Source organism: Streptomyces sp. NPDC050211 (assembly GCF_040656035.1).
In the GTDB taxonomy this organism is placed as follows: Bacteria; Actinomycetota; Actinomycetes; order Streptomycetales; family Streptomycetaceae; genus Streptomyces.
On record NZ_JBFALC010000005.1, the window covers coordinates 1 to 55,804 of the forward strand.

The 55,804-nt window shown below is 70.7% G+C and carries 53 protein-coding genes and 5 pseudogenes (1 of these 58 cut by a window edge); 25 read left to right on the top strand and 33 right to left on the bottom strand.

What is annotated here, in order from left to right:
- The 6 genes from AB0I98_RS07170 to AB0I98_RS07195 form a co-directional block, all read left to right on the top strand.
- The coding region (locus AB0I98_RS07170) for a carboxyl transferase domain-containing protein (RefSeq protein ID WP_362936508.1) at positions 1-680 on the top strand (680 nt) is incomplete at its 5' end.
- Positions 681-771: 91 nt separating this feature from the next.
- Positions 772-1,122 carry a CU044_2847 family protein gene (locus AB0I98_RS07175; RefSeq protein WP_362936511.1) on the top strand — a complete coding sequence of 117 codons (351 nt, stop codon included), beginning with the start codon at positions 772-774 and terminating at the stop codon, positions 1,120-1,122.
- Positions 1,119-2,783: a trypsin-like peptidase domain-containing protein gene (locus AB0I98_RS07180; protein WP_362936513.1), complete on the top strand. Its 1,665-nt coding sequence runs from the start codon at positions 1,119-1,121 to the stop codon at positions 2,781-2,783. Before AB0I98_RS07175 ends, AB0I98_RS07180 begins: the two co-directional genes overlap by 4 nt.
- A 51-nt stretch (positions 2,784-2,834) precedes the next feature.
- Positions 2,835-3,842: a MoxR family ATPase gene (locus tag AB0I98_RS07185; protein WP_362936516.1), complete on the top strand. Its 1,008-nt coding sequence runs from the start codon at positions 2,835-2,837 to the stop codon at positions 3,840-3,842.
- Positions 3,832-8,703 (top strand): SAV_2336 N-terminal domain-related protein, encoded by a 4,872-nt coding sequence (locus tag AB0I98_RS07190; RefSeq protein ID WP_362936519.1) that lies wholly within the window; start codon positions 3,832-3,834, stop codon positions 8,701-8,703. The genes AB0I98_RS07185 and AB0I98_RS07190 overlap by 11 nt, the downstream gene beginning before the upstream one ends.
- A gap of 206 nt (positions 8,704-8,909) precedes the next feature.
- On the top strand, positions 8,910-9,950 hold the full coding sequence (locus tag AB0I98_RS07195; RefSeq protein ID WP_362936522.1) for a rod shape-determining protein: 1,041 nt from the start codon (positions 8,910-8,912) through the stop codon (positions 9,948-9,950).
- 36 nt (positions 9,951-9,986) lie between these two features.
- Here AB0I98_RS07195 and AB0I98_RS07200 read toward each other — a convergent pair whose 3' ends face one another.
- Together AB0I98_RS07200 and AB0I98_RS07205 are read right to left on the bottom strand one after the other, a co-directional pair.
- On the bottom strand, positions 9,987-10,424 hold the full coding sequence (locus AB0I98_RS07200) for an SRPBCC domain-containing protein (RefSeq protein ID WP_362936525.1): 438 nt from the start codon (positions 10,422-10,424) through the stop codon (positions 9,987-9,989).
- A complete protein-coding gene (locus tag AB0I98_RS07205; RefSeq protein WP_362936528.1) occupies positions 10,421-10,744 on the bottom strand; it encodes a metalloregulator ArsR/SmtB family transcription factor in 324 nt (107 codons plus the stop codon). Before AB0I98_RS07205 ends, AB0I98_RS07200 begins: the two co-directional genes overlap by 4 nt.
- Positions 10,745-10,847: 103 nt before the next feature.
- On the opposite strand from AB0I98_RS07205, the gene AB0I98_RS07210 reads away from it, so the two are divergent.
- Entirely contained in the window at positions 10,848-11,402 is a 555-nt protein-coding gene (locus AB0I98_RS07210) for a TIGR03086 family metal-binding protein (RefSeq protein WP_362936531.1), read from the top strand.
- A gap of 18 nt (positions 11,403-11,420) precedes the next feature.
- Positions 11,421-11,864: an SRPBCC family protein gene (locus AB0I98_RS07215; protein WP_362936534.1), complete on the top strand. Its 444-nt coding sequence runs from the start codon at positions 11,421-11,423 to the stop codon at positions 11,862-11,864.
- A 140-nt stretch (positions 11,865-12,004) separates the two neighbouring features.
- Here the strand turns inward: AB0I98_RS07215 and AB0I98_RS07220 are convergent, their stop codons facing one another.
- Positions 12,005-13,135 carry a hypothetical protein gene (locus tag AB0I98_RS07220; protein WP_362936537.1) on the bottom strand — a complete coding sequence of 377 codons (1,131 nt, stop codon included), beginning with the start codon at positions 13,133-13,135 and terminating at the stop codon, positions 12,005-12,007.
- Positions 13,136-13,378: 243 nt separating this feature from the next.
- Between AB0I98_RS07220 and AB0I98_RS07225 the strand changes: the two genes are divergently transcribed.
- From AB0I98_RS07225 to AB0I98_RS07235, 3 genes are all read left to right on the top strand, one after another.
- Positions 13,379-14,497, top strand: a complete 1,119-nt coding sequence (locus AB0I98_RS07225) for a CapA family protein (protein WP_362936540.1) — start codon at positions 13,379-13,381, stop codon at positions 14,495-14,497.
- Between the two features lie 107 nt (positions 14,498-14,604).
- Complete coding sequence (locus AB0I98_RS07230; RefSeq protein ID WP_362936543.1) at positions 14,605-15,033, top strand: hypothetical protein; 429 nt, start codon at positions 14,605-14,607, stop codon at positions 15,031-15,033.
- A gap of 106 nt (positions 15,034-15,139) precedes the next feature.
- On the top strand, positions 15,140-15,796 hold the full coding sequence (locus tag AB0I98_RS07235; protein ID WP_362936545.1) for a DUF3105 domain-containing protein: 657 nt from the start codon (positions 15,140-15,142) through the stop codon (positions 15,794-15,796).
- A 47-nt stretch (positions 15,797-15,843) separates the two neighbouring features.
- Here the strand turns inward: AB0I98_RS07235 and AB0I98_RS07240 are convergent, their stop codons facing one another.
- The 5 genes from AB0I98_RS07240 to AB0I98_RS07260 form a co-directional block, all read right to left on the bottom strand.
- A complete protein-coding gene (locus tag AB0I98_RS07240) occupies positions 15,844-16,299 on the bottom strand; it encodes a hypothetical protein (protein WP_362936548.1) in 456 nt (151 codons plus the stop codon).
- Positions 16,300-16,495: 196 nt separating this feature from the next.
- Positions 16,496-17,164, bottom strand: a complete 669-nt coding sequence (locus AB0I98_RS07245) for a phosphoribosyltransferase family protein (protein ID WP_362936551.1) — start codon at positions 17,162-17,164, stop codon at positions 16,496-16,498.
- 194 nt (positions 17,165-17,358) lie between these two features.
- Entirely contained in the window at positions 17,359-17,763 is a 405-nt protein-coding gene (locus tag AB0I98_RS07250) for a ChaB family protein (RefSeq protein WP_362936554.1), read from the bottom strand.
- A gap of 75 nt (positions 17,764-17,838) precedes the next feature.
- The gene (locus tag AB0I98_RS07255; RefSeq protein ID WP_362936557.1) at positions 17,839-19,164 is read right to left on the bottom strand and encodes an erythromycin esterase family protein; all 1,326 of its coding nucleotides are present in this window, start codon (positions 19,162-19,164) and stop codon (positions 17,839-17,841) included.
- The gene (locus AB0I98_RS07260; RefSeq protein ID WP_362936560.1) at positions 19,161-19,304 is read right to left on the bottom strand and encodes a hypothetical protein; all 144 of its coding nucleotides are present in this window, start codon (positions 19,302-19,304) and stop codon (positions 19,161-19,163) included. The genes AB0I98_RS07255 and AB0I98_RS07260 overlap by 4 nt, the downstream gene beginning before the upstream one ends.
- A 157-nt stretch (positions 19,305-19,461) precedes the next feature.
- On the opposite strand from AB0I98_RS07260, the gene AB0I98_RS07265 reads away from it, so the two are divergent.
- Both AB0I98_RS07265 and AB0I98_RS07270 read left to right on the top strand, forming a co-directional pair.
- Entirely contained in the window at positions 19,462-20,886 is a 1,425-nt protein-coding gene (locus tag AB0I98_RS07265; protein WP_362936563.1) for a hypothetical protein, read from the top strand.
- Between the two features lie 6 nt (positions 20,887-20,892).
- Complete coding sequence (locus AB0I98_RS07270; RefSeq protein WP_362936566.1) at positions 20,893-21,699, top strand: alpha/beta hydrolase; 807 nt, start codon at positions 20,893-20,895, stop codon at positions 21,697-21,699.
- Positions 21,700-21,742: 43 nt separating this feature from the next.
- On the opposite strand, the gene AB0I98_RS07275 is transcribed toward AB0I98_RS07270, so the two are convergent.
- From AB0I98_RS07275 to AB0I98_RS07290, 4 genes and pseudogenes are all read right to left on the bottom strand, one after another.
- Positions 21,743-22,495 (bottom strand): alpha/beta hydrolase, encoded by a 753-nt coding sequence (locus AB0I98_RS07275; RefSeq protein ID WP_362936569.1) that lies wholly within the window; start codon positions 22,493-22,495, stop codon positions 21,743-21,745.
- Complete coding sequence (locus AB0I98_RS07280; RefSeq protein WP_362936572.1) at positions 22,492-23,481, bottom strand: SDR family oxidoreductase; 990 nt, start codon at positions 23,479-23,481, stop codon at positions 22,492-22,494. The genes AB0I98_RS07275 and AB0I98_RS07280 overlap by 4 nt, the downstream gene beginning before the upstream one ends.
- A gap of 557 nt (positions 23,482-24,038) precedes the next feature.
- Positions 24,039-25,055 carry a D-2-hydroxyacid dehydrogenase gene (locus AB0I98_RS07285; RefSeq protein WP_362936575.1) on the bottom strand — a complete coding sequence of 339 codons (1,017 nt, stop codon included), beginning with the start codon at positions 25,053-25,055 and terminating at the stop codon, positions 24,039-24,041.
- A gap of 67 nt (positions 25,056-25,122) precedes the next feature.
- Positions 25,123-25,290: pseudogene (locus tag AB0I98_RS07290) on the bottom strand (aminotransferase class III-fold pyridoxal phosphate-dependent enzyme); the annotation flags it as partial.
- A gap of 338 nt (positions 25,291-25,628) precedes the next feature.
- On the opposite strand from AB0I98_RS07290, the gene AB0I98_RS07295 reads away from it, so the two are divergent.
- The 4 genes from AB0I98_RS07295 to AB0I98_RS07310 all read left to right on the top strand — a co-directional run bounded on the left by AB0I98_RS07295 (position 25,629) and on the right by AB0I98_RS07310 (position 30,850).
- Positions 25,629-26,984 (top strand): MFS transporter, encoded by a 1,356-nt coding sequence (locus tag AB0I98_RS07295; RefSeq protein ID WP_362936578.1) that lies wholly within the window; start codon positions 25,629-25,631, stop codon positions 26,982-26,984.
- A 30-nt stretch (positions 26,985-27,014) separates the two neighbouring features.
- Complete coding sequence (locus tag AB0I98_RS07300) at positions 27,015-27,680, top strand: HAD-IA family hydrolase (protein WP_362936581.1); 666 nt, start codon at positions 27,015-27,017, stop codon at positions 27,678-27,680.
- A 36-nt stretch (positions 27,681-27,716) separates the two neighbouring features.
- Positions 27,717-29,111, top strand: coding sequence for an FAD-dependent oxidoreductase (locus AB0I98_RS07305; protein WP_362936584.1), 1,395 nt, complete (start codon positions 27,717-27,719; stop codon positions 29,109-29,111).
- Between the two features lie 125 nt (positions 29,112-29,236).
- Positions 29,237-30,850 carry a PucR family transcriptional regulator ligand-binding domain-containing protein gene (locus AB0I98_RS07310; protein WP_362936587.1) on the top strand — a complete coding sequence of 538 codons (1,614 nt, stop codon included), beginning with the start codon at positions 29,237-29,239 and terminating at the stop codon, positions 30,848-30,850.
- Positions 30,851-30,901: 51 nt separating this feature from the next.
- Here the strand turns inward: AB0I98_RS07310 and moaA are convergent, their stop codons facing one another.
- Entirely contained in the window at positions 30,902-31,912 is a 1,011-nt protein-coding gene (moaA, locus tag AB0I98_RS07315) for a GTP 3',8-cyclase MoaA (protein ID WP_362937139.1), read from the bottom strand.
- Positions 31,913-32,307: 395 nt separating this feature from the next.
- On the opposite strand from moaA, the gene AB0I98_RS07320 reads away from it, so the two are divergent.
- A complete protein-coding gene (locus AB0I98_RS07320; protein WP_362936590.1) occupies positions 32,308-33,267 on the top strand; it encodes a helix-turn-helix domain-containing protein in 960 nt (319 codons plus the stop codon).
- A gap of 6 nt (positions 33,268-33,273) precedes the next feature.
- Here the strand turns inward: AB0I98_RS07320 and AB0I98_RS07325 are convergent, their stop codons facing one another.
- The 4 genes from AB0I98_RS07325 to AB0I98_RS07340 form a co-directional block, all read right to left on the bottom strand.
- Entirely contained in the window at positions 33,274-34,266 is a 993-nt protein-coding gene (locus AB0I98_RS07325) for an NAD(P)/FAD-dependent oxidoreductase (RefSeq protein ID WP_362936593.1), read from the bottom strand.
- A complete protein-coding gene (gene fdxA, locus AB0I98_RS07330; protein ID WP_362936596.1) occupies positions 34,256-34,582 on the bottom strand; it encodes a ferredoxin in 327 nt (108 codons plus the stop codon). The genes AB0I98_RS07325 and fdxA overlap by 11 nt, the downstream gene beginning before the upstream one ends.
- A gap of 3 nt (positions 34,583-34,585) precedes the next feature.
- Positions 34,586-36,736: a molybdopterin-dependent oxidoreductase gene (locus AB0I98_RS07335; protein WP_362936599.1), complete on the bottom strand. Its 2,151-nt coding sequence runs from the start codon at positions 36,734-36,736 to the stop codon at positions 34,586-34,588.
- A gap of 173 nt (positions 36,737-36,909) precedes the next feature.
- Positions 36,910-37,590 carry a hypothetical protein gene (locus tag AB0I98_RS07340; RefSeq protein ID WP_362936602.1) on the bottom strand — a complete coding sequence of 227 codons (681 nt, stop codon included), beginning with the start codon at positions 37,588-37,590 and terminating at the stop codon, positions 36,910-36,912.
- Positions 37,591-37,683: 93 nt separating this feature from the next.
- Between AB0I98_RS07340 and AB0I98_RS07345 the strand changes: the two genes are divergently transcribed.
- A complete protein-coding gene (locus tag AB0I98_RS07345) occupies positions 37,684-37,956 on the top strand; it encodes a helix-turn-helix transcriptional regulator (RefSeq protein WP_362936605.1) in 273 nt (90 codons plus the stop codon).
- 23 nt (positions 37,957-37,979) lie between these two features.
- Positions 37,980-38,225, top strand: a pseudogene (locus AB0I98_RS07350) (hypothetical protein); the annotation flags it as partial.
- Between the two features lie 568 nt (positions 38,226-38,793).
- Here the strand turns inward: AB0I98_RS07350 and AB0I98_RS07355 are convergent.
- A pseudogene (locus AB0I98_RS07355) lies at positions 38,794-39,548 on the bottom strand (class I SAM-dependent methyltransferase).
- A gap of 161 nt (positions 39,549-39,709) precedes the next feature.
- Here AB0I98_RS07355 and AB0I98_RS07360 point away from each other — a divergent pair.
- Entirely contained in the window at positions 39,710-40,003 is a 294-nt protein-coding gene (locus AB0I98_RS07360) for a DUF1905 domain-containing protein (RefSeq protein WP_362936608.1), read from the top strand.
- Here AB0I98_RS07360 and AB0I98_RS07365 read toward each other — a convergent pair.
- The 3 genes and pseudogenes from AB0I98_RS07365 to AB0I98_RS07375 form a co-directional block, all read right to left on the bottom strand.
- A pseudogene (locus tag AB0I98_RS07365) lies at positions 40,000-40,335 on the bottom strand (IS630 family transposase); the annotation flags it as partial. The gene AB0I98_RS07360 and the pseudogene AB0I98_RS07365 overlap by 4 nt on opposite strands.
- A 59-nt stretch (positions 40,336-40,394) precedes the next feature.
- The gene (locus tag AB0I98_RS07370) at positions 40,395-40,616 is read right to left on the bottom strand and encodes a helix-turn-helix transcriptional regulator (protein ID WP_362936611.1); all 222 of its coding nucleotides are present in this window, start codon (positions 40,614-40,616) and stop codon (positions 40,395-40,397) included.
- Entirely contained in the window at positions 40,616-41,107 is a 492-nt protein-coding gene (locus tag AB0I98_RS07375) for a DUF2975 domain-containing protein (RefSeq protein ID WP_362936614.1), read from the bottom strand. Before AB0I98_RS07375 ends, AB0I98_RS07370 begins: the two co-directional genes overlap by 1 nt.
- Positions 41,108-41,634: 527 nt before the next feature.
- Between AB0I98_RS07375 and AB0I98_RS07380 the strand changes: the two genes are divergently transcribed.
- Positions 41,635-41,787, top strand: a complete 153-nt coding sequence (locus tag AB0I98_RS07380; RefSeq protein ID WP_362936617.1) for a hypothetical protein — start codon at positions 41,635-41,637, stop codon at positions 41,785-41,787.
- A gap of 173 nt (positions 41,788-41,960) precedes the next feature.
- Complete coding sequence (locus tag AB0I98_RS07385) at positions 41,961-42,707, top strand: phosphotransferase (protein WP_362936620.1); 747 nt, start codon at positions 41,961-41,963, stop codon at positions 42,705-42,707.
- 19 nt (positions 42,708-42,726) lie between these two features.
- Here AB0I98_RS07385 and AB0I98_RS07390 read toward each other — a convergent pair whose 3' ends face one another.
- Together AB0I98_RS07390 and AB0I98_RS07395 are read right to left on the bottom strand one after the other, a co-directional pair.
- Positions 42,727-43,209 carry a hypothetical protein gene (locus tag AB0I98_RS07390; RefSeq protein WP_362936623.1) on the bottom strand — a complete coding sequence of 161 codons (483 nt, stop codon included), beginning with the start codon at positions 43,207-43,209 and terminating at the stop codon, positions 42,727-42,729.
- Positions 43,210-43,698: 489 nt separating this feature from the next.
- Positions 43,699-44,031: pseudogene (locus AB0I98_RS07395) on the bottom strand (hypothetical protein); the annotation flags it as partial.
- A gap of 91 nt (positions 44,032-44,122) precedes the next feature.
- Between AB0I98_RS07395 and AB0I98_RS07400 the strand changes: the two are divergent.
- The gene (locus AB0I98_RS07400) at positions 44,123-44,401 is read left to right on the top strand and encodes a MarR family transcriptional regulator (protein WP_362936626.1); all 279 of its coding nucleotides are present in this window, start codon (positions 44,123-44,125) and stop codon (positions 44,399-44,401) included.
- A gap of 131 nt (positions 44,402-44,532) precedes the next feature.
- On the opposite strand, the gene AB0I98_RS07405 is transcribed toward AB0I98_RS07400, so the two are convergent.
- From AB0I98_RS07405 to AB0I98_RS07450, 10 genes are all read right to left on the bottom strand, one after another.
- Positions 44,533-45,612, bottom strand: coding sequence for an ABC transporter permease (locus AB0I98_RS07405; RefSeq protein ID WP_362936629.1), 1,080 nt, complete (start codon positions 45,610-45,612; stop codon positions 44,533-44,535).
- Positions 45,609-47,150: a sugar ABC transporter ATP-binding protein gene (locus AB0I98_RS07410; RefSeq protein ID WP_362936632.1), complete on the bottom strand. Its 1,542-nt coding sequence runs from the start codon at positions 47,148-47,150 to the stop codon at positions 45,609-45,611. The genes AB0I98_RS07405 and AB0I98_RS07410 overlap by 4 nt, the downstream gene beginning before the upstream one ends.
- Entirely contained in the window at positions 47,150-48,313 is a 1,164-nt protein-coding gene (locus tag AB0I98_RS07415) for a substrate-binding domain-containing protein (protein WP_362936635.1), read from the bottom strand. Before AB0I98_RS07415 ends, AB0I98_RS07410 begins: the two co-directional genes overlap by 1 nt.
- A gap of 166 nt (positions 48,314-48,479) precedes the next feature.
- Positions 48,480-48,995 carry a cupin domain-containing protein gene (locus AB0I98_RS07420; protein WP_362936638.1) on the bottom strand — a complete coding sequence of 172 codons (516 nt, stop codon included), beginning with the start codon at positions 48,993-48,995 and terminating at the stop codon, positions 48,480-48,482.
- Between the two features lie 136 nt (positions 48,996-49,131).
- Positions 49,132-49,914 carry an SDR family oxidoreductase gene (locus AB0I98_RS07425; protein WP_362936641.1) on the bottom strand — a complete coding sequence of 261 codons (783 nt, stop codon included), beginning with the start codon at positions 49,912-49,914 and terminating at the stop codon, positions 49,132-49,134.
- Positions 49,915-49,980: 66 nt separating this feature from the next.
- Positions 49,981-51,009, bottom strand: a complete 1,029-nt coding sequence (locus tag AB0I98_RS07430; protein ID WP_362936644.1) for a LysR family transcriptional regulator — start codon at positions 51,007-51,009, stop codon at positions 49,981-49,983.
- Positions 51,010-51,233: 224 nt separating this feature from the next.
- Complete coding sequence (locus AB0I98_RS07435) at positions 51,234-52,190, bottom strand: fumarylacetoacetate hydrolase family protein (RefSeq protein WP_077004375.1); 957 nt, start codon at positions 52,188-52,190, stop codon at positions 51,234-51,236.
- Between the two features lie 18 nt (positions 52,191-52,208).
- Positions 52,209-53,231 carry an amidohydrolase family protein gene (locus tag AB0I98_RS07440; protein ID WP_362936647.1) on the bottom strand — a complete coding sequence of 341 codons (1,023 nt, stop codon included), beginning with the start codon at positions 53,229-53,231 and terminating at the stop codon, positions 52,209-52,211.
- The gene (locus AB0I98_RS07445) at positions 53,228-54,352 is read right to left on the bottom strand and encodes an FAD-dependent monooxygenase (protein ID WP_362936650.1); all 1,125 of its coding nucleotides are present in this window, start codon (positions 54,350-54,352) and stop codon (positions 53,228-53,230) included. The genes AB0I98_RS07440 and AB0I98_RS07445 overlap by 4 nt, the downstream gene beginning before the upstream one ends.
- 47 nt (positions 54,353-54,399) lie before the next feature.
- The gene (locus AB0I98_RS07450) at positions 54,400-54,705 is read right to left on the bottom strand and encodes an antibiotic biosynthesis monooxygenase (RefSeq protein WP_362936653.1); all 306 of its coding nucleotides are present in this window, start codon (positions 54,703-54,705) and stop codon (positions 54,400-54,402) included.
- Positions 54,706-55,035: 330 nt separating this feature from the next.
- On the opposite strand from AB0I98_RS07450, the gene AB0I98_RS07455 reads away from it, so the two are divergent.
- Positions 55,036-55,804 carry the 5' portion of a fumarylacetoacetate hydrolase family protein gene (locus tag AB0I98_RS07455; RefSeq protein ID WP_362936656.1) on the top strand. 209 nt of this gene lie beyond the right edge of the window, so the window shows 769 of its 978 coding nt (coding positions 1-769); the start codon lies at positions 55,036-55,038; its stop codon lies off the right edge, out of view.

Below are 55,804 nucleotides of genomic sequence, written 5' to 3' on the forward strand. Positions count from 1 at the left end.
GCGACGCTGCCGCGCCCGGTACCGCAACCGGCCGCACAACCCCACCCCCCGCCCACAGCGGCCCCCCGACCCTCCCGCCAACAGGCTGGGCCGCCGTCCAACGCGCCCGCTCGCCTCAACGCCCGCGTGCCGCGGCCTACTTGGACGCCTACTTCACCCACCGCGCCGCCCTCAGCGGCGACCGCTGCGGCGGCACCGACGCGGGGATGCTCTGCGGGTTCGGCGAGCATGACGGTCGTACGGTCGCGTACGCGGCGCAGGCCGGGACGGCGACCCGGCCCGCCGGTTACCGTACGGCCGCCCGGTTGATCCGGCTGGCGGACCGGCTCGGGATTCCCGTGCTGACGCTGGTGGACACCCCGGGCGCGGCCAATGACGCCGAGGCGGAGCGGCAGGGGGTGGGTGCGGCGATCGCGGACGTGTTCGTCGCGGTGGCCGGCGTCCGTACGCCGATCACCACGCTTCTCATCGGCGAAGGCGGCTCGGGCGGCGCGCTGGCGCTGGCCGCGCCCGGCAACACCTGGGCCACACCGGACAGTTACTTCTCGGTGATCGCACCGGAGCTGGCCGCGGCGATCCTGAAGCGGCCGGCGGAGGAGGTCGAGGCGACGGCGGATCAGCTCCGTATCCGGCCGCAGGACCTGGCGGAGCTGGGGGTGATCCGGGGCGTGGCCGGCTGACTCCCGGCGGAATCCGGTGACATCTCCAAGCACCGTCCGTAACAATGGAGTTCGCACAGGTCACATACCTCACGGGGGAGCGGGCGGCGCCATGGACGGGTTGATGGAGTTCCAGACCGAGGGCGGCGCCATGGTGGTCGTGGAGGGTGTCGAGGACGAGTCGGGCGCCCGGCTGGTCTCGCGCGGCGACGGGCCGGCGCGGGCGGCGCGCACGTTCGAGGGCGCGCTGGACGGGGTCCGGGCGGCGGCCGAGTCCGCGTTGCGGGTCTTCCGGGACGGCTCGCTGCGGCCGGAGTCGGTGGAGCTGGAGTTCGGCGTGAAGCTGACCGCCGAGTCCGGAGCGGTCATCGCCAAGGGGTCGGCGGAGGGCCATTTGGTGGTGAAGCTCAGCTGGTCCCCGGGACAGACCCCGGCGGCACCGGAGGCCGCCGGCCGGTCATGAGCGGCGCTGCCTGGCACGCCCGGATCTCCTGCGGGAACGAGGTCGGCGCGGGCTTCCTGGTCTCCCCCCGCCGTGTCCTCACCTGCGCCCACGTCGTGCGCTGGAGCGGCACGTCGGAGGTGACGGTGACCTTCCCCGGCAGCAGAGGGCTCGATCCGCTGCTCGCCACCGTGACCGGCCACGGCGGCTGGTCGGGCGGCGCGGCCGGCCCCGGTGATCTGGCCGTCCTCGAGCTGGACCGCGAAGTCCCGCTGGCGCCCGCCGAGTTCGCACCGCCGGGCGCCGAACTGGGCGACCCCGCACCGACGCTCGTCGCATACGGCTTCCCCAAGGGGTACGACGAGGGCATGCTCGCCCGGTACCAGGCCGTGCCCGGCGCACTGGTCTCGGACGAGTGGCGTCAGCTGGAGGCCGTGACGGCCCATGGGCAGCCCCTGGCGGCCGGCTTCAGCGGCGCGGCGGTGACCCTCCCGGACGGCAGGGTCGTCGGCATGGTGGCGTCGGTCGCGGGTGCGCGGGACGTCCTGGTCGGGCGGATGCTGCCCACCCAGGTCATGGCCCGCTACTGGCCCGAGCTGGGCGAGCGGGTTCCCACTCCCGACCATCACCCCGATGCCGTACGGCGGTTGTACACGCTGGTGCGAAGGGCGGTGGCGCAGGACGTGGACTGCGATCCGAACCGGCTGTACGTCGATGCCGTGGGCCCCTTCGGGCCGCCGTTGCCGGAGGGCGGGTTCGCCTCGCTGGGGGCGGCGGCCGGGTATGTGCAATGGGAGGTGCCGGGCGCGGAGGCGGTGGGCCGGTTCGCCGACCGGCTGCAGGAGCTGCTGGACGCGCCGCCCGCCCGGCCCGCCGCCGCGCACGCATGGTCGCCGATCCTGGTCGAGATCGAGCACAGCGGTGCCGGCGTCGACCAGGTCACCGTCGAGGTGTCCGCCTACCGCGACGGGCACCGGCGGCGCATCGGGTCGCGCAGGCTGCCGCGCACCGCCGTACGGGCGTACGTCCAGGAGCGCATCGACGAGGCGTTCACCCAGCTCGCCCCGGACGCGGACGAGCTGATCACGTTCGTGCTGCCCCGCGAGTGGCTGAACGAGCCGGTGGCGCAGTGGGAGTGCGGTGAGGATGACTCGACCCCGCTGGGCTGTGCCTATCCGCTTGTCGTGGTGGACCGGTCCCGGCACCGCAGTGGGCGGCTGCGGCACCGGCTGGCCAAGCGGTGGCAGCAACTGGACGCCTGTGCCGGTGCGCGGCTGCACCGGGTGGAGTGCGGTGCCCCGGAGCGGCCGCCGAGCCTGCGCAAGCGGCTGCGCGACCACTCCGCCGACCTGGCGGGCTTCGCCTTCCCGCCGTCCACCGCGCAACCGCACTTCGAGGTCGGCCTCAACACCCCGGTGCCGGTGCTGCTGTGGTCGCGCACAGGCTGTGCCGACCTGCGGCACGACGGCCCCTGTTCCGGGGCCGCGTTCCTCGACGAGCTCGCCGCCTCCGTCGCCGATGTCCCGCCCGTCGAACTCCCGCGTCATGTCATGGAGTTGAGGGAGGCGGCGGACGCGGACGACGATCCGGAGAGCCACTGGGCGAAGGACGTCCAGCTGCTCTGGGACGACCCGCGCTGCTTCCCCGAGCCCGCCGCCTGCTCGCACTCACCCGTCGTCTGAGCTGCCCACCGACCACGACCACGACACGAACCACCCACGGAGAGAAGATCCATGCCCCTGTGGCCCGTCTACACCGGTACGACCGAGCCGCACGACGGCATCGACCGGCTGCCGCCACCCCCGCCCTGGCGGGCCTTCGACGGCGGCCCGGTGCTCGAGGCCCCGGACGGGGCCGCCGACGCGTCGGCCGTCTCCCCGGACCGCACCCATCGAGCCGCGACCTACCGGGCCACCCCGCAGACGGTCCAACTGGTCAACGCGGCCCTGTACTTGCGGCGCCCGCTGCTGGTGACCGGTCCGCCCGGCACCGGCAAGTCCTCCCTGGTGTACGCGGTCGCGCGCGAGCTGGGCCTCGGCCCGGTCCTGCGCTGGAACATCACCAGCCGAAGCACCCTGCACGACGGCCTCTACCAGTACGACCCGCTGTCCCGCCTGTACGCGGCCCGGCACACCCCGGCGGCGAAGACCGGCGACGCGGGCGGCATCGAGGACCATCTGAGGCTGGGCCCCCTCGGCACCGCCCTCCTCCCCTACGCACGGCCGCGAGCCCTGCTCATCGACGAGATCGACAAGAGCGACCTCGACCTGCCCAACGACCTGCTGAACGTGCTGGAGGAGGGCCAGTACGAGATCCCCGAACTGATCCGGGGCGCCCGCACGGCCGAGGTGATGATCGACGGCGCCGACCAGCGGGTGCCGGTGCGGCGCGGCCGGGTGCGCTGCCGGGCCTTCCCCTTCGTCGTCCTCACCAGCAACGGCGAGCGCGAGTTCCCGCCCGCCTTCCTGCGCCGCTGTGTGACCTTGCGCCTGCGCCAGCCCGACGACAGCCACCTCGCCGACATCGTCCGCGCCCACTTCGACGAGGATCCCGACGCCTACGCGCAGACCCTCATCGACCGTTTCCTGTCCCGGGTGGGCGGCGGCGACCTCGCCACCGACCAGCTCCTGAACGCCATCTACCTGGCCCGCTCCTCCGACCTGGCCGCCGAGTCCCTCGACGAGCTGGCCGAGCAGCTGATGCCGTATCTGAGCGAGGCACCACAGACCGATGCCTTCTGAGCGCCCCGGACCGCGCACGCCGCTGCTCCGCCTGGCCGACATGCTGGCCGAGGCGTCCGGCGGCCCGCACCCGACCCCGCTCGAACTGGCCGAACTCCTGTGGCTGGCCCGCCACATGGAGCCCCCGGCCGATACCCCGGACGCCCCTGCCGCTCAGGCCGCCGCCGATGTCGTACGCCCTATTGAAGCCGCGACGCAGACGCCACCGCCACCCCCAGCCGGGCAACAGGACGTCAGCCAGCCGTCCCCTCGCGCCCCGCTGCACCTGCCCGCGCCGACCACGACACCCCAGGCGACGACCGAACCCCACACCACCCTCCTGGCCCCCGCGCCCCCGATGCTGCGCCACCCCCTGGCCCTGCAACGCTCCCTGCGGCCGCTCAAGCGCCGCGCCGACGCCCCCGACCGGCTCGAACTGGACGAGCGGGCCACGGCCGACCGCATCGCGCGCCTCGGGGCCGCCCCCGAATGGTGGCTGCCGGTGCTGCGGCCCGCGCGGGAGCGCTGGCTGCGGCTGAACCTGGTGTACGACACGGGCCCGACCATGCCGGTATGGGGCCCCCTGATCCGGGAACTGCACACCGCGCTCGTCCAGTCCGGGATCTTCCGTACGGTCACCCTGCACCGCGCCCACCCGGACGGCACCGTGCGCTCCCTCCCCCTCCCCGGCGACGGCCGCACGGTCACACTGCTGGTCAGTGACTGCATGGGCCCGCAATGGCGGCAGGGCCCGGCCGGCACCCGCTGGTTCTCCACACTGGCCCGCTGGGCGCACCGGATGCCGCTGGCCGTCGTACAGCCCCTCCCGGAACACCTGTGGCGGGACACCGCGCTGCCGTCGACGCCGGGCCGCCTGTCGGCACCGCATCCGGCGGCACCGGCGGCCTCGCTCGCGTTCACGCCGTACGACGACGCCCTCGACGAGCCGGACGGCCCCGGCACCGTCCCGCTGCCCGTGCTGGAGCCGGGGCCGCGCTGGCTGGCGAACTGGGCGGCGCTGGTCGCGGCGCCGGGCGGGCAGGACTTTCCCGGTTCGGCGGCCCGGCTGGGCGGGCCGATGCCGGCCGCCTCCGACGACCGTACGGACATCACCGGCCTGTCCGCCGAGGACCTGGTCCTCCGCTTCCGCGCGACGGCCTCGCCGGAGGCGTTCCGGCTGGCCGGCCATCTCGCGCTGGGCCGCCCGGACCTGCCGGTCATGCGCCTCGTCCAGGCCGCCGTCGAGCCACGCCCACGCCCCCAGCATCTCGCCGAGGTGATCCTCAGCGGCATGCTCACCGCGGTCCCCGGCCCGGCCGGGTCGTACGCCTTCCGGCCCGGCGTGGGCGAACTGCTGCTGCGCAGCCTGCCGCGGACAGCGCGAGGGCGTACGGCCGAACTGCTCACCCGGGTGGGCGGGTTGATCGAGGAGCGGGCGGGAGCGGCGCCGGGTGAGTTCCGGGCGTCCACACCGGCGGCGGGCGGTACGCCGACCGTCGTGGACGGGGAGGCGTTCGCGACGGTCACCACGGAGAGCGTGCGGCAGCTGACGGGCCGGGGCGCCGGGTCGCCGGGGTCCGTGCCGCCGGTTCTCGCGGGCCGCTACCGGATGCTGGGCCTGTTCAGACCGGACGGCACGCTGTGGCGGGCCCACGACACCGAGGCGGACCGGACCGTCGTGATCCGGCGGCAACGGCCGGTCACCGACCCGGAGAAGCGGGAGGCCTTCCTGCGGGAGGCACGGATGCTCCAGGGCATCGGCCACCCCGGTGTGGTGACCGTCCACGACTTCGGCATCGAGGACGACACCCCCTACGTGGTGATGGAGTATCTGGACGGCATCCCGCTCAACGCGATGGCCTCGGTGGGCGGTTACGCGCTTCCGTACCCGCTGCTGGTGTCGATCGGGACGCAGCTCGCGGGGGCCCTGCGGGCCTGCCACCTGTCCGGCATCTTCCACAAAGGGCTCGAAGCAGGGCAGGTCGTCCTCCTACCGGACGGCACGGTGAAGATCACCCTCTTCACACCGGGCCGCACCCCCGGCCCTGATCTGCGGGCCCTGGCCGAGGTGCTGCTCGAACTGGCGGCGGTGACCGCGTGGCTGCGGGGGCCGGTGCACCCGGACCAACTGACCCATCTGCCGAGCAGCTTGCGTCCGCGGTTCGCGGAGGCCATCGACCGGTTGCTGTCCCCGGTCCCGGACACTCAGATGGAGGGCCTGGAACAGCTCACCGACCCGGATCTCCTGCCGACGGCCAGGGAGTCCTACGAGCGGCGCTACCACTACGTCCTGGGTCCCCTGCACGTAGAAGGCCCGACCGGCGACATCCCCATCCCCCCGGACCTGCGGCCCATGCTCGCCATGCTGCTGCTCAGAAACGGCCGCAAAGTGACGCACGACGAGCTGGCCGCCGCCGTGTGGGACCCGGGCGAGGCACCGGACGACACGGTGGCCGAGCTGGGCCGGCAGGCGGACGAGCTGCGCGCCCTGTTGGGCCCCGGCACCCTTGCCGTCCAGCCCGACGGCTACGCCCTGCACACGAGCGCCGACTTCGTCGACCTGATCGAGTGCGAACGGCTCGTGGCCCGCACGCCCCGCGACCGCGAGGCCTACGACCGGGCCCTGAACCTCTGGCGCGGCGACGAACCCCTCGCCGACGTCCCCGGCCCCGCCGCGCACACCGCCCGCGTCCGGCTCCAACAGCTCCGCCTCGGCTTCTACCGCTCCCGCGCCGAACTCGACCTGGAACGCGGTGAGTTGGAGCGCGCCGAGACCGACCTGGCCGACCTGCTCCGCGCCCACCCCGACCGTGAGGATTTCCGCCGCCTGTACATCACCGCGCTCCGCCGCCAGGGCCGTATCGAGGAAGCTCTGGAGGCGTACGAGGAGTACGAGGTGTCCGGCGGGCAGAATCCGGAACTGCGGACCCTGGGGCACGAACTGCGCGACGAGCTGGAGAGGTTCGACGACGCTCCGGAGGGCGGGTACGAGGAGCCAGCCGCCGACAGCACCGTCACCGACATCCTGCTCGGCTACGCCGCGGCGGCCGAGGAGCTGGCGTCGGAGGAGCCACTCCCCGAGGAGGACGTGCCGGTCGACCCGCGCGACGAACTTCCGCCGGAGGCGTTCGACAATGAGGACGACGAGCCGGATGCCGACCAACGCGACTGCGCCGCCTTCGAGTTCGTGGACGGCCCGCCGTCCGAAGAGGCGCTGGAGGACCTCCGCCGACTGGTCACGCTCCTGCTCACGGTGAGTGGTCTCAACTCCCACCCGCACGAACTGGTGGAGAGCCGCACGGGTTTCATGGTGCTGATGGCGCCGTACCTGGACAGCGCTCCCCTCTTCCGGGCGACCGTCGCCGGGTTGCCGGAGCTGCTCGAGCGCCTGGACGGCCGCCGCCTCCGGGTGGAGTTCTGGCAAACGTGGTTCCGGCCGGACGGCACCGAGGAGCACAGCGACCGGCCGGGAGCCGAGTCCGTGACGGCCGCGCTGGACGCTTCCGGTGCGCGGGCGGTCCTCGCCTTCTCGCACTTCTGGCACGAGGTCGAGGTCGGCGAGAGTCCGTACACGGATCCGGGGCTGTTCGAGCCGTTGGGCGACGGGACGGGGTGGTGTCTGACGGTCCAGCCCGTCGAGGTGCGCGAAGCGCCCGCGGCGGACGTCGTGGTCGACATCTCCGGCGCGGCCTACGACGTGGTCACGGCGTCGACCGACCCCGCGGTGCACGGCCCCTTCCCCATGCCGGCCGACGGCGGACTCGTACGTGCGGAGAGCGCGTCCGAGGCTGTCGTCCTCTCCCTCCCCGGCGGCGAACTCATCCCTGGTGACTCATCATTGGCCCGCGTCGCACCCGATGACGTCCGTGCGACGTGGAGCTACTTCACGGTCGACCTGACGGAGCGCGGCCTCGCGCCCGACGCCGTGCGCGGCGTCGAGGTGAGATGGTCCGTCAACGACCCGGTGAAGGCCGCGAGCATCCCCGGTCTCGACCTGCCCGGCCTGCTGACCGAAACGCTGCTCGGCGCGCGGGGCATGTACGGCCACGAACTGCGCGAGGCGTTGGCCCGGACGAAGGTGCCCGGCTATGTCATCCACTGGATCCTGCCCGCCGAGTTCCAGAGCGCGACGCTCGGCACCCGGCCCGACTGGTCCCGCCCGGCCAAGGCCTCCTCGGCCCTCATCGCCGACGCCGACGCGGTCATCCTCGCCTTCGACGACGTGCTCGCCCAAATGTTCCCGGCGGGCGCCGAGCTGGAGGAGCTGCGGGACGTGGCGTGGCTCAGCGCGCAGGCACGTGATCCCGAGGACGGGCTGAGCGGGCTGCCGCTGCTGCCGGGTGGCGGGCCGGTTCCGCCGCTGGAGGGGAACGCCAACGACCTCGATCTACTCAGGGCGTTCGCCGGGCACGGCCTGGCGCAGGAGGTGCGGCGCCGGATGGACTCGCACGAGGCGCGGGCGGCGGCGACCGCGCGGCCCACCCCGCTGTCCGACGAGTTGGTGAGCGCCCTGTACACGGCGAACGTCCCCCTGGCCGTGGTGACCGACCGGGCGACCGAGCCGGTCAGGAACCACCTGGAACATCGGGGCCTGACCCAGCACTTCGCGGGCGGCGTGCACGGCCGCGGCACCGACCTCGCTCTCCTCATGCCTCACCCGCACATCCTCCAGCAGGCCCTCGACTGGCTCGGCGTGCCCGCCGCCCGCTGCGTGATGATCGGCTCCACCCTCGCCGAGAAGGCCGCCGCCCGCGCCATCGGCCTGCCGTTCATCGGCTTCAGCGCGGACGAGCAGGCCCGGCGGCGACTGCGCGGGACGGACGCCGAGACGCCTCTCGTCACGAGCCTCCTTCCGCTCGTGACCGCCGCCCGATACCGCTGAGCCCACAGGACAAGGCAGCGACGCGCCGCGTGAAGATCAGGAATCACCCGTCCAGTCGCACCCCACCCGGCCCCCCACAACAGGCGGGCCCGGTCACGCCCCCCGCACGATGCGAGGGAGAGGCCCGCCGCCCGGCGGCCCGCGAAACGAGGCCGGCCGGCGCGTCCGGCGGCCCGCCACGCTCTGCACACTCGGGAGGATCTGCCGTGACCGACAGTCTGAACCAGTTGCGCCGTTGCCATTTCGCCGTCGACCTGGGGGCGGCACGGACCCGGGTCTATCTGAAGGGGGCCGGGCTCGTCGTCGACCAACCGTCGGCGGCGGCTGTGAACACCAGGACCGGTGCGCTGATCGCGGTCGGGGAGTCCGCGGAGCGGATGACGGGCCGTACGCCGCCCTACATCCGGGTCGTCAGGCCCGTATCGGGTGGCAGTGTCGTTGACATCGACATGGCGCAGCGCATGCTGCGGCATCTGCTCGGTGACAAGATCCGCCGCTCGCTGCGCCGCAAGCCGTTCCTGCGGGCCGCCGCCTGCACACCGCACGACGCGGACCCGCTGGCCCAGCGGGCGACGATCGAGACGCTCGTCGGGCTGGGTGCGCGCCGGGTCGAGCTCGTGGACACGCTGATCGCCGCCGCCGTCGGCTGCGGGCTGCCCGTCGAGCAGCCGGAGGCCACGATGGTGCTGGTGTGCGGGGCCGCCGCCACACAGATCGCCGTGCTGTCGCTGGGCGCGATCGTGACCGCCGAGCGGATCTCCGTGGGCGGCGAGGCCGTCGACCGCGCGATCGTGCAGCACCTGCGGCACCAGCACGAACTGATGCTGCCGAGCCAGTCCGTACGACCCCTGCAGCTCGCCCTCTCCGGCAACGGGCTCATGCCCCACGGGCCCACCTCCACCGAGATCCACGGCCGGGACGTCGCCACCGGTCTCGCCCGTTCCGTGCAGGTCGACACCGCCGCCGTACGCGACGCCATCCAGACTCCGCTCACCGCCGTCCTCGACGGCATCGGCAAGGTGCTGCGGGACTGCCCGCCCGACCTGGTGGCCGACCTGTCCGACCGAGGGGTCATGATGGTCGGCGGGAGCGCCCTGATTCCCGGGCTCGACCAGATGGTGCGGCAGGCGACCGGTATGCCGGTGCACATCGCGGAACGGCCCGACGTGTGTGCCGTACAGGGTCTCGGCTGCATGCTGGAGGGCGAGGTCGAGCCGATCGCGCTCGACACGAGCACGACGACCTGACGACGCGGGCCATCCACGGTCCGTCGGCTCGCCCGCTCACATCCAGGGGTCGGCCCCGGGGTCGCCGCCCGCCGCCACGGTCGCCAGGCGGTCCATGTAGTGCCCCCAGCCCTCCTCGTGCGCGGCGGATGCCTCCGGGGAGGGCAGGCCGCGGTGGGTCAGGCGCAGGAGGGTGCCGTCGGGGACGGGTTCGAGGGTGATCTCGATCGTGGTCGAGCCGGGCGGGACGGGCATGTCGCCCTCCGCCCAGCCAAAGGTGAAGACGAGGCGCTTGGGCGGGTCGATCTCGATGAAGCGGCCCTCGGCGATGTTCTCGCCGTTGACGTTCGTACGGTAGGCGCCGCCCGGTTCGAAGATGAACTCGCCGGAACGGCCCATCCAGGACAGCCACTTGTCCCGGTCGGTGAAGAAGGAGAACACCGTCTCGGGGCGGGCGGCGATGTGCCGCTCGACGGTGACCACGCCTGCGTTCACGAGGTGGCTCCTTCGGTTCGCGCGTCGCGCTCGGCGGCCTCCGCCAGCTCGGCCAGGGTGTCGAGCTTGGCGGCCCACATGGACTGGAGATAGTCGGCGAGCGGGCCCATGTTCTCCCGGTCGGCCCGGTAGAAGCGTTTCTTGCCGTCCTGGCGCAGCGTAATCAGGCCGGAGTCCCTGAGCACCTTGAGGTGCTGGGAGACCGCCCCGAAGGTGACATCGAACCGCTCGGCGATCTCGCCCGCGGACAGCTCGGCATCCCAGACGAGCCGCAGAATCTCACGCCGCCTGGGCTCGGCGACTGCCCGTACCGCATCCATGGGTTTCATTTTAGCCGCCGCTACAGTTTGCGCTTCGCGCGGATTTCATTTTAGTCTCGACTAAAGCGGCGACTGAAGCATGAACCATGAGGAAGGAACACCCATGAACACCCTGACCCCCGCCATCGAGGAATGTGCCGCCGCCGTCGCGGCCACCGCCTCCGCCATCCGTGTCGAGCAGCTGGGCGAGCGCACGCCCTGCGAGAAGTTCACCGTCGCCGAGCTGCTGGACCACCTCGGCGGCACGCTGGCGTCCTCCGCGCGGGCGGCCCGTAAGGAGCCGCAGTCCGAGGCGGACGCGGGGATGTCCCCGGCGATCGTCGCGCGGACCGCCACGGAGGTCGCCGCCGCGTGGGCCGGCCCCGGGGCCTACGAAGGCACCACCGTGTTCGGCCCCGGCGAGATGCCGGCCACCCTGGCCGCCACGGTCACCCTCGAGGAACTCGCCCTGCACGGCTGGGACTTGGCCTGCGCCACGGGTCAGCCCTTCACCCTCGGCGACGCGACTGCACGGGCCGTCCTCACCGCCGTCGAGCAGATCGCCGACCAGGCCAGGAGCAACGGCGGCTACGGCCCTCCCATACAGGTTGCCCCCGACGCCCCAGCCTTCCACCAGGCACTGGGCGCCAGCGGACGCGACCCTGAGTGGAACGGCTGAAGAGACAGGAGCCGGACGATGCCCCTCGACGAGACCGCCGAACGCGTGATCCCGCTGCCGCCCGAGCGGGTCGCCGCGTACGCCATGGACTGGCGCCACGACCACGAGTGGACCCAGGGCATCCGTACGGCGGAGCTGACGACCGAGGCACCCGGCGGCGGTTTCGGCCTCGGCGCCGAGGTGACGCGCACCGCGTACTTCCTGGGCAAACGCATCGACTACGTCCTGCGGGTGGCCGAGCACGACCCCGGTCACCTGCTGGACATGGTCTCCGTGGCGGGCCCGATGCCGATGCACATCACCTACACCTTCACCCCACACCCCCGCGGCACCCTGGCCCGCATCCGGGTCCGCGGCGAGGCGGCCTCGTACTACCGCCTGGCCACGCCCCTCATGGCCCGCAAGGTCCGCTCATCGATCACAAAGGACCTGCGCGACCTGGAACTCCGCCTGAAACCATGACCGGCAGGACATGGACGAGCGGGCCTGGTGGCGTCGGCTGCGGTTCGGCCGCGCCCCAAAGGGGCGCGGGGAACTGCGCGACCAGCCACAACGGACCCGCAGACGACCAACGACCCATCGCCGCACCACCAGCGGAGCGCCTACGTACGGGTGACCGTCCCGCACTCCTCCTCGCGGTTCGGGTCCGGAGTGCGGCTGCGGTCGTAAGGGTCCACGGCCGAACCGGAAGGCGAGGGACCCGTAGGGGTGTCCGAGTCGAAACCGGGGTGGAGGAAGCCGTCGTAGACGTCGCAGGCGGAGTTGCCGATCTCCTGGTCGTAGCGCTGGACGGCGAGCTTTCCCGGGGTGACCTGGTAGCGGGCGGGGTCGTCGAGGCGGAGGTCTAGCACGCGGCGTACGACGGTCCGGGCCACCTCGGTCGCACCGTCGCCCGCCTTCACCAGCGGGTAGACGAAGGTGTAGTCGGCGTGCACGGCGAGCGAGCCGTCCTCGCCGGCCTCGAAGGTCATCCGCCCGCGCGTCTTGACGACGTCACCGGCGAGGCGGACCTCGTCGGGGTCGAAGCGGCTGAACATGGTCAGGGGGTCGTGGTCCCTGTCGGGCTTGCGCAGCGACGTGTTGAGCAGCTGCACAAGCTCCGTCTGCTTCGGCTCGATCACGCCGAGCGCGGTCTCGGGCCGGCCGCCGCGCAGCGTGACCGGATCGAGGTTGGCGTCGACCAGCAACTCCCGCGTCTGCCGCAGGGCTTGGCCCACCCGCGCCGCGGAGAACGTGCCGACCGCGGTCGCCTTCGGCAGTACGATCCCGGCCGCGCCGTCGGCGTAGTCCTTGGCCGGTGACCCGGCGAACGGGTCGGCGAGCGTGGCGGTGTCCGGGGCCACCGAGGACGGCGGTGCGGTGGGGCGGGCGGTTTCGGCGGGCAGCGGGGAGGCAGCGGCGGCGTCCGAGGCGCCGGATCCGAAGGGGTTCCCGGGGAGCAGCGACGGCTTCACCGCCACCAGCGCGACGACGATCGCGACGGGAACACCGAGGATCGCCCACAGCCGACGCCGTGCCCCTCGCCGCTCCGTCACTCGCCGGTCGGGCCCGGCTCGCCACGCTTCGGGCGCCTGCCCCCGCGCGTCCTGCTCCCGCAACCGCGCGGTGACCATACGGGCCCGCGCGGACGGTTCCTTCGGCGCCGAGGCCGGGATCTCCCGCTCCGCGTCCTTGAGGAACCGCTCCCACTCGTCGTCGGAAATGGGCGTTTCGTCGGACGGCTGTCCGGCCATGCTGCTACTCCCCCTCGTGCACCGTCACCCCCAGGGCAGCGTCGCCCCCGCTGGGCCGGGGCTTACGCGCCGGCGTAAGTGTAAATGGGCGACGACTGGCAGGGCCCTGCCGTCAGCCGTCTGCGGCGTCGTCGTGGCTTGTCGCGCCCACGCGGCGGAGCCGCATATAGATACAGCCCCGCGCCCCTTTGGGGCGCTTCCGAACCGTCGGCCGACTCCACCCGACCCGCCTAAGGTGGCTGTATGGGTGGCGGCGTAGTGACGCTGTTCCTGTGCGGCGACGTGATGCTCGGACGGGGCGTCGACCAGATCCTCCCGCACCCGGGTGATCCGGCCCTGCGGGAGACGTGGGTCGCGGATGCCCGTTCCTATGTCGACCTGGCCGAGGCGGCGAACGGTCCTGTCCCCGCCCCCGTACCCCCGTCCTGGCCGTGGGGTGAGGCGCTGCGCGTGCTGGACGAGGCCGCGCCGGACGTGCGGGTCCTGAACCTGGAGACGGCCGTGACGCGCAGCGACGCGTTCGCGCCCGGCAAGGAGGTCCATTACCGGATGCACCCGGCCAACCTGCCCGCCCTGACGGTGGCCCGCCCCGACGTGTGCGTCCTGGCCAACAACCACGTCCTCGACTTCGGCCGCCCCGGACTCGACGAAACCCTCGGCTCACTCGCCGGCGCGGGCCTGCGGACGGCGGGAGCGGGACGGAACGCCGAGGAGGCGTACGCGCCGCCGGTGGTCCCGCTCGGTCACGGCCACCGGGTGCTGGTGTTCGCCCTGGGGGCGTGGTCCAGCGGCATCCCGCCCGACTGGGCCGCGACGACGGACCGGTCCGGTGTCGCCTACGTGCCCGAACTCTCGGCTGCCGAGGCCGCCGCGACGGTCGTACGCATACGACAGACCAGACGCGCCGGCGACCTCGTCGTCGTCTCCGTGCACTGGGGTTCCAACTGGGGCTACCGCGTCCCGCACGACCAGACCGCCTTCGCACACGCCCTGGTCGACGGCGGCGCCGATGTCGTTCACGGGCATTCCTCGCACCATCCCCGCCCGCTGGAGATCTACCGCGACCGGCTGATCCTGCACGGCTGCGGCGACTTCATCGACGACTACGAGGGCATCTCCGGCTACGAGCAGTACCGCGACGACCTGCGTCTCGCCCACCTCGTCTCGCTGGACGCGGAGACGGGGCGGCTGACCGGGCTGCGCCTGGTGCCGTTGCGGGCACGGCGGATGCGGCTGGAGTCCGCGCCGCCGGATGACGGCGCGTGGCTCGCCGAGACGCTGGGCCAGATAAGCGGCGGGCTGCGGATCGCCGTGGAGCGCGACGGCACGCTTCGGCTGGTGCTTGCCGGTATGCCGGGGTGAGCGTCATCAACTACCGGACGGCGTGAGGAGAGAGAGCCCGCCGTCGCACATCCGCACGCCGGACACCGGCCCCAACTCGCTCACAGGCACCGCCTAATATCAACGCGATGAAGAGCCGGGCGCAGGACGCGACCCGCGGCACGCGGTGGACCGCGCGGATCGCGGCGCTCTGTCCTGCCGCCGCCGTACTGCTCTCCGTACTGGTGCTCTGCCTGGGCCTCGTGACGCACGGTCTGAGCGCCCCGGCCGACGCCTCCACGATCTCCGTGTCCACCGCGGCGACGAACTCCACTGCCGGGCAACACCTCACGGCGCCCGCCGCGCACGCGTCCGACTGCCCCTACGGCGACCTGTGCTGCCACCGGGCCGTCGACGCCGTACGAGCCGTGCTCGCCGCTCCCGTCCACCCCCTCCCGGCGATCCTCCCCCGCTCGCCGGACCTGGCCCGGTCGCCGGACACCGCCCGGCGCATCGCCGGGCCCACGCCGGCCTGTCGCGCTCCCGATCTCCACTTGCTCCAGGTGCAGCGGACGTAGACGAACACCCAGGGCCCGGTACGCACGTGTACGCACCGGGCCGGCGGCGTACGTCCATCCACCCCTGCATTCACCGCCGTTCGGCGGGGACGAGGAACACACAGCCATGAGCAGAACCAGCAAGAAGGCCGCCGCCCAGGCACGGCGGGCGCGAATAGAGGAGATGCGCCGCGCCGACCAGGCCCGCGAGCGCCGCAACCGGATCATCACCATCACGCTCAGCGCGGTCATCGTCGCCGGACTGGTCGGCTGGGGCGGATACGCCCTCAACAAGGCCGACGAGAAGGACGAGCAGCAGGCCGCCGTGGCGAAGAAGCCCGTACGCGGCGAGCGGACCTGGGCGAAGAAGGAGCTCACGCAGAACCACGTCGAGGGCACCGTCGACTACCCGATGGACCCACCCGTCGGCGGCGACCACCACCAGGCCTGGATGACCTGCGACGGCTCGGTCTACACCAAGCCCGTCCCGAACGAGAACGCCGTGCACTCCTTGGAGCACGGCGCGGTCTGGGTGACGTACAACGACAAGGCCGCCGACGCCGACGTCAAGACGCTCGGCGACAAGGTCTCTCGGACCCCCTACACCCTGATGAGCCCGAACGACGACCAGTCCGGGCCCATCATGCTGTCGGCCTGGGGCCGCCAGCTCAGCGTGGACAAGGCGTCCGACCCGAGGGTGGAGCAGTTCTTCACCAAGTACGTCCAGGGTGCGCAGACCCCCGAGCCGGGCGCCGCCTGTTCCGGGGGCCTGACCGGGGCGTGAGGGGCTGATCGTGGCCCAGTTCGTGCCGGTTCGTAGACACACCCCGTCTACGAACCGGCAGTCGGCCCCGTGCCCCGCAGTTCCCGGACGGTCCCGCCGATCTTGTCCCGGAACCGCTCCAGCATCTCCGGCTTCGCGCTGACGACCCAGCGCTCGCCGACCAGGTACTTGCCGCCGTAGACCGCGGCGGAGTCCAGCCAGGCCTGGGTGTACTTCTCCTCGGGGAAGGTGGTGATGAGGTAGTCGATCTCCTTCGTGTGGCACACGCCCTGGCGCAGCTCATCCGCCTCGATGCGGATCTTGGGCTTGCACCCGGTCAGCGAGGCGATCACCTCGACCTTCGCCGGCGCCTCGACACCGGCCGCCGGAGCGGCCGACATCTCCGACGGCTTGATCTCCGCCGACGCGTCACCCTCACTGCCACCACACGCCGCGACCAGAGGAAGAAGGGCCAGGCTCACGGCGGGCGCGGCGGCGCGCAACAGGCGGGGTAGGTGTGGCACGAATCTCTCCGTCTCCGTACTGCTTCTGCCGCGGCAGCGGCCAGGCCTACGACGAGAGGTACGGGTGTCCGCCGGGGGCTGTTCACCGGGCGCACCGCTTGTGCACCCGCCTCGGCACCCCCTCCGGAGACGACTTCCTGGACCGTGTCGCCCAGCGTGCCGCCGCGGACAAGGTCGAGGCCACGCACGAGACCGGTCAGCTCCTGCTGGCCGGGGCGCCGTGTTCGCGCAGTGTGTGCGTGACCTCCTCGTCGCTGACCTGGTCGAAGTCGTCGTACCACTGCCCGACCGCGTAGAAGTCCGACGGGTGGTGCAGACAGACGACGTCATCGGCTTCCGCTTCCGAGCGCATCGCCGCGGCGGTGTCGGGAGCGCTGACGGGAACGGCGAGGACCAGCCGAGCCGGGTCCCGGCGGCGCAGATGGCGCAGGGCGGCGCGTGCGGTGGCGCCGGTGGCGAGCCCGTCGTCGATGAGGATCACAGCCCGGTTCTTGAGCTCGGGCATAGGGCGGTCGCCCCTGTAGCGCTGTTCCCGGCGGTGCAGTTCGGTGCGCTCGCGGGCCACGTCCGGGGCGAGTCGGTCCTCGGTCAGGCCGAGCATGGCCAGTGAGCGCCGGTCGAACAGCGGCGGATCGTCACCCACGATCGCGCCGATGCCGGTCTCCGGGTGACGTGGGACGCCGATCTTCCGCACGACCAGCACATCCAGCGGTGCCTTGAGGGCCCGGGCCACCTCGGCCGCCACCGGAACGCCGCCTCGCGGCAGCGCCAGTACGACGGGGTCGACCAGGTCAACGTCGGCTGCCCACTCCATCAGCCGGACCGCGAGTTCCCGGCCGGCGTGACGGCGATCACGGAATCGCATGATCATGGCCCTCTCAGGACTTGGTATCCGGCTCGTTCCGGCGCGTCTCGTACGCGGCGGTGGCGGCCGGGGCGGAGTCGAAGCCGAGCCTTCGCTGTCATCCCCCGCTCACCTCCACGTTCGTCGCTTCCTCCGCGGCCGAGGGCCACCTTCGTCCAGCCCGCCTCGCGCCGGTCGGCCCTGTCCGGCCCAGGTCAGCGTGCACGGGCCGCGCGCGTCTCGGAGCGGTTGGTCTTGCGGATCGCGTCGAGCAGTTCCGCCTTCGACATCCGTGACCGGCCTTCGATGTCCAGGTCTCGAGCGATGTCGTACAGGTGCTGCTTGGAGGCTTTCTCGTCGACGCCCTCGCCGCTGCGGCCACCCCGTCCGCGGGGCCGGGCGGACTGCGGGTCCGAGGGCCCCTTGCGGCCGCCCTCCTTGCGCTGCCAGTGGTCGCCGACCTTCTCGTACTGGTGCTTCAGCGCGCCGTACGCCACCCGGTGCGCTCGCTCGCCCTCGCCGTACTGCTCGACGGCGGAGTCGTGCGCCTTGATCCAGGTGTGCTGCGCGTCCTCGGGGGATCGTTCCAGGGTCGACGGCATTTCCTGTCGTCCGGGCATACGACTCACTCCTTCGGTGTGGCTACCCGGGGCACCGGGTTCCCGTCGCACAGCCGCGGTAACGAGGGCGCGGCATCACACGCCCGCGGGCCAGGTCTGCTCCTCCGGGGTGTCCGCCGGGAGTGGGTGAAGGGGTGTCAGGGCGTGGGTGCGGTCGACGTAGCAGAAGACGTCGTAGCGGTGTGCCAGGACGGTGGGAACGTAGTTGCCCACCCGCTCGTATTCGGGGCGATAGACCACGCCGATGGCACGGTGACCGCGTTCTTCGTGGAACCACTCGCGCCGCCCGAAGGAGGGGGGCCGCTGGAGCTGCACATGGGGGAAGACGAACAGCGCCCGCTCGTCGGGCAGCGCCCGGTGCAGCAGATCTTCCAGGCTGTCCCTGCGCGCGGGCGGTACGGCCATGCTCCTCGGCACGTCGCCCCAGGCGTCCGCGGCGATCACGGTGCCGGAGTAGGAACCGAACCCGACCAGCACGACCCCCTTGCCCATGTGCCGTTCGCGCACCAGCTGGCCGATGTTGACCTCGCCGATGTCGGCCATGTCCGTGGCGCGGGCATCGCCGACATGGGTGTTGTGCGCCCACACCACGGCCTTGGCATCGGGGCCGTAGTGCTCCATCAAACGGTCCAGCGTGTCGGCCATGTGATGGTCACGGATGTTCCACGACTGAGGCCCGCTGTCCAGCATGGCCCGGTAATAACGGTCGGCGCCGGCCAGCACCTCCGCGTTCTGCCGGGCGGCGAACTCCGCGAGCGAGCCGTCCAGGGTGGCCGTCTCCGCGGCCCGCCGCCGCACCTCGCTGAGCAGGCCGATCACCTGCGGCTCACACCCTTCGGGCAGGTAACGGGTGGCCAGCGCGTACGACTGCGGATCCTCGGCATACGGCTCGAAGCAGCGGTACGCCTCCAGGGCGTGCTCCACCCGGTCGGGATCGTGCTCGCGCAGATGATCCAGCACCGCGTGCAGCGACTCCCACAGGCTGTAGACGTCCAGCCCGAAGAAGCCGACGCGCCGCTCGGGTGCCAGCTGCTCATTGTGCCGACGCAGCCAACGGGTGAACGCGGCCACGTCCGTGTTGGCCCACATCCACGTCGGCCAGCGCCGGAAGCCGGCCAGCACCTCTTGGGGATCCTCGGGGGCGCCCGGTGCGCCGACCACCGCGCAGTGCACGGCATGGCAGTCCGGCCAGTCACCCTCCACCGCGACGAAGGAGAAGCCCTTCTCCTCGATGAGCCGACGTGTCAGCAGGTCACGGACCTGGTAGTAGTCGGCGGTGCCGTGGGATGCCTCGCCCAGCAGCACGTAGCGGGCGTCGCCGACCCGGTCGAGCACCGGGTCGAGCGACTCCGCCTGATCCGTCAAGGGCAGGGCAGCCGTCCGGATACGGGACTGGTTCAACGGTCCAGCTCTTCCTCGATCGGTGGCTTGGGCACCTCGCGCAGGTACTGCGACAGACCGGGCTTGCCGCCCTCGTGGGCCGAGCTGAAGCCCACATCCCGCAGAGCGCCCAGCACGTCGTCGACCGTCGCGTGCGCCATGGGAAACACTCCCCTTTCAGGCTGGGGACCAGTCCCGCGTACCCCTATCGCCTCACGGCACACGGCACACGTGGAGGACGCCTGCGGCTGGGAGTGCGGCCGAGGGGTACTCGCTGTGGGTCGGGACGAGGGTCACCCCGGGAAAAGGAGGCACACCGTGCGCCAGCGCCTGCGGACGGCCCGCTGCCTGTGCGACTTCGACTCCTCGGTGGCGGCGGTGCGGGCGGCGAGCCGGTTCCTTCGCGGCAAGGACTTCAGAGGGCTCGGCGTCGGTCCCGGTTCCGCGCGGCTGGCCGACCTGGCCTCGCATCTGCTCTCCCCGGCGCGACGGCGCCTGTTCGTGTTCGCCGCCCATCTGCAGGGCGCGCCGCTCACGCAGGTACGCCGAGTCAGTGGCGAGGACCTGGCGGCCTGGACCGCGGACCAGTACGGCCCCGGTCCCTACCCGGCCGCCTTCATCGGGTCCGGGAGCGGGGCCGCCGTCCACCTCGCCGGGGCCCTGCGCGCTCCCGTCCTGCCGCAGACGTACCTGGTGCCGGTACGGGCCCGGCTCGACCCCGACCAGCCGCGCGCGGCACTGAGGGCGGGCCAGGAGTTCGGCCGGCGGCTGGTGGAGGCCAACCCCGAGCTGTCCCTGTGCCATATGCACGACCCGAGTCAGGACCGGGCCATGCTCGTGCGTTTCATGTACTTCCGGTTCAAGCGGCTCCGGCTCGGTGCGGTGCTGGAATGGTTTCTGGAGCAGCGGCTCGCTCCGGGCGCGACGATCTTCATCGTCGACTGCACCCTCACCTGGCCCGTGTCGGTCCTGGGCGACCGGCACCGTTTCCAGTTCGGCGCCCTCGGCGGCATGCCGCCCGACGAGTACGCGAGCGGCAGCGACCGCGTCGCCCGGCACCTCGCCGAGCAGCACTCCCCGGTCCGCCGGTGGGACGCGCCTCCGCCGGACGAGCGGTACCCGGAAGCGGAATGGGGATACGACGACAGCCTCACCCCCGACATCACGGCACTGGCGGCCCGCTGCGGGTACCAGGTGCGGCGCATCACCATCGGTGAGCCCGAGCACCTGAGCCCGCTCGTCGCCGACCTGTACCGCTGGTGGTACCGCCGACGGGGTCTCGCGGCCGACCGGCTGCTCGTCGAGACGTACAACCAGTGGGAGCCGCACTGGGCGCTGCGGCTGGGCGCCGTCCCGTTCTGGCTGCAGTTCACCGCCGAGTCCTCCTACGGCCTGCTCGACCAGTACCTGCGGCGCGACGAGCAGCCCTACCGGCACATCCACGTGAACCTGTTCTCCAACGCACTGCGCTCGGTCGGCCAGGTCCCGGCCGAGCGTTGGAGCGAGCTCGCCCGGCGGTACGCCAGTACGGAGAGAGGCCTTCTCGGCGTGGACGAGCGGGCCTATCCCGAGGACATCGGCAGCACGCTGCGCTACCAGCCGGCCCTGGCAGCTCTGTCCCCACGCCATCCGCTGCCGCCTCCGCTGGGCCTGGAGGACCTGGACGAGTTCCTGGCCGACAGGCGGCACACCGACGCCTGCCGGCTGGCCCGGATCGAAACCCTCAGTAGGGCCCAGGGGTGACAGGCCATGGGTTCCCGTCAGGAGCATCGCCCGCCGTTTCCGGAGCGGACGGTCACGACGTACCACGACGGTCCGCTCGGACGGATGCGGAGCCGCGCCGTCGGGGACGTACGCCCCGGTACCCCGGAGGTCGCGCTCGTGCAGGGCATGGGGGTGTCCGACTATCTGCTGCCCGGCCTCGCCGCGTTCGGCCGGTGGACGCGGGCGCACCTGGTGGAACTGCCCGGTTTCGCGGGCAGCGGCGATCCCCCGCACGAGCTCGACGTGCCGGAGTTCGGCCGCTGCGTCGCCGGCTGGCTCTCCGCGCGCGAACTGGGTCCGGTGATCCTCGCCGGGCACTCCAGCGGAACCCAGGTCGCCGCCCGTGCCGCGCTCGGACGTCCCGACGTCGCGGGTGTGGTGCTGGCCAGTCCCACCGTGGACCCGGTCGCCCGCGGCCTCGTACGCCTTTTCGTCCACTGGCAGTTGGACGGACGGCGGGAACCGCCGGGGCTGTCCGCGTCGCACCGTCCCGAGTGGAAGCGTGCGGGCCTGCGTCGGCTGTTCCACACGGCGCGGGTGCACCTCGACGACGTCCTGGAGGACTCGGTGGCCCGGCTGCGGGTTCCCCTGCTGATCATCCGGGGCAGGGACGACCGGATCGGCACTGCCGGCTGGGGCCGTCACCTGGCCGGCCTCGTACCGGACGGAGAGTATGTCGAGGTCGCGGGGGCGCACACGTTCCCTTGGCTGGATCCTGAGGCGTGGTCGGAGCCGGTGCGCGGATTCGTGGGGCGAGTCGTCGGGGGCCAGCCGGGCCCGCGGCGGAGTTGAGCCTTCGTGCCCTGCGCGGCGGAAGGATGGAGCCGAAGCCGACTCAGAAGGCCCGTTCCAGGAGGCCGCGGGTGATGCGGGCGAGTTCCGCCGGGGCCGAGTAGTTGAGGGTGTGTCCCGCTCCGGGCACCTCGGCGAGACGTGCCCGAGGCAGCATCTCGGTGAACTCCTCCGCCCAGGCGCGCGGGACGACGGGGTCGTGCGTGCCGCGTACGACCACCGTCGGGGTGCGCAGGTGGTGCAGTTTGCGTTCGACCGGGTCGTGCAGCTGGTGGCGGAACGTCCGCCAGGCCCGGGGCAGCCCGCAGTCGGCGTAGCTGAGCGCGAGGGCGATGCCCAGGCCGGGCCGCTCCCAGCGCGTGTCGCACAAGAGGCGGACGGCCTGCCGCCCGGCCGATCGCGCATGCCGGTCGAAGGTGGGCCCGTTCAGCACCACCGGCCCGATCAGCTCCGGGGCGTGCGCCGCCAGGTCAACGACAAGCTGGCAGCCAGTGGAGTTGGCGACCAGCGGCACCGGGCGGCGGCCGGTGGCCCGCAGCCAGTCGGCCAGCGCCAGTGACAGTCCGTGCACATCCAGCGGCACGGGCGGGCCAGGCGTACGCCCGAAGCCGGGCAGATCGACCGCGACCGTCCTGGCATCCGGTGCGAGCGCGCGGGCGAACGGCAGCCAGTAACGGTACGAGCAGCCCAGACCGTGCACGCACACCACCTCCGGGACGCCGGCCGGGCCCAGGACCGCCGCGTGGACCCGGGTGCCGGCGGCTGCCGTGAACTCGTGGGCGTCCCAGTCGCTCACCGGGAGGCGGCTCGTCGGCCCGCGCCCGCGCCCGCGCCCACAGCCACGCCGACAGCGGTCGCCGCCACGGCCAGGCGGCGCACCGCCGTACGTCGCCGCCCGTGCCAGCCGCCGTCCACCGCGCCGTCCCCGGGCGCCGGCACGTGCAGGTTTCCGTGGGTCGCCGGGGCCAGCTCCTCTCGCGAGAGATGAGCCCGGTCCCCCTGCCGCGCCGCCGCCCGCTCCAGCACTCCGGGAGCCGTCCGCGCCTGCAGCATCGTGGCCCGTCCCATCGGGCCGACCACCACCTCACGCCGTGGCACACGGACCACGTCCACGATGGCGTGGGCCACCCGTTCCGCGCTGTAGACGGGCGGCATGGGCACGACCTTCCGGCCCGTGTAGTTGGCCGCATGCTCGAAGAGCGGGGTGTCGATACTGGCCGGCAGCACCGTGCACACGTGAATGTTCCTGGCCCCGTCGAGCCGCAACTCCTGCCGCAGGCTCGCCCCGAGCGCCCGGACGGCGTGCTTCGACATGACGTACGCATGGGTGTACGGCTGGCTGACCACCCCCACGACGGACGAGACGTCGACGAGAATGCCGCTCCCCTGCTCCCGCATGACACGCAGGGCCGCCCGGGCCCCGTACACATATCCCATGACGTTGACGTCGATGACCCTGCGAAAGTCCTCCAGCGGCACTTCATTGAACGGTCCGAACACGGTGACAGCCGCCGAGTTGACCCATACGTCGATCCGCCCGAACCGCTCCACGGCGCGCTGCGCGAGATCGTCCACCGCCTTGACGTCCGTGACATCGGTCGGCACGACGAGCGTCCGCGCACCGCGATACCGCTCGCACTCCCGCGCGGCGGCTTCCAGCGCCTCCCCCCGCCGCGCGGCCAGCACGACGGAACAGCCCTTGCGGGCGAACGCCACCGCGGTGGCCCGTCCGATGCCGCTCGATGCCCCCGTGATCACCACTACCGAATCGCGCACTCGCATCCTGCCGCCTCCTCGGAGATGACCGGAGCACGGGCCCGGGAACGAACCCGCAGCTCAGCCGGGTACCCGCCGCGCAACGGTCCAACCACCGCACCCTGCAAGCAAGAAGTACGACACCCGGCGGGCCTGGATCCGCAAAGAGGCTGAACGGTCCGGCGTGACCGACCAGGACGCCAACCGGGCAGCCAATGAGGAGCTGCAGGAAGGCGACGAGTGGCGCAGCCGCGGGCCGAAGACCGAGCGAGGCCGAGGGCCGAAGGGCGAGCGCCCGGGAAGCTCCCACTAGCGAACTCGGCGCAGCTCACCGCCCGACACCGCGTCCGCCGACACGGCAAGCACCACCTCGGCATGCAGGCGGGCGGACTCTTTGTCCCGTGACCGTCCGTAGGACATGGGGTTCGTCCCGCAGCCGAAACGCTGGAAGACGCGGCCCAGGCCCTGGAGTCCGCGATCGCCTTGAGGATGTCGGGGCCGATCAGGTCGGCAGGCGCAGCGGCCCACCCGCTGGGCCCAGCACCGTCACCCCCGCCCGCGGATCCCGGTCACCCGCGCACTGATCAGAGGGCCCCGCGAAGTGAGGTATCACCCGGGTGTGTCACGCGGATCTGCTCCCGGACGTAGCCCTTGTTCTTGTCGACCACGTTCCGCAGCGGCCGGCCCTCGTTCCTGCGTATCAGGTTGTCCAGGAACAGGTCCGCCAGGTCGGCACGCCAGCCGGTCACCTCACCCGCCGTGTGCGGAGAGACGATCACGCCTGGCAGGTCCCAGAGCGGTGAGGCGGCAGGCAGTGGCTCCTGGGCGAAGACGTCCAGAGCCGCACCGGCGAGCCGACCGTCGGCGAGGTGACGTATCAGCGCCTCCTCGTCGACGAGGGCGCCCCGGCCGACGTTGACCAGCCGGGCGCCGCTCTTCATCGCGGCCAGGACGGACGCGTCGACCATGCCGCGGGTGTCCGGGGTGAGCGGGGTGGCGAGGACGACGTAATCCGCCTCGGCCAGCGCGGTCCGCACCCGCGCTCCTGTGTGGACCAGGCCGAAGTCGGGGTCGTCCGCGCGGGCGGTGCGTCCGGCTCCGGTCACTCGCATGCCGACGGCGCGCAGCATGCGGGCGACGGCGCGGCCGATCGGCCCCGTTCCCCAGACCAACGCCGTGCGTCCACCGATGCGTTCGCTGTCGCGCGGTCGCCACTCACGGCGCCGCTGGTGCTCCCAGGTTCCGGGAAAGTCCTTGGCGAGGGCGATGATCAGGCCGAGGACGTACTCGGCGATGGCCTGGTCGTACACGCCGCGCGAGTTGGTCAGGACGACGTCCGGGTTGGAGACAAGCGCGGGGAAGAGCAGCGAGTCCACTCCGGCGGCGGCCACGTGGACCCAGTCGGGCGCCAGGGCCGGGTCTTCGGGCCAGGCCGCGGCGACCGCCGGGGTGATGGAGTGCCAGCACAGGACGATGTCCGCACCGGACAGCAGGAGCGGCAGTTCCTCCTCGGTGGCGTACACCGTGTCCGCGAGGCGTTCGATGCGTGCGGGATCGGGCGGCAGGATGCCACGGTGCAGGACGACGAGCCGGTCAGCCACGGGCGTCCGCCACGGTGCTGGCGAGGTACGTGTACTCCAGGAACTCGTCGACACCGACGCGCCCGCCCTGCGCGGCTGCCACCGCCCTGGGGTGGCAGTGGCCGGTGCTGGTGACACCGGTGCCCGCGGTGAAGTCCAGGTAGCGGCGACCGTCGGTGCCGAAGAGGTGGACTCCCTCCCCGCGTTCGGCGACGACGGGTGTGGCCTGGCGCAGGTGCTCGGACAGTTGGCCCATACAGCGGCGCTCCCAGGGGGTGGGAAGGTGCGGGGGACACCCGACACCCTGTGGGCGCAGGGGCGGGAGGGTCAACGGCCACGGTGTTCCACGGGCCCGGCATGTGTGGACGGTCTGTCAACCGGTACCGGGCCGCGGAACAGACTGTCCATTCGGCGCCCGCCGAGCGAACACGGTGTTCATTGACGGTGGCCGCCCGCTGAACCAGGGTGATGGCCAACCCCGGACCGTCTCGCCCCCGCTCGGCGACCTTCCGGTCTCTCCGGTGTACAGCGACGTACGCCTTCCTGCTTGACGAACGTCCTCCTCCTCGCTCCGCGTCCCCAGGAGTCTCAAGCATGCCCACGACCTCAGCTGCCACGGGCGGCGCCCCGTCCCTCGACGACGCGCCCGTCACCTCCTTCCATCGCCGGATCATGATGGTCGCCATGGGCGGCCCGTTCTGCGACGGCTATCTCCTCGGCGTGATGGGTGTGGCCCTCGGGCTCATCACCCCCGCTCTCGCGCTCGACACCCTGTGGACCGGCCTGATCGCCGCGTCCGTCCTGGTCGGTGTGTTCATCGGCGGTGCGGTCTTCGGACCGATCACCGACCGGGTGGGCCGCCACCTCATGTACGTCCTCAACTTCGTCGCCTTCGTCGTCCTGTCGGCGCTGCAGTTCTTCGTCACCGAGGCCTGGCAGCTGATGGTGCTGCGGCTGCTGATCGGCATCGCGATCGGCGCCGACTACCCCATCGCCTCCGCGCTCACCACCGAACTGGTCCCGCGCCGGATGCGCGGCCCGGCCCTGTCCGGACTGGTGCTGGCCTGGTGGGTCGGATACGGCGTGAGCTTCTGGGTGGGCTGGGCACTGACCGGGCTCGGCGACGACTCCTGGCGCTGGATGCTCGCCTCCGGTGTCGTCCCGGCGGTGATCTTCCTCGTCTTCCGGGCCGGCATCCCGGAGTCCCCGCGCTGGCTGGCCTCACGCGGCCGGATCGAGGAGGCGAAGGCCGTCGTACGCAAACACCTGGGCCAGGAGATCGACACCGACGAACTGCTCGCGGAGACCCGCCAGCAGCAGCGCGGCGGTTCCGGCCTCGGCAACCTCGTCGAGATCTTCCGACGCGGTTACACCGTCCCGGTCGTCTTCTGTTCCGTCTTCTGGATCTGTCAGGTGGCACCCGCCTTCGCCGTGCGCTCCTTCCAGCCTCAGATGCTGTCCGCGTTCGGCGTGGAGAGCACCTACGGTTCCAGCGCGCTGATCACCACGATCGCCGTGCTGGGCATCGCGCTCGGTCTGGTGGTCGTCAACCGGATCGGCCGCCGCTCACTGCTGATCAGCACGTTCATCTGCATCAACGTCTCCCTGATCGCGCTCGCGGTACTGCCACTGCACTGGGCGTTCCTCGTCGTGACCCTGTTCGCGGCCTTCCAGTTCTTCGAGGCGGCCGGCAGCGGACTGCAGTTCGTCTACCCGAGCGAGCTCTTCCCGACCGACCTCAGAGCCACCGGCGTCGGCATCGCCACCGCGATGAGCCGGATCGGCTCCGCCACCTCCACCTTCCTGCTCCCCATCGCCGCCGAGGACCTCGGTGTGCGCGGCACGCTCGGGGTGGCGGTCGCGATCACCCTGGCCGGCCTCGCCGTGTCGTACTTCCTCGCCCCCGAGACCAAGGACCTGGACCTGGCCGAGGCCAGCAGCCGTTCCTGAACGCCCCTACCTCACTTAGGAGTTCACCGCATGCGCAAGGTCGTCAGCTTCGACTGCTACCGCACCCTCATCAACTTCGACACCCGGGCCGCCACCCACGAGATCGTCAAGGACCGGCTCGCCGAGATCGGCGTCGACGCCGACCAGTTCCACCACGACGCCTACGTCATGCGCTTCCAGGGCGTCGTCGACGCCTACCGTCCCTACCGCGAGATCGTCCGCAGCACCCTGCGCAACGTCATGCTGCTGCACGGCCTGGAGTACAAGGACGAGGACGGCGAGGCGCTGATCGAGGCGATCAAGAAGTTCAAGCCGTTCCGCGAGGTCCCGGACGCACTGCGCCGTCTGAAAAGCGAGTACGACATCGCGATCCTCTCCAACAGCGAGGACGACCTCATCCAGTACGCGGTCGACGAGCTCGGCGTCGAGTGGGACTACGTCCTGACCGCCGAGCAGGCCGGCGCGTACAAGCCGCTGCCGCAGGCCTTCGAGTACCTGATGAAGGCGACCGGCCGGGGCCCGCAGGACATCATCCACACGGCCCAGGGCTGGGAGTACGACATCATGCCGACCAAGCGGTACCCGGGCATGCGGCGCATCTGGGTCAACCGATACGGCTTCCCGGGCTCGCCCGCCTTCCAGCCGTACGAGGAGATCAAGGACCTCTCCGGGCTGCCGGGTCTGCTCGGCGTCTGACCCTCTCCCGGTATCCGCTCCGAAAGGACTCCCCCCTTGAGCACCCCCACGCTCGGCCGCCCCGGACCGGTGAACGGCCGGATCTCCCACTGGTTCTCCGAACTGCCCACTCCCCGGCCGTCGTTGCCCGGCGACCGCGACGCCGATGTGTGCATTGTGGGCGCCGGCCTCACCGGACTGTGGACGGCCTACTACCTGAAGCAGGCCGACCCGTCACTGCGGATCACGATCCTGGAGGCCGAGTTCGCCGGGTTCGGCGCCTCCGGGCGCAACGGCGGCTGGGCCTCCGGGCTGGTGCCGGGAGCCCGGGACCGGCTGGCCAGGACGTACGGGCGGGATGCCGTCCTCGACCACCAGCGGGCGATGAACGAGGCCGTCGACGAGATCATCGCCGTCGCCGAACGCGAGAACATCGACGCGGACATCGTCAAGAGCGGCACCCTGCGGGTGGCGCGGACGCCGGCGCAGGCCACCCGGCTGCGGCACAAGACCGAAGCAGACCACGAGTGGGGGGTCACGGCGGCGGTGATGCTCACTCCCGAGGAGGCGGCCGAGCGGATCGACATCGCCGGAATGACGGCGGCCGCGTACACCCCGCACTGTGTACGGCTGCAACCCGCCTCCCTGGTCCAGGGGCTCGCCGCGACGGTCGAGCGGCTCGGCGTGACCGTGTACGAGAAGTCCCCGGTCACGGCCATCAGGACCGGGCGGGCGAGCACCCCGCACGGCACGCTCAAAGCCCCCGTGATCCTGCGCGCGACCGAGGGCTTCACCGCGTCCGTCAAGGGACTGCGGCGGACCTGGCTCCCCATGAACAGCTCGATGATCGTCACCGAGCCGTTGCCGAAGGAGGTGTGGGAGGAGATCGGCTGGGCGGGCCGGGAGACCCTGGGCGACACCGCGCACGGACATCTGTACGCGCAGCGCACCCGGGACGACCGCATCGCGATCGGCGGGCGCGGGGTGCCGTACCGCTTCGGCTCGCGCACCGACACCGACGGACACGTCGACAACCGTACGATCGCCCAGCTCATCGACACCTTGTATGCGGTGCTGCCGCAGACCACGGGCGCCCGCGTCGACCACGCCTGGTGCGGGGTGCTCGCGGTGCCCCGCGACTGGTCGGCGACGGTGGGCCTGGACCGCGACACCGGCCTCGGCTGGGCCGGCGGCTACGTCGGCCACGGCGTGACCTCGACGAACCTCGCCGCCCGCACGCTCACCGACCTGGTCCTCGGCCGCGACTCACGGCTGACCCGACTGCCTTGGACGGGGCACCGCCCCGGCACCTGGGAGCCGGAGCCGCTGCGCTGGCTCGGGGTACGCGGACTGTATGTCGCCTACCGGCTGGCGGACCGGCACGAGGCGGGCGGGCGGACGCGGACGTCCCCGATCGCCACGATCGCCGATCTCATCGCCCGGCGCCCCTGACCGGCGTCGGCAGCACGCTCCTGAGCAGCACTGTCACACCTTGCGCTGCCTCGTCCCACCCTTCAGAGTGGTCCGGAACCACGTGCCGGACCACTCGGTACGACGTCTCCCGGGAGCCAGCGCCCATGCCGTTCCTCACGGTTGCTGACGTACTGCGACTACCGGTCATCGCCGCCGGTCTCCCCCGGGTGGCGGCCGGCGGTGAACAGCTGGGGCGTGCCGTGCGCTGGGTCCATGTCACCGAACTGCTCGATCCCGCCTCCTTCCTGGAGGGCGGCGAGCTGGTGCTCACCACCGGCATGCCGTACCCCTCGGATCCGACCCAACTGCGCGGCTATGTCGACCAGTTGGCGGACGTCGGGGTGGCGGGCCTGGTCGTGGAACTGGGCCGTCGGTACCAGCAGGCGCCCCCCGAGCTCGTCATGGCGTGCCGGGAGCGCGATCTGCCGCTGATCGTGCTGGCGCGCGGGGTGCGCTTCATCGAGGTCACTCAGACCGTGCACGCCCTGATCCTGGACGCGCAGGGCGAACTGCTGCGGCGTGCCCAGCATGTGCAGGAACTGTTCACCTCCCTCACCCTGCGCGGCGTGGAGCCCGAGGAACTCGTGCAGACCGCGGCGGACCTGGCCGGCTGTCCGGTCGTGCTGGAGAATCTGATCCACCACGCGGTCATCTGCGTGCAGGCCGGCCACCCGGGCGGACAGATCCTGGAAGCCTGGCCACGCCGCTCACGCACCGCCGCGACGCCGGACCGCGCCGCGGTCAGCGGGCCTGAGGGCTGGCTCATGGCGCCGGTCACGGAGCGGAGCAGCCGATGGGGGCGCCTGATCATGCTGCCTCTGGCCGCCGGACCGCCGTTCGGCCCCGAGCACACGATGATCCTGGAACAGGCCGCGACCGCCCTCACCCTGGCCCGGCTCACCGGCCGCCCCTCGTGGGACCGGCGTGCCCACAGCTCCGTCCTGCTCGATCTGCTGCACTGGCGCTACCGCAGCCGCACCGAGGCACGGCTGCGCGCCGAGGCCCTCGGTCTGCCCACGACCGGCCACCGCCTCCTCCCGGTCGTCGTCGACCACGCGGGGGCGCCCGGCGGCGGCACGTCGGTGGCCGATCACCTCGCCGGGGAACTGCACACCGCCGGCGTCAAGGCCTTGGTGGGGAACCTCTCCGAGCGGCGGACCGGCCTCCTCATGGCCCTGGCCCGCGCGAGCGCGTGGCGGCCCGTCGCCGAACGGGTCGCCCGCGATCTGCACGCGGTGTTCGGCGAGGACGTCGTCGTCGCGGTCGGCCCGTCGGTCACCGAACTCGGGGAGGTCACCGGGTCGTTCCGCCAGGCCGAGCAGGTCGCCGACGCCATCGGCCCCGCGTCACGGGGCCGCCCGTTCCACGTAGCCTCCGACGTGGGCCTGCCGGAACTGCTGTACTCCCTGCGCGACGACGTCCGTGTCCAGAAGTATGTGGAACAGCAGCTCGGCCGCCTCCTCCGGCACGACGCACGGCACGGCAGCGACCTGCTCACCTCCCTGCGCGCCTACCTCGACGCGGCCGGCAACAAGTCGATCGCCGCCAAGCACGTGGGTCTGTCCCGCCAAGCCTTCTACCAGCGTCTGCACACCATAGAGCGCCTCCTGGCCACGGACCTGGAGTCCGGCTCCCAGCGCACCCAGCTCCACGTGGCGGTGACGGCACTGGACGCGCTGCACGGTCACGACGACCTACCAAAGCCCATCGGGAACTGACGCTCCTACAGTCGACGATCCACCTTTCTCCAGGTCACCCGTTTCTGCAGGTCACCCGCCGATGTAGGACATCTCCACCCGATCGCCGCGCGCTCGCGTGCGGCGCCCGCGCAACTCCGAATAGCGGTCCTCCCGGGCGCCCCAGAGAGCGCGGACGGCCAGGCGCAGTTCCTCGTCAGAGGCGCCCGCTCGCAGCGATGCCCGCAGATCGGTCCCGCCGGAGGAGAACAGGCACGTGTGCACCTTCCCGTCGGCGGACAACCGGGCTCGCGTGCAGTCCCCGCAGAACGGCCGCGTGACCGAGCCGATGACACCGATCTCCCCGGAGCCGTCCCGGAAGCGGTAGCGCGTGGCCACCTCGCCGGGGTCGGTCGCGCCGAGCGGTTCGAGCGGGTAGCGGTCGTCGATCAGGCGCACGATCTCGGCGGCGGGCAGCACCTCGCCGAGTTGCCACTCGTTCGTGGCCCCCACGTCCATGTACTCGATGAAGCGGAGGATGTGACCGCTGTCCCGGAACCGCTCCACCATCGGCAGTACGCACCCGTCGTTGACCCCCCGCTTCACCACCATGTTCACCTTGACGGGAGTGAGGCCGGCCCGTGCGGCGGCGTCGATGCCGTCGAGGACCCGGCGCACCGGAGCCGCGGTGTCGGCGAGTACCTGGAACACCGCGTCGTCGAGCGCGTCCAGGCTCACCGTCACCCGGCGCAGCCCGGCCTCCGCGAGGCGTTCCGCGTATGCCGGCAGCAGGAGCCCGTTGGTCGTCATCGCGAGATCGAGCCCGGGTACCGCGGCCAGCAGCGCCACGAGGTCCACGACGCCGCGACGCAGCAGCGGCTCACCCCCGGTGAGCCGGATCTTACGCACGCCGAGGGAGGCGAACACCCGCGCCAGGCGCGCGATCTCGTCGAAGGTCAGCTGGTCGGCGGGGTCGAGATATTGGTGCCCCGGGCCGAAATGCTCGCGCGGCATGCAGTATCGGCATCGCAGGTTGCACCGGTCTGTGATGGAGATCCGCAGGTCGCGAAGGTGACGGTACCGACGGTCGGCGACGGGCGTCATCGTCACGCCGCCGGCTCCGGGTTCCGGGCGGGACACCAGCGGTGCGCCGCGGAGACCACGACCGGGACACAATCCCGAGTCAGGGCCACTCGGATGTCCTCGATCGATTCTTCCCGTTCTTCCGGACAGCGGATCTGATCATTCACGACGGCTATCACGATGCGTTCCCTCGGGTTCTGGATCGGCACTGGCGCTCATCGTCACCGGTCTCGGCCGGCCGCACAGGACTCCGCGCGACAGGCTTTTGACCAGCGGCGACGGGAACGCGTAGGTGAAACGGGATTTTCCGCCTGTTTACATCGCGACAACAATCCGCCTATGGGCAGGGCCGAGTATTCCGCCGATGAGCATTTCTCCAACGCCGGGTGGGCACAGAACACGATCGAGGTAGGTCCATGACAGCGGCGAGGTCGAACGAGACGAACACCAGCCGACGTGAGGTCTGGCGGGACCTCCTCCGGGACCATTTCGTCAGCCTCGACGTGGACGTCGAACGGGACCGCGGCACGTTCGGCGGCGCCGTGAGCAGCGGCTTCCTCGGCCACCTCAGGGTGTCGGGAGTCCGCTCGGTGGACCAGGACGTCGTCCGCACGCAGGAACTGCTGCGGCGCGACGGCGGGCGCTACTTCCAGGTCTGCCTGGTCCGCCGGGGTGAGGCGCGTGCCACGCAGGACGGTCACGAAGCGACCCTTCGCCCCGGCGACTTCGTCATCTACGAGACAGAACGCCCCTTTCACTGGGCGCTCCGTTCGGATGCCGCCTCCCCCTACTGGGACCTCGCCGTCTTCACCTGGCCCCGCGACACGATCCGGCTCAGCGAGAGCGAGTCCGCCTCGCTCACCTGCCGGACTCTGGACGGCGGCAGCGGCATCACCGGAGTGCTGAGCAGGATGCTGACCGACGTACTCGTCGCGAAACCGACCGTCAGCGAGGCCGGCGCCCTCCGGATCGCCGATGAGATCGGCGACCTGGTGACGACCGTCGCGACGGAGGCGCACGGCATCGGCGAGGGCACCGATCGCCACGCGAGCCTGCTGCGGCAGATCGACGCCTACATCGAGGAGCATCTCGGCGATCCGGACCTGTCCCCGGAAGGCGTGGCGCAGGCGCACTACGTGTCGACGCGCCAGCTCCAGCGGATGTTCGCGCGCAGGGGACAGACGGTGTCCCAGGTGATCCGGCGCCGACGGCTGGAGCGGTGCCGACGTGACCTGCTGACCCGCCGGGGAGGCGACGCCACACTCACCGAGATCTGCGTCCGCTGGGGATTCACCGATCTCGCCGTGTTCAGCCGGGCGTTCCGCGAGGCCTACGGCACCTCACCCACCGCCTACCGCACTCGGGCCCGGGCGTAGCGGCTGTCACTGCCCGTCGCTGGAGTGTCCTGGCACCGTGCCGAGCGCGGGATCGACCAGCGGGGCGAGGTTGTTCACCGCGAGTGCGGCCTCGCCGAAACCGACCGAGATCAGCGCGACCTTGCCGTCGTAGTCGGCGATGTCGCCCGCGGCGTACACGCACGACCGGCTCGTGCGCATGGTCCGGTCGACCGCGATGTGCCGGCCCCGCATCTGGAACCCCCAGGTCGCGAGCGGGCCGAGGTTCGCGACGAAGCCGAGGGCGGCCACCACCGCGTCCGCCCGCAGGCTCTCGGTCGCCCCAGTCTCCAGGTTCAGCAACTCCACCTGTTCGACGCGGTTCTCGCCGCTGATCCGGTGCACCTCGTGCGGGGTGTACAGCCGCACGGACGAGGCACGCAGCAGCCGGACGCTGTGCTCGTGTGCCCGGAACCGGGGCCGGCGGTGCACGAGCGAGACCGTGCGGGCGAGCGGTTCCAGAGCGAGCGCCCAGTCCACCGCGGAGTCCCCGCCGCCGACGACCACCACGTCGGCACCGGTGAGTTCGGCCGGCTTCGGCACGAAGTAGCGAAGGCCGCGGTTCTCGTACTCGGAGCCCGTAGGCAGCGGGCGTGGTGTGAAGCTGCCGATCCCGCCGGTGACCAGTACGGCTTTCGCCCTGACCACCGTGTCCTGGTGTGTGGTGACGGTGATGCCGTCCGCCGTGTCCTCCAGTGTCCGCGCGGTGTGGCCGAGCAGGTAGCGGGGCTTCGCCTGCGACGCCTGCTCGACCAGGGCGTCGACGAGGTCCTGCGCCTTCACGGCAGGGAATCCGGCGACGTCGTAGACCTGCTTCTCGGGATACAGCGCCGCCATCTGGCCGCCGGGCTCGTCGAGAGCGTCGATCACCGTGACCGACATTCCCCGGAACCCGGCGTAGTAGGCCGCGTAGAGACCGACGGGCCCGGCGCCGACGATCAGCAGGTCACTGTCGTACGCGCCCTCGGTCTCAGCCCTCACCGCTGCCCCGCCTTTCCCGCACCAGGGGATGGTCGACGCCGACCGCTCCCCGCGAGGACGCACCGCCGACCGCGTCCTCGTGCTCTTCGAAGAACTCGACGGCGGCTGTGGTGAATGGGGCCAGCTCCACGGGGATCTTGTGTTCCCAGTGGATCGCGTCGCTCGGGCAGACGGTCATGCACTTCCCGCAGTCGACGCATTCGTCGGGGTGGACGTACATCATCCGGTCGCCCTGGTAGATGCAGTCCACCGGGCATTCCTCGACGCAGGACTGGTCGAGGATGTCCACACAGGCGTCGGTCACGACGTAAGCCATGGTTCAGCCCGCCGTCTTCTCTATCTGAACGAGGGTGTCGGAGAACGTGGGCGCGTTGCCCAGGTCGGCGAAGACGGTGGGATTCAGGGACGCCATCGTGGACAGCGACTTCGTGTGCATACGCCAGCCGCCGGAAGCCGACACGGCGACGCCCGCCAGCACCGACTTGTCCACCTTCGCCTTCACCACGAACGAGCCGCGCTCGTTGAAGACCCGCACCTCGTCGCCGGTGGCGATGGAACGCTCGGCGGCGTCGTCGGGATGGATGAGGACGGTGGGGTCCCCCTGTACGCGCCGGTGCATCGGCAGGTTGGCGCTGCTGGAGTTCAGGTAGGCGTGCGACTTCGGGGTGATCAGGCTGAGCGGGTGCGCGGCGGCCAGCCCGGGATTCGTACGGGCCGATTCGCGGGGCGAGATGTAGTGCGGCAGCGGATCGACGGGCGTACCCGGCTGGTGGTCGTTGGAGCCCTGCCGGAACAGCGGTACGACGAAGTTCCCGACGGTCTCGGCGATGGAGGACCTGAACTCCACCTTGCCGGACGGCGTGGGGAAGTCCCCTTCCGCATAGGGGGCGTACTGGTCGGCGGGCGGCACGGTCAGCCGCTGCCAGCCCTTCTCCTTCAGCGACTCGACGGTGATGCCCTGCATGGCGGGCGCCGACCAGTCGAACGCCTCCGCGATCATGTCGTCGTCCGTACGCCGGAACACGGGGTCGGTGAAGCCCATCCGCGCCGCCAGCCGCCGGAACAACTCCGTGTTGGGCACCGCTTCGCCCAGCGGCGCGATCGAGCGGTGGTTGTAGGTGACGTAGAGGTGGCCCCAGGAGAACATGATGTCGTCCTGTTCCAGCTGGGTGGTGGCGGGCAGCACGATGTCGGCGAACTGGGCGGTGTCGGTCATGAACTGCTCACTGACGACGGTGAACAGGTCCTCCCGCTGCAGCCCCTCGATCAACTTCTCCTGATCGGGGCAGACGACCACGGGGTTGGAGTTGTAGACCATCAACGCCTTGATGGGCGGATCGAGTTCGAGGCCGCCGGTGAGTGCCTGCCCCAGCAGATACTGGTTCACGACCCGCTTGCCGGGCTGAAGCATGTCCGGACGCATCATCGCGCCCCAGTTGACCGGGAACGCCCACAGCGGCAGTTGCAGAATCCCGCCGCCGGGGTTGCGCCACGCACCGACCAGCGCGGGCAGACAGGCCAGCGTCCGCACCGTCTGACCACCGCCGGCATGCCGTTCCACCGCCACCCCGATACGGATCACCGACGGCTGCGCGGAGGCGTAGCCGCGGGCGAGCCGCCGAATGTCCTCGGCGGGGACACCGGTCTCCTCCGCCGCCCATTCGGGCGTGTACTGCCGCACCCGCTCGGCCAGTTCGTCGTAGCCGACGGTGTAGTTGGCGATGTAGTCGTCGTCGGTGAGTCCCTCTTCGATGATCACGTTCATCATCGCCAGCGCGAGAGCTCCGTCGGTGCCCGGCCGGATCGGAATGTGCCAGTCGGCGGCCTTCGCGGTACGGGTCTTCACCGGGTCCACCACGACCACCGTGGCGCCCCGCTTGCGGGCCTCGGCGATGTACGGCCACAGGTGCAGGTTGGTGCTCATGACATTGCAGGCCCAGATCAGGATGAACTTCGAGTGGACCAGGCTCTCCGGGTCCACCCCGGCGCAGTCGCCGATCGTCATCGTGTACGCCGTGCACGCCCCGGAGTCGCAGTAGGTGCGCTCGGCGATGGTGGCGCCGAGCCTTGCGAAGAACGGATCGCCGACGTTGAGCCCGTTCAGAATTCCCTGGGTGCCCAGGTAACTGCACGGCATGATGGCCTCGGGCCCGAACTCCGTGGAGACGTCCCGGAACCGGCCCGCGATCTCGTCCAGCGCGGCGTCCCAGCTGATCCGCTCGAACTGTCCGCTGCCCTTCGGCCCCGTGCGCCGCATCGGATACAGCACCCGGTCCGGGCTGTACACCCGGTCCAGGTAGTTGTCGACCTTCACGCACAACCCACCGCGCGTGTACGGATGTTCCCGGTCACCGCTCACGTCGACGGCCTTGCCGTCGGTGACGGTGACTGTCATCGCGCAGGTGTCGGGGCAGTCGTGCGGACACGCACCCCGCACCTGGACGGTACCGGTCGCCGCTGTTGGGCTCATCTGCCTTCTCCTCGGATCGTTCCTGCATCGATCGTCGAAGATCCGGCGGCCGGCGGACGGACACCAGGCGACAGGCTTTTGACCGAGCGCGACAGACCCGGGGCACGTGTCTGTGCGCTGATGATCTGTCTGCGGGCAGCGTCGCCGTGCCTGAGCCGCGGTTGCCGAGGCGTTCAGCTACCAGCCTGATGAGACCGAGACCGGCCTACCTCGGCCGAGTCGGCGACGTCCCTGCCCATCGCCCGCTCCTGCTCGGCGTGCCGGTTCCACTCGTCCCGCTCGACGAGCTGCTGCACGCGCCGATCGCGCAGCACGCCGACGTTCAGGGAGTCGAGGGCGATCATCGACGTCGACTCCTCCCTCTTCAGGTCGTCCTCGAAGACCTCCCAGTTGTCGACGCCGAGCGCCCTCGACGGGGTGCTCAGCCCGGCGTCCAGGTCGATGTTCGTCCACTCGATCCCGACGCCCTCGCCGCGCCGCAGGCCACGGAAGGCCATCAGGTGGAAGAACGAGTAAAGGCGCGAAATCTCGGCCTCATCGAGGAACACACCGAGCTGCGGCGGCGTCCACACCATGACCGGCGACGGCTTCTCCCCCGTGCGCCCCCAGTGCGCGACGTTCTGCACCGTCCACAGCTTGACTTTCGGCCTCTTGCCCGACTCCAGCTCGACCCACTCGGCCGGGTTGAAGGTGATGAGCTGCTTCCGGATCGCCGCGTTGAGCGCGGCCCGGAGCGTCGCCCGGATCCGCTGCTTCGTTGCGGGCCCTGTGATCTTCCGGTACGCCGGCATCGCCTTCAACTTCTCGCGCTCGGTCGCCAGCCGCGCGGAAACCTCCGATGACGCCCATGCCACCCGAATGTCGTACTCGACATATGGTAGATGTGATGCTTCACTTGTGACATGGCATCAATTCGCCTTACGCGCCCAACACTTGAGGTGATCAAAGTGTTGCTGGCGTCCACTGCCGACGACCCCGCGTGGGGGCTGAAGATCTGCGAGGAAGCTGACCTCGGGTCCGGGACCGTGTATCCCATCCTTGAGCGCCTGGTCGACGCGGGATGGGCCACCCGGTACGAGGAGACGGCTGAGCACCCCGGGCGGCCGAAGCGGTACTACTACGAACTCACCGCCGTCGGTCAGCGCGCAGCCCGGCAGGCCAGGGAGCGCAAGCCTCGACTCTTCGGGCTGCACGCAGCAGCGGAAGAGGGCGCGACGTGAGTACGCATGAACGGCGCCCTGTGACTGTTGGAGAGGCAGTTGACACTGCTGGCGCTGGCGCTCTAGCTGTTGTCGCCGTGCTGGCACCGGTGCTGTCCGGCACACTGGCAGCGAGCTTCCTGCTCGTCGGCTACATCCTGAAGATGTTCGACCCCGAGCCGGCGTTCGCCCAGACCATGCTCACCAGCGGCTGGGTGATGGGCGTGGTAACGGCGGTCGCGATCCTGGTCGCCGCGGTCGGTCTGCTGCTCACCGCCCTGCGCAATCGCGCGCAAGCGATGGAGGAGGAGTCTGAGGCTGCCCCTAGGAGCACGGATACCCCGAGCAGCAGGGCGGGCCTTCGGACGGTGAGCTTCGCTTCCTTTGTCGCGGGAAGCCGCAGGGCGCACCTTCGAGAGGAGTGGGCCGCAGTCCTGGCTGGCGATCCCGGGAACGGCATCGTCCTCTCTTCACGCCGCAGGATGCGCTACGCCATCGGCTTCCTCTGGGCGGCGCTCCGAATGCGACTCAGCGACCTTGCCGCTCCACTGTGGATGCCGGTGGACTGGCTGCTGTCGGTGGAGTCGCGTACGCACGGGTTCATCGCGCTGGCCGTCGGTGCGCAAATCCTGTACATCCAGTACGAGGACGGTTTGCACGCACTTGTCACCGAGGGCTGGGGTTGGTGTGCCGGGTGCGGAATCGCGCTCCGACTGTTTGTCGGCTGGCTTCGCAGAATTCGCGGCATCGAGCTCGCGGCGGCGCACAGCGACTCCAGAGACGCCAACAGCTGACCCGTTGGATGACCGGGGCGGGGCGAACTGCCAGATGTCCGGTGAGGCACGGCCAGAACCGCGCCTAGCGAAGCTCGGGGGCCGTTCGTGACACCTGCAGTTCCGTCAGATACCGCTCGGTGACCCGGCCTCCGTACCGCCTGTCGATCAGCCCGGCGATGCAGTCCAGCAGTCCCTCCCTGGCGTCAGGCGGCAGCGCCCGGTGGCCGGAGTATGTCCGCAGCAACCTCCAGCGACCTCTTCCGCGTGAGCCGAGGTGTCGACGTCCTGTGCCGCAGGAAGCCGCAGCCCTGGAGGCGTGGCCGGATCGAAACGCTCGTAGCAGTCCTGGACCTCGACGAAGAACTCCTCGCTGCCACCTGCCACATGCTGTGTGCCCACCACGGCGAGGGCACCACCGGGCCGCAGCGCGTCGGCGGCCTTTGCCATCCGCACCCCCGGATCGATCCAGTGGAACGCCGTCGCCGAGACGACCGCGTCGAACTGCTGCTCCCGCAGTGGCCAGGTCTCGAAATCCGCGATCACGATCTCCACCGTTTCGAACCCGGCCAGGTTGCGCCGGGCGACGGCGGCCATATCCGCGCCCGGCTCGACGGCGGTGATCCGGCAACCGAGCTCGGCAAGCGGCAAGGTCGCCTTGCCGGTGCCCGCCCCTACCTCAAGGACACGACAGCCGGGACCGGTGCCGGCCGCCTCGGTGAGGTCGTCGAACAACTCTGGCGGATACCCGGGCCTGGCCCGGTCGTACAGCTCCGCGTCCCCATCGAAGGTCCGGCTCAAGTGAACACGGCGCATTTCGTCAGGCATGTCGTCGCGCATGGCAGCACACTAGGGACCGAGCCGCTCGAGGCCCCGGTTGGCCGGACGACGGCGCCACTTTCCCCGTCCGCGAGTGCCTGCTGATCGTCCTCAACGAGGAGTGGTGCCACCGCATGTTCGCCGAGCGTGACCTGGCCGTCCTCGAGAAACGGGACTGACTCATGAAACTCGTCTTCGCCGGCCGGGTGATTGAATGGCGCGGGCCGGCGCCGTACTACTTCGTCCCCGTGCCGGACGAGGAGTCCGCCGACATCCGGGAGGTGGCCGTGATGGCCACGTATGGCTGGGGCGTGATTCCGGTCCGGGCCCGGATCGGCGACATCACCTTCGAGACGTCACTCTTCCCCAAGGACGGCCGCTACCTGCTGCCGCTCAAGAACGCTGTCCGCAAGCCGCACGGCCTCGCGGCAGGTGACGACGTGACCGTGGATATGACGGTCCGTCTCCAGCTCTAGTGGCCTGAGTCAGAGAGTCGTCGGCAGCAGGCGGCTACTTTGTCGAGGATCTCGTCGGCGGTCTTCGTCCAGACGACGGGCCTGGGCTCGTCGTTCCAATCGGCGAGCCAGCCCCGGATGTCGCGTTCGATAGCCTGAACGGAGCGGTGGACACCCCGCTTGAGCTTCTTCTGCGTGAGGAAGTGCAGGCGGAAGCGTGGGTGTGCCAGCAGCCACTTTCTGATCACCTCGGTCTTGTGGGTCGCGTAGTTGTCGAGGATCAGATACACGTCCAGGCCGGCGGGCACTTCCTTGTCGAGCTTGGCCAGGAACTTCCTGAACTCAACAGCCTGTCCCGGCGATGCAGGGAGCGGATGCCTGCGAACGTCGGTCAACTCGCCGTGGGCTTAGGTCATTCACCCGCGGTGTCCTCGGCCTCCCAGCGAAGCAGGTCGCCTGGCTGGCACTTGAGCACCTCGCAGAGCGCGGCGAGCGTCGCAAAGCGCACCGCCTTGGCGCGGCCGTTCTTGAGTACCGCCAGGTTGGCGGGCGTGATCCCTACGCGGTCCGCGAGCTCGCCCACGGACATCTTCCGCCTGGCCAGCATCACGTCGATGTCGACGACGATCGGCATCAGATCACCTCGTCCAACTCGGCCTGCATCTGCGCCGCTTCGGCGTCGCGGGCGACGGCCTGGGCGAGCAGCATCCGCAGCACGAGCACGATGAGCGCGACTCCCAGGATGGCCACGCCAACCCCGCCCATGATGAGGGTGACGCCCGGGTCGTCCCGCTGGCCGGGCGCATTCAGGGCCGTGACCGCGAACCACACGAGAGCAGCCGCAACGATCGCCCCGATGATGACGTCCACGTACCGGAAGGCGGCGTGGGAGAACACGGTTCCGCGTCGCACCATCGTCACCAGTCGCCATACACAGACCAGGGCGACCTGGGCCGTCCCGATGCCCAGGATCGTGATCACGCGCAGCGGGGTCAGCGGGAGCGACCCGTCCTCCGGGTCACTCCCGCTGACCAACGCCCACACCATCAATGCCTGTACGAACACGGAGCCGGTGAGCACCACCACGAGCACGGCGCGCAGCGCGCGCACTGTCAGCTTTCCCATGACCCATCCTTCAATCGAGCTACGATGGGAATCTATCGATTCTCGATAGGTGAAGCAAGAGCTGGGTCGGAGGGCGGGCGAGGGGTTTCGCACCCTCGCGGGATGCCGCCGCCTCCCGCGGCATGGCGCGATGCGAAGATCGGGCGCCGCGGCCGTGCCGACGACGCACCCCGATCAGACAACCCCTTGAACCTGCCGCTGCTGAGCATGGGACACGGCCTGGACGACAACGCGACCTGGCTCACCCGTGTCGCTCGGCACTACCACTCTCCGCTCATGGACGACCTCGAATCCCGTATCGCCACCCGAACCGCACCGCCCGAGCCATCACCGACGGCCTGGAACCGAAGAACGTCATCCTCGCCGTATGCCTCTTACTCGGGGCCGCTTAGGACAGCATGCTCGCTGGCCTGGCCTGGGCCGTCCACGCCATCGTGTTCGCCGCAGTGATCCCCGTCGCCGACATCAAGTACGGCATACGGGTGGGGCGTTGGGCCGACTGACACGTCGGACAACGCGAACGGCGCATGCACCTCATGCCCGTGATCATGGCGTCCGTCGGCATCGCCATCACGGCCATGCTGCTGCTTGACGCGCCTGCTCAGATGACCGCCCTGGTGGTGGCCGGTACGGCACTCGGCGCCCTCGTCGCCACCGCCGTCTTCATCTGGCTGACCTGATCAGTCCCCAGCCCTGGATCGCCTCAAGACTTCTAACAAAAGTGGTGAGCTTGAACCTGGGCAGAGGTCGGTGTCGCGCACGAGGCCGCCCGGTAGCGGGACGCGGTCAGCCGCGCATTCGCACGCGATAAACCCGGCGACGTCGGCGATCATCCCCGGGATACTGGTCGCCCATGGATGAGGTCGAAGTCGTCGTCGCCCATTCCGAGCGCGCGACTCTGCGCGTCGGTGACGTGTTCTTGAAGGTGGACGCCGATCAGACGCGCATCGACGTCGAGGTCGAGGCGATGTCCCTCGCGCCGGTCCCGACCCCGGAGGTCCTGTGGCGCAAGCCGCCCGTGCTCGCGATCGCCGCACTCCCGGGTACGACGCTTGGACGCCTCGGCGGGCCGTCGACCGGGTCACCTGCGGCGTGGGCCGCGGCAGGCGCCGCCATCCGGAAGCTGCACGACGCGCCGCTGCCACCCCGGCCGGGCCGGGCCGGGCGGAGCATCGCCGCGCTGGCGGCCGAACTCGACGACGAGTGCGAGTTGCTCGTGACGAACGGTGTCCTGCCCGCCGACCTGGTCACCCGCAACCGCCGGGTCTCCGAGGCCGCGCTCCGGCCGTGGACCCCGGCGTTCACACACGGCGACCTGCAGATCGCGCACGTCTTCGTCGACGGCGACGAGGTCACCGGCATCATCGACTGGTCCGAGGCCGGCCGGGGTGATGCCCTGTACGACCTCGCCACCTTCACGCTCGGACACGAGGAGCACCTCGACGACGTCATCGCCGGCTATGGCACCGACATCGACCTCGACGTGATCCACGCGTGGTGGTCGTTGCGAAGCCTGCTGGCGGTTCGCTGGCTGATCGACCACGGCTTCGACCCCTTCGCGCCGGGCTGTGAGGTCGACGTACTGAGATCCCGGATGTGAGGCTGCGCGGGCCCGACTGCTACGAGCCTTCGTCCGCCCGGGACAGAGCCTCGGTGATCATGCGTGTGGCGAAGTCGGGGTCGTCGGTGAGGCGGTTGATGTGCTCCGCGAGCAGGAAGACGGTGGCTTCGAGGGGGGTCATCTCGTCCTCGGTCCAGTCTCCGTACTGTTTGCGCCACAGGTTGGGGCTCAGGCCGGTGCCCGCGGCGACGAGCAGGCCGGCCATGGTGGGGATGGCCTCGGGGCGGACGCTCTTGGGCATCATGCGCATCGCGGCCACGAGGTTGGGCACCACGTACTCGATGACGTCCTTGTCGTGGTCCTCGTAGGCCATCCTCAGCCACTGCATGAACATGTAGATGAGCGTGCACGCGCCGTCCAGCACGCCATCGACTCCCCTGGAGCCCAGGGAGACGGCGAACTGGTCGGTCAGCGCTTGTTGTTCAGGGTCGACCTTGGTCCTACCGTCGTAGACGGCTTTGAGTCGTGAGTCGATCATCATGTGACCGCGGTGGGCAGCGCGGCGTGTCCGTACCGTAGACCGGCGATGAGGAACGGGCTGGTGAATCACGCCGATTGACCTCTAATACTCCAGTCTCACTTCGCGATCTTGTCGCGGACCCAGCTGGGAACAGGGGCGGCCACCGCGTGATCATCGGGGGTTGTGTGGACTCCTGAAGATCGTGTAATGGCGCAGGCCATAGCGTAGACCCTGCCCGCTGGCAGGCGATGTTCGACCAGGCCATGGCTCGGATCGCGGGCAAATTCAGGCGAGTTGAGCCCCGGGCCGCGGCCCGCGCCTACCTGCTCGGGCTGCCCGCGACGGGCCTGCCCACTTCGAAGAGCGGCTCCAGCCACCGCGAACCGTCCTCACCCCAGCGTCAGCGGAGGCCCGCGCCCGTTGTGACCGAGGGCGGGTGGGAAGTGGCCCGTGGACCAGTTGGTCGCTCGATGCGCCGCTCATCGATGTTGGTGTAATCGCCGGTGGTCGTCAGGAGATCCTTGAAGGTCCTTCTCTGTGCCCATGCCCTTCACGTAGAGCCTGGTGATCGGTCTGAGGACATCTGCTGACAGAGGGCGGCCCGCATACGGGTTCTCCTGTGAGCGGAAGATCGACGGCCTGGCGCGAGTTCAGGTGGCGGAGCGGATGTGGTCCAGGTGAGGGTGCGTCGGTTCGGGCCTGGATGTCGTCGGGGGTGATGCCGGGTGCGGTCTCGACCAGGACGAGGCCGTCGGCGGTGACATCGAGGACTCCGAGGTCGGTTGTGATGCGGTGGACGCATCGTTCGCCGATGAGCGGGAGCGTGCACTCCTTGAGGATCTTCGAGCAGAGATGCGAGCCCGGATCGACTTCATCGACTGCTCGACGCTGCTGAGCGACTACCTCGATCAGCAGCTACGGCCGCGACGCCGGCGTGACGCATGCGGATTACAGTCTCCTGGGGCACCTCTCCGCACGCCCCGACCGCACGCTGGGGATGTCCGTGCTCGCCGAGCAGCTCAAATTCACGCGCAGTCGCCTTACGCACGCGGTGATCCGCCTGGAGCACGCCGGCTACGTACGGCGCCGGGACGACCCGGCCGAACGGCGCGGTCAGCTGGTCGAACTCACCGAGGAAGGCATGGCGTTGCTGACCGGCGCGGCCCCGGGCCATGTCGCCGCCGTCCGCCGCGCTCAGCCCCCAACAGGTTGAGCAGTTGGCGGCCATCAATGCCACCGTCATCGGTTCTCTCAAGCAGGCCGACGAGGAGGACGCCTACCCGGCGGCTCTGCCCTGGCACCGCCGCTGACGCCCTCCGTAGCCGGCCAGCCGGAGCCACCTCGCTAGCCGGCGGCTCCGGCGGCCCGCCTGCGGCCGAAGTAGGTGGACAGGCCCACGGCCAGCAGGAGCGCGGCGCCGTTGAAGACCGGGTCGACCCAGTCGCTGGCACCGGCCAACGTGAGGCCGCTGACGGTCTCGGAGACGAACACCACGCCGATCATCGTGCCGAGCACGTTGAACCGGCCCGGCTCGATCGCGGTCGCGCCCAGGAACACCGCGGCCAAAGCGGGGAAGAGCAGGCTGGTGCCGCTGTCCGCGGTGGCTCCGCCGACACGGGCGGTTTGCAGGACGCCGGCGATCCCCGCGAGCGCTCCGGCGATGACAAAGGTCAGCAGCAGGTTGCGCCGGACGCGGATGCCGACCAGGTTCGCCGCTCTGGGGTTGGATCCCATGGCGTACAGGGCCCGCCCGTATGGAGTGTGGCCCAGCAGATACCACATCAGGGCACCGAGAACGACGACGACGGACACCACGCGGGGTAGACCCAGCCACTGCTGGGAGCCGAAGTCGAGCAGGGCGGGCGAGACGCCCGCGCTGATGGTCTGGCCGCCCGAGTACCACTGGATGACCCCGCCGAGGAGAGTGGCGCTGCCCAGGGTGGTGATGAACGAGCTCATCTGGAACCGGGCCACCATGATGCCGTTGACCAGTCCGATGAGCACGCCCGTCGCCACCGCGGCGAGTATCGCTGGCACGACGCCCACGCCGTGGCGGGCCATGAGCGCCGCGCACACCAGGGAGCTGGTCGCGGCGTTCGCCCCGAGGGAGAAGTCGAAGTAGCCGGCGGCCAGCGGCGCGAGGGCGGCCAGTGCCAGCAGGGCGATGACCGACTGGTTGCCGGTCACCACGCTGAGGTTGGCGGAGGTCGGGAAGACCGCGGCACTCGGCGGGTAGAGGCTGAAGAACACCGCCACGGCGATGGCCAGGGCGGGAAGGGTGTACCGCTCGGCGAGCCGGCCCGGAGACAGGGCGGGCCGCCGGGTGCGCCGGGTGGGTTCCGTCTCCTCGGACGTCTCGGATTTCGCCGGCGACGGGGGCGTCGGGGGCGAGGATGCGGAAGAGGTGACACCGCTCATGGTCATGTCCTGGCTCCGGAGGTGAGGGACGGTGAACGCTGGACGAGGTGGACGAGGCGGTCGGCACTGAGCCCTTCGCCGTCGGCCTCGGTGACGACGCGGCCTTGGTGCAGCACGAGGACCCGGTCGCACAGGGCTGCCAGTTCCTCCAGGTCGGAGGAGGCGACCAGGACCGCGCACCCAGTGGCAGCGGTGCGGCGGACCACCGTGTAGATGTCGGCGCGGGACATCACGTCCACGCCCTGGGTGGGCTCGTCGAGGAGCAGCAGCTGGGGGTCGCGGCGCAGCCAGCGGCCCAGTACGGCCTTCTGCTGGTTGCCGCCGGACAGGGTGCTGAACGCCGCCTCGACGGAAGGTGCCTTCACGCCGTAGCGGCTCACGAGGTCCTGGCTGTCGCTGCGTTCGGCCCCTTGGTCCAGGCGCCAGCGCCGCCAGTAGTGGCTCAGTACCGACATCGAGAGGTTGGCCCGCAGCGGGAGGTCCGGGAACGCGGCGTCAGCGCCGCGGTCTTCGGGGACGTAGGCGACGCGGGCGCGCATCGCATCGCCGGGGCCGGTGAAGGACACCCTGGCGCCGTCGAGTTCGATGGTGCCGCCGGTCGGCCGGTGGGCGCCGAAGAGGGTGCGCAGCAGCGAGGTGCGGCCGGAGCCGAGGAGGCCCGCGACGCCGACGATCTCACCTGCGCCGACCTTGAGGTCGACGCCACTGAGCGGGCCGCCGGTCAGGTCGGTGACGGTGAGCACCGGGTGGGGCCGGCTCGTGCTCACGGTCGGACGCACGGCCTCGTCCAGTGCGCGCCCGGCGATGAGCTCCACCAGTTCGGACTCCGTGGGGCGGTGGTCCACGAGGGTGCCGGCTACCCGGCCGTCCCGCAGCACGGTGTAGTCGTCGGTGACGGCGATGACCTCGCTGAGGCGGTGGCTGACGAGGATCACCGTCTGCCCCTGGTCGGCACGCCGGCGTACGGACTCCAGAAGGAAGCTCGCCTCGTGCTCGGGCAGGCTCGCCGTGGGTTCGTCGAGGACCAGGACGAGGTCGTCCCGGTCGGTCTCCTGCAGTGCCCGGGCAATGGCGACCATGGTGCGGGCGGCCGGGCGCAGGGTGCCGAGCGGGGCGCGGGGGTCGGCGTCGATCTCGAACCGCTCCAGCAGTTGGGCGACCCGGTCGTGCAGTGCCCGCCAGCTGATCCGGGCGCCCGCCCGGGTGGGCCAGCCGGAGGCGAGCGCGATGTTCTCCGCCACGGTGAGGTCGTCGAAGACCCCGAGGTCCTGGTGGACGAAGCGGAGCCCGGCCGCCTGCGCGGTGGCGGCCGAGAAGTGCCGGGCCTCCCAGCTCTGCTCACCGACCTCGATCGTGCCGCCGTCGGCGCTGTGGGCGCCGGCCAGGATCTTGATGGTGGTGGACTTGCCGGAGCCGTTGCCGCCGAGCAGCGCGTGGACGGTGCCGGCACGGACCCGAAGGTCCGTGCCGTGGAGCACCGTGGTACCGCCGAACTGCTTCGTCAGCCCGGTGATCCGCAGTGCCGTGCCGGACGGGCGGCTCACTACTTCCCCCACCCGGTGGTGTAGTGCTTGACGTAGTCGACGGGCGGCTCGTAGGAGCTGCCCTTCTTGGGCAGGTTGTGGTCGGCGTCGATGCCGACGAGGCCGACGCCCGCCGACTCCGCGGGCTTCTGGCCCGCCAGCAGCCGGACGGCGTCGTCGATGGCGGCCCACGACAGCTGCTTCGCGGAGTAGCCGACGTCGCCGTCCTGCGCGCCGTCGCTGCGGATGACGTCGGCGTTGGCCGCGTTGCCGAAGTTGCCGACCACCGTGAGCTGGGCACTCCGTCCGGAGGAGGATATGGCCTGGCCGATGCCCGCCTGCAGCCAGCCGTCGATCGGGAAGGCGACCGCGTTCACGGTTGGCGCCCCGAGGAGGGCGGAGGAGAACTTGGAGCCGAGCGTGTTGTTGACGAGGTCCTGGTTGCCGACGTCGAGCTGCTTGACGACCTCGCAGCCGGCGCACTTCTTGAGCTCGTCACGGAAGCCCTTGGTGATCATCGGGCCCCAGATCGGGTCGGTGAAGTTGACCAGGAGCACCTTCGCCTTGCCGTTGGTCTTGCCGATGACGTAGTCGGCCTGGAACGCGCCCATCCGAGCGCGGTAGTCCGCGAGGGTCATGCTCTTGAGGGGGGTGGTGACCGCGGAGTACAGCTTCTTGCCGCCGGCTACGTCGCAGTCCATGCCGCCGTTGCCGATGGTGATGATTTTGGCCTTCTTGGCCTCGCCGAGGGGGCCCTGGACGGCCGGGCAGTCGACGCCCACGGGCACGATCACGTCGGCCTTGGCGCTGATCGCCTGCCGGATGCACGCCCCCCAGCCGCCGGGGTTGAGCTTGCCGTCACAGAGCTTGGTCTTCCAGCCTGCGGCCTTGCCGGCCGCCATGGCGGCCACGCTGGGCTCCACACATCCGGGCTGCTGCTGGCCGCAGGAGATGACCCACAGGTTCACCCCTGCCTTCGGCTTCGCGGTGACCTCCGGCAAGTCGCCGGTGGCGCCCTTGAAGGCCGTCTCCAGGGCGGCGCGCGCCTCCTTCGAGGTCCCGGAGTCGGAGGACCCGCCGGCCGAGGTGCTTTGGGAGGCGCCGCAGGCGGCGGTGATGGCGGTGATCGCCGCGACGATCAGGGGGAGGGCAAGTCTTGGAAGTGAACGCCTTTGTTCTGACACGGTTCTCCTTGGGGAGCGGTGGCGGCAGCATTGCCATTCCGGAGCCGGTGGTTGCTGGAATTGAACACAGTGGGCGGCTGCAAGGGAAATTGCGAATCAGCATGAATGTCATCGCGGAACATGATGCATGCGCTCCTGCTGATCCGCGGCTGCCTCGACAGCGATGTCAGGGGTGATTCGGATCCGTTAGCAGGCTTTCCATGACTCCTTCGGGAAGCCGCTTCCTGAGCTGGCCGGAGAATTCGCCGTCGACAAGCACGAACGCCATGTGGGCAACCGCTTGGGAGCGGTTCTCCCAGCGGTGATCGGTGCCCCGCTGTACGACCACGTCCCCTGGCCGCAGCACGGTCTCCGTGTCGTCGAGCACCAGGACGACCTCCCCCTGCAGCACGATGCCGTAGTCGACGGTCTGCGTACGGTGCATCGGTGACACGGCCCCCGGTGGGAACTCGTTGATCCTGATCTTCGTCCCGTTCGGGTCGGGCGGCACGGTCAGGGAGATCTGCGTCGGCTCCGGTTCGTCAGGGTCTATACGGGCCGGCGTTTCGCGGGTGTTCCACAGCTCGTGGAAGACCGCGCCGTCCGGTGCGGTCCGCACCACGGGCGGCGGTCCGTCCGAGAGGAACACCGATTTTCCGTTGTCGTCGTGACCGGTGACGACCCGGCGAGAGATCCAGCTCATACAGCTCACCTTTCAGCGAACGAATGAAATCAGCGTGGTGAATGAATCGGCGCGCTGCCGGAAAAGGGCACAGCGCAGCCCGCCGTCCGGTGCGGAAAACACCGCAGGGCGTCAGAGGCGGAAAAAGCGGAGGGCTTTACACGGCGTCGAGCGCGTCGGTGAACGCCTTGGTGCCGCCGTGTGCCGAGAATCCCCCGTCGACGGTGATCTCGGCGCCGTTGACGTACGCCGACTCATCGGAGAGGAGGTACACCACCAGCGGTGCCACCTCCTCGGGGACCCCGGCCCGGTTCATGGGCGTCATCGACAGATGCGCCTTCACGAACACGGGGTTGGCGTTGGCCATGATCGGTGTGTCGATGTATCCGGGGTGGATGATGTTCGTACGGATCCCCCGGGGAGCCAGCTCCAGCGCCGCGACCTTCGACAGTCCGCGCAGTGCCCACTTGCTGGCGGTGTAGGCGACCGCGTGGTGCGCGACGAGTCCGGCGACCGAACCGACGTTGACGATCGAGCCTCCTTCGCGCATCAGTGGGGCCATGGCCTGCATGCCCAGCAGTGCGCCGGTGGTGTTGACCGCGAAGGCCCTGTTCCAGTCGGCGACGTCGACCTCGCCGAGCCGCGCGCGTACCGGCACGCCGGCGTTGTTGACCAGGCCGTGCAGGGGACGGCCGAGTGCCTCCAGCCAGTCGGCGAGAGCGGCCCAGTCGTCGGGTGAGGAGACGTCGAGGTGCCGGTAGCTGACGTCCAGGCCCTGGGCGGTCAGGGAGGCGGCGAGGGCCTCGCCGTCCTCGCCGAGGACGTCGGTGGCGAAGACGGTGGCGCCCTCGCGGGCCGCGGCCTCTGCCTCGGCGGCACCCTGGCCCCGGGCGGCACCGGTGACGACAACGCTTCGGCCTTCCAGACGCCTTCGACTCACGGCTTCCTCCTGTTTCCCGCCTGTGTCCCGTCCGGGCACTCGGCCGTACCCGGCACGGGACTCACGCTAGGAAGCGGAGACGAGATGCGGAAACGGTTGTTGCCGATGGCTGGCATCCGGAGCCGCCATGGCTTGAACGGCGGCAGCGCCGCTCGCCGATGCCCCGGCGGCGGGAGCCGGCATGCCGGGTTCGGCCAGTTCCGCGCCGACGCGACGGACCACGCCGCGCAGCCACGTGTGCCCAGGGTCCGTATGGCGCTTGTGATGCCAGTACATTGCCTCGACCAGCGGCAGCTCGTCGGGGAACGGCGCCGGTACGACGGCACAGTGCGCGAAGCCTGCGTACCGGCGGGCCAGCCGCTCCGGCACCATCGCGACCAGATCGGTGCCACTCACCACGAACGGCAGGACACTGAAACCCGGGGTGCTGACCTGGATCCTCGGAGTGATCCCGAGCATCTCCAGCTGACGGTCCGACGGGGTGAGGTTCTTGGCGAATCCGGCCGCGGCGTGCGGCATCTCCGCCAGGTCCCGAAGGCTCAGCCGTCCGTCCACCAGCCGTGGGTTGTCCGGGTCGACGATGCACACGAAGCGGTCGCGCAGCACAGCCTCGTTGACCCCGGGCACCCCGTAGCCGAGCGGCGCGATCAGCAGGTCGTGACAGGCCAGATGCGTCTCGCTCGCCAGCTGTCCGGGCGTGGGGTGGAAGTCGATGCGCACGCCCGGCGCTTCCTGCCCGATGACCCGCAGGAGCGGCTCCACCATCACCGTCATCATGTAGTCGGACATGACGGCGGAGAACCGTTGGTCGCTGGTGGCTGGATCGAACCGACGAGTCAGGGACAGGGCCTCCTCGGCCTTCTGCAGGGACGCCTGTACGACGGGCAGGAGGCGCTCCGCGAGCGGCGTCAGCTCGTACTCCCGGCCCACCCGCACCAGCAGGTCGTCGTCGAAGTGTCGGCGCAGCCGCGCCAGCGAGCCGCTCATCGCGGACTGGCTGGTGTTCAGACGTTCACCCGCCCGGGTGACGTTCTTCTGCTGCAACAGCGCTTCGAGCGCCACCAGCAGGTTGAGATCGATCGTTCCGAGCCCCATCCGAGTCCCCTTCCGGCAACGTCGCCGAACGAGCGCCGAAACGCGGGATTAACCAGGGCGGTGAGCTTAACCGGGAGCAATCAGACACGGAAGGGGTGGCGTGCGGCCGTCACCGAGATCCATACCAGCCATCGGTGCCACGGATGACAGCCGCGACGCCACCCGTGGTGCTGGTGCGGTCCGCCGCAGCAGCCCGTGGACGTGCGGTTCTACGGTTCCCGCGCTCAGGGCCGCGGGGTACGCCCGCGCCTGCGGGCCCGAGGCAGGTAGACGTCCTGGCGGCCCGGCACGATCCGGTTGGACACGCTGCCGAGCCGTTCCACGGTCAGCGTCACCACGTCACCCGGGGTGAGCGGGGGCGGGGTCCGCTCGCCGTTGCGGCCCCAGTGCTCCGCCAGGGCGCCCCAGCCACAGGTGCCCGAGCCCAGCAGGTCTCCCGGGCGCACCCAGGTGTCGCGGCTGGCGTAGGCGATCATCTCCTCGAAGGTCCACGAGCAGTTGGCGAGGGTGTCACGGCCGATGAGGTCGCCGTTGACGGTGACGGTCATCTCCAGGTCGAGGAACCCGTCGGGGTCCCTGCGGTCCTCCACCTCGTCCGCGGTCACCAGGAACGGGCCGAGGGTGTTGGCGAAGTCCTTGCCCTTGGAGAAACCCAGCCCGAGGTTCTTCTCCGGTTTCTGCAGGTCACGGGCGGACCAGTCGTTGAACACCAGGTAGCCGACGATGTGGTCCCCGGCCTGCTCGGGCGTGAGGTCCCGCCCGGGCCGGCCGATCACGGCGGCCACCTCCAGCTCGCAGTCGAGCACCGAGCACCCGGCCGGGACCGGCACCTCGTCGTGGGCGCCGTAGGCGGCGTGCGGGTTGGTGAAGTAGAAGTTCGGCGCCCGATACCACTCCTCTGGGATGTGCTCCAGACCGTCCAGGGCCTTCGAGACGCCCTCGATGTGCGCCTCGAAGCCCACGAAGTCACGGATCGACGGCGGCTTCAGCGGAGGCAGCAACCGGACGTCCTCGACCCGCGGACCGCCGTCCCCGGCCAGGGCCCGCTCGCCCGCCTCCCGCAACGTCCCGTTCTCCAGGAGCGACAGCACCGTGGTGCCGTCCGGCAGCGGGTGGATCACCCCATCCCGGACGACACCCGCGCGCTCGGCGCCTTCGTGCTCGTATGTCGCGAAACGCATCGTGTGTCTCTCCCGTGCTCAGTGGTGGGTGGGGGTGGGTGCCCGCCGGACCGTCCCCAGCAGGTCCATCGCGTTGCCGCCGGCGATCGCGGCTCGGGCCCCCGGGTCCAGCCCTGCGGCGTCCAGGCGCGCCACCGGGTCCTCGACGCCCATGTCGAAGGGATGGTCGGTGCCGAGAACGACACGGTCCGCACCGGCCTCCTCGACCAGGTGGCGCAGTCCCCGGGGCGTGTAGACCAAGGCGTCGAACCACATGCGCCGCAGGTAGGTGCTCGGCGGGTGGGCGCAGCCCCGCGCGTCCTGGCGTACCTGCCAGGCGTGGTCGGACCGGCCGATGTACGTGGGCAGGTAGCCGCCGCCGTGCGCGGCGACCAGCTTCAGCCCCGGGAAGCGGTCGAGTGTGCCGCCGAAGATCAGCCGGGACAGCGCGACGGTGGTCTCCACGGGCTGGCCGACCGTGTTGCCGAGGTAGTGGACGGCGAGCCGTTCCCCGAGGGAACAGCCCCACGGGTGGACGAACACCACCGCGCCCAGCTCCTCGGCCTTGGCCCACACCGGGTCGTGGGCGGGGTCGGCCAGCTCGCGGCCGTCGACGGAGGTGGAGACGCTGATCCCGTACAGCCCAAGTCCGGTTACCGCCTCCTGAAGCAGCTCCACCGCGAGGTGCGGGTGCTGCAGCGGCACGGTGCCCAGGCCGCACAGCCGCTCCGGTGCCTGCGCGCAGTGCGCGGCGACCGCCTCATTGGTCGTACGGGCCAGGCGCTGCGCGAGGTCCTCGCCGGCCCAGTAGTGGTGCATGGGCATCGGCCCGACCACCTGGATGTCGACGCCCATCGCGTCGAGGTCCGCCAGCCTTGTCCGTACGTCGGTCAGCTTGGGCCGCAGCCGGGACAACTGGGCGCGGTTGGCCGCCAGCGACTCGGGCGCGTGCGCCCGCTGCTCGGCTGCGAACTCGGCCGCGAGTCCGTCCGTACCGGCGCACAGCTCGTCCGCCGCGGGGACGGCCAAGTGGCCGTGGAAGTCCACGACAGGCGTGATCATGCCGGGGCCCGCAGCGCGTCGAGGGTCTCGGTCATCAGCCGGGCGGGGTGGGCCCCCGGCGTCTCCGGGTCGATCTCCCACTCGGCCAGCTTCAGGGAGTTCTCCAGCACCAGCCGCACACGGGGCATCCGCCGTGCCATGAACGCCTTGAGCGCGATCTCGACCGGGTCGTCACCGACGACCAGCTCCGCGAGGACCACCGCGTCCTCGGCGCACATCGCCGCGCCCTGCGCGACCAGGGGCGGGCACGCGTGTGCCGCGTCACCGATCACGATCGTCCGCCCCCGGTACCACGGTTCGTCGATCATCACGGTCTCGATCCAACGGTAGTCGACCGCCGTGTCGTCGGGCAGCGCGGCGATGAGCCTGCCCCAGGTGCCGCCGTATCCCTCGCCGCGTTCACGCAGCAGGGACACCGGGGCGGACGGACCCACCAGAGAGGCGTCAAGGTTCTCGTCCAGCAGGTAGGCGTAGCACTTGTCCGGGGAGATGGGGCTGTAGCCGGCCTTGTAGCGGGGGCCGCCGTAGTAGACCTCGGGGCCGTCCATCTCGGCCGGGCGGTCGGCGACCACCCGGAAGATGGACATGCCGACCGGGCGCGGCTCGACGGTGATGCCGATCAGGGAGCGCATGTGCGACTTGATGCCGTCCGCGCCGACGACCAGGTCGTAGCTCCCCGTGGTGCCGTCGGTGAAGGTCACCTCAATACGGCTGGTCGACTGTTCCAACCGCTCGACGGTGAGGCCCAGCCGGACGTGCACCCCTTGGGCGTACACCGCGTCGCACAGGGCGTTCTGGAGGTCGGAGCGGAGCGCGCCGGCCGTCGCGGGAAGGTCGGGTCCGCCGGTGTGGGCGACCGCGAGATCGGTGATCAGCTCGCCGTCCGCCTGGCGCAGTCGCAGACCGTCGAAGGGCACCGCCCGGGCGAGCACCTTGTCCAGGACGCCCACCGAGCGCAGCGCCTTCAGCGCGTTGCCCTGGAGGGTGATGCCGTGGCCGACACCGAACCATCGAGGTGAGATCTCGACCAGGTCGACGTCGACGCCTCGCTGCGTCAGCGCGAGCGACAGCACGCTTCCGGTGATGCCGCCGCCGACGACGAGCACCTTGTCCACTGCCATGGGCATTCCTTGCCGTGTGAGATGAGAGGTATGGGAAGGCCGGTCCGTCAGCCGGTGAAGCGGGCCCCGAGTTCGTGGTAGTGCTCGACGATCGGGGCCTTGTCGAAGTACGGGCCCACCAGGGAACGCCAGCGCTGGAACCGCTCGGAGCTGCGGAAACCGACGGTGTGCGCCTCGACGCTGTCCCAGCCGACGAGCAGCAGGTAGGTCTGCGGCCGCTCCTCGCAGCGCAGCAACTCGGCCCAGCGGAAGCCGTCGGCCTCGGCCAGAACCTTGCGTCCCTCGGCGAAGGCCGCCTCGAACTGCTGCTCCTGGCCGGCCGACACGGTCAGCTCCGCGTGCTCGACGATCACCAGATTCTCCTGACGTTCCGGGTGCGACGGTCCAGCACACCCGACGCCCTCCGTCGGGTCTGCGTTGCATGACCCTCCGTGAGCGGCTACCGCGCGGTCAACGGATTCGGGCATCGCGAATCAGCACGTCATCCATCCCCTACGGCGATGGACCAGCCGGGAACCAGGCGCGATCTGGGGTGACGGGCCGTAGTGGCCGAACGTGATGGCTGGCATCGCCGATGACCATTTCCGCCGGGCCCGCGCTGCTGCCTAGCGTTCTGGGTGGATGCCCTGTCCGCGTCCCGTTTCCTGTCAGTTCCCCTGTCATCCATGGACGAGGAGTCGCTCGTGCCTGATCGTCTACCCCTGCACGCCGGGCCGTTCGCGCTCGGCACCTTCAGCCGCGAGGGCGGCGATCCGTTCCCGGGACTGGTCACCGCCACCCGGGTGCGCGATCTGTCGCACGTGACGGCGTCGGTGCGTGCGCTGATCGAGGACTGGGACGGGGTGCTGCCGCGGCTGGCCGCTCTCGCCGAGCAACCGCACACATCGGACGGCGCCTGGCACGACCTGGCCGACCTGCGCGTGCACGCCCCGATCGAGCCCGGCCAGATCCTCCAGTCAGGTGCCAACTACCGGCGTCACGTGGTGGATCTGGTCGCGGCCGAGAAGGAGAGCGTGCACGGGGCCACCCCGGAGGAGGCGCGGGCCGACGCCGAGAAGATGATGGATGAACGCGCCCGCAACGGCGTGCCGTACATCTTCCTCGGCTCGCCGCGCGCGATCTGCGGCCCCTACGACGAGGTGGTGTTGCCGGAGCTCGGCGAGCAGCACGACTGGGAGCTGGAGCTCGCACTCGTCATCGGCCGGGAAGGGCGGGACATCGCTCCGGAGGACGCGTGGTCGTACGTCGCCGGGTACACGATCTGCAACGACATCACGACCCGTGACCGGCTCTACCGCCCGGATCTGAAGGCCATCGGCACCGACTGGTTCACCGCCAAGAACGCCGACACCTTCCTGCCGACCGGGCCGTTCCTGGTGCCGGCCGCCTTCGTCGGCGACCCGTCCGACCTGCGGATCACCCTGCGCCACAACGGGGTCGTACGCCAGGACG

Excerpts from the sequence above, each read along its gene's own strand:
- AB0I98_RS07175 (WP_362936511.1), top strand. The coding sequence starts at position 772 with ATGGACGGGTTGATGGAGTTCCAGACCGAGGGCGGCGCCATGGTGGTC.
- AB0I98_RS07180 (WP_362936513.1), top strand. The coding sequence starts at position 1,119 with ATGAGCGGCGCTGCCTGGCACGCCCGGATCTCCTGCGGGAACGAGGTC.
- AB0I98_RS07185 (WP_362936516.1), top strand. The coding sequence starts at position 2,835 with ATGCCCCTGTGGCCCGTCTACACCGGTACGACCGAGCCGCACGACGGC.
- AB0I98_RS07190 (WP_362936519.1), top strand. The coding sequence starts at position 3,832 with ATGCCTTCTGAGCGCCCCGGACCGCGCACGCCGCTGCTCCGCCTGGCC.
- AB0I98_RS07205 (WP_362936528.1), bottom strand. The coding sequence starts at position 10,744 with ATGGATGCGGTACGGGCAGTCGCCGAGCCCAGGCGGCGTGAGATTCTG.
- AB0I98_RS07210 (WP_362936531.1), top strand. The coding sequence starts at position 10,848 with ATGAACACCCTGACCCCCGCCATCGAGGAATGTGCCGCCGCCGTCGCG.
- AB0I98_RS07215 (WP_362936534.1), top strand. The coding sequence starts at position 11,421 with ATGCCCCTCGACGAGACCGCCGAACGCGTGATCCCGCTGCCGCCCGAG.
- AB0I98_RS07220 (WP_362936537.1), bottom strand. The coding sequence starts at position 13,135 with ATGGCCGGACAGCCGTCCGACGAAACGCCCATTTCCGACGACGAGTGG.
- AB0I98_RS07225 (WP_362936540.1), top strand. The coding sequence starts at position 13,379 with ATGGGTGGCGGCGTAGTGACGCTGTTCCTGTGCGGCGACGTGATGCTC.
- AB0I98_RS07230 (WP_362936543.1), top strand. The coding sequence starts at position 14,605 with ATGAAGAGCCGGGCGCAGGACGCGACCCGCGGCACGCGGTGGACCGCG.
- AB0I98_RS07235 (WP_362936545.1), top strand. The coding sequence starts at position 15,140 with ATGAGCAGAACCAGCAAGAAGGCCGCCGCCCAGGCACGGCGGGCGCGA.
- AB0I98_RS07245 (WP_362936551.1), bottom strand. The coding sequence starts at position 17,164 with ATGCGATTCCGTGATCGCCGTCACGCCGGCCGGGAACTCGCGGTCCGG.
- AB0I98_RS07250 (WP_362936554.1), bottom strand. The coding sequence starts at position 17,763 with ATGCCCGGACGACAGGAAATGCCGTCGACCCTGGAACGATCCCCCGAG.
- AB0I98_RS07260 (WP_362936560.1), bottom strand. The coding sequence starts at position 19,304 with ATGGCGCACGCGACGGTCGACGACGTGCTGGGCGCTCTGCGGGATGTG.
- AB0I98_RS07270 (WP_362936566.1), top strand. The coding sequence starts at position 20,893 with ATGGGTTCCCGTCAGGAGCATCGCCCGCCGTTTCCGGAGCGGACGGTC.
- AB0I98_RS07280 (WP_362936572.1), bottom strand. The coding sequence starts at position 23,481 with ATGCGAGTGCGCGATTCGGTAGTGGTGATCACGGGGGCATCGAGCGGC.
- AB0I98_RS07295 (WP_362936578.1), top strand. The coding sequence starts at position 25,629 with ATGCCCACGACCTCAGCTGCCACGGGCGGCGCCCCGTCCCTCGACGAC.
- AB0I98_RS07300 (WP_362936581.1), top strand. The coding sequence starts at position 27,015 with ATGCGCAAGGTCGTCAGCTTCGACTGCTACCGCACCCTCATCAACTTC.
- AB0I98_RS07310 (WP_362936587.1), top strand. The coding sequence starts at position 29,237 with ATGCCGTTCCTCACGGTTGCTGACGTACTGCGACTACCGGTCATCGCC.
- moaA (WP_362937139.1), bottom strand. The coding sequence starts at position 31,912 with ATGACGCCCGTCGCCGACCGTCGGTACCGTCACCTTCGCGACCTGCGG.
- AB0I98_RS07320 (WP_362936590.1), top strand. The coding sequence starts at position 32,308 with ATGACAGCGGCGAGGTCGAACGAGACGAACACCAGCCGACGTGAGGTC.
- fdxA (WP_362936596.1), bottom strand. The coding sequence starts at position 34,582 with ATGGCTTACGTCGTGACCGACGCCTGTGTGGACATCCTCGACCAGTCC.
- AB0I98_RS07335 (WP_362936599.1), bottom strand. The coding sequence starts at position 36,736 with ATGAGCCCAACAGCGGCGACCGGTACCGTCCAGGTGCGGGGTGCGTGT.
- AB0I98_RS07360 (WP_362936608.1), top strand. The coding sequence starts at position 39,710 with ATGAAACTCGTCTTCGCCGGCCGGGTGATTGAATGGCGCGGGCCGGCG.
- AB0I98_RS07370 (WP_362936611.1), bottom strand. The coding sequence starts at position 40,616 with ATGCCGATCGTCGTCGACATCGACGTGATGCTGGCCAGGCGGAAGATG.
- AB0I98_RS07375 (WP_362936614.1), bottom strand. The coding sequence starts at position 41,107 with ATGGGAAAGCTGACAGTGCGCGCGCTGCGCGCCGTGCTCGTGGTGGTG.
- AB0I98_RS07380 (WP_362936617.1), top strand. The coding sequence starts at position 41,635 with ATGCACCTCATGCCCGTGATCATGGCGTCCGTCGGCATCGCCATCACG.
- AB0I98_RS07385 (WP_362936620.1), top strand. The coding sequence starts at position 41,961 with ATGGATGAGGTCGAAGTCGTCGTCGCCCATTCCGAGCGCGCGACTCTG.
- AB0I98_RS07390 (WP_362936623.1), bottom strand. The coding sequence starts at position 43,209 with ATGATGATCGACTCACGACTCAAAGCCGTCTACGACGGTAGGACCAAG.
- AB0I98_RS07405 (WP_362936629.1), bottom strand. The coding sequence starts at position 45,612 with ATGACCATGAGCGGTGTCACCTCTTCCGCATCCTCGCCCCCGACGCCC.
- AB0I98_RS07420 (WP_362936638.1), bottom strand. The coding sequence starts at position 48,995 with ATGAGCTGGATCTCTCGCCGGGTCGTCACCGGTCACGACGACAACGGA.
- AB0I98_RS07430 (WP_362936644.1), bottom strand. The coding sequence starts at position 51,009 with ATGGGGCTCGGAACGATCGATCTCAACCTGCTGGTGGCGCTCGAAGCG.
- AB0I98_RS07435 (WP_077004375.1), bottom strand. The coding sequence starts at position 52,190 with ATGCGTTTCGCGACATACGAGCACGAAGGCGCCGAGCGCGCGGGTGTC.
- AB0I98_RS07440 (WP_362936647.1), bottom strand. The coding sequence starts at position 53,231 with ATGATCACGCCTGTCGTGGACTTCCACGGCCACTTGGCCGTCCCCGCG.
- AB0I98_RS07445 (WP_362936650.1), bottom strand. The coding sequence starts at position 54,352 with ATGGCAGTGGACAAGGTGCTCGTCGTCGGCGGCGGCATCACCGGAAGC.